We start from the raw sequence: 57671 nt of genomic DNA, 5'->3' as shown, positions 1-57671 counted from the left end.
CACTGCATCAGCAGGCAAATCATTGATTAACTCTACTTTATAATTTTCATGTTTAGCTGCGAAGAAATCTAGTGCTTCTTGACGTTCCATCAATACTTTTTCGATAGGCAAGTTTTCTTTTACAATACGGCTCATTTCCGCTTCGATTTTCGGTAAATCTTCTGGCACTAATTTATGTTCCATATCGATGTCATAGTAGAAACCGTTCTCGATGGCTGGTCCAATGGCCAATTGCGCATCAGGCCACAAACGTTTTACTGCTTGCGCCATCACATGAGATGCTGTATGACGGAATGCATGTTTACCACCATCTTCTGCAAATGTTAAAAAACTTACCTTAGAACCTTCCACCAATACTTCACGAAGGTCTGTTAATTCTCCATTTACATCAGCGGCTAATACTTTTTTTGCTAAGCTGTTTGAAATTTGTTTTACTGCTTCACCCAATGTAGTTCCAGCTGCAAAAGCTTTAGAACTTCCATCAGGTAAAATGATATTTACTTCACTCATAGGTTACCTCCCTAGGTCTAATACTACTATGCCATTGGGGATGGCAATACTTTTTTACCAACAAAAAAAGACCTTCTCCCACACAAGGGACGAAGATCTTCGCGGTTCCACCCTAGTTAGCCCCTATTGATAGGACTCACTCTTACGGACGATAACGGGTCCACACGGATTTGATTACAAGCTAAGCCTTCACCAAACCAGTTTGAAGGTGGTAACGTCTAAGTCTACACTAGATACTCACAGCCAAGGTATCTTTCTCTGAAAGTATAGATGGTTAGGGTCATGTCCTTCGCATCACTGTTCTATATGTATAATACAAATATAGTAACTCCAAACTATATATCTGTCAAGCGATTTTTTTCGATGTAATTAATTCCCTATAAAAAAAGTACTACTCTCTGCACCCTGTCCGAGAACTGGTCATTGAGTAGTACTATGTATATGATCTTAAGACTTGAACATTAGCATCAACTTTTATCCCATGTCTCTTTAGCCGTTTCTAACAAACCTTTGAGCCGGGCTAAGCCTTTTCTTCGCAAACGATGAATATAACTATGACTGCACTCCATTGTGTCTGCAATAGATGCTACACTGTGATCTTTGTAATACACTTCTTCCACTACATGTTGCTCCGCTAAAGGCAACTGTTTCATGGCAGAGGTTACCATATCCCCATACATGCGTTCCTCGCAAACAATTTCTGTAGAAGGTCCCTCTGCAGGCAGTTGTTCCCACCAAGTTTCTCCATCTTCTGATTCAGTTTGTAACACAATGCCTTCCTTACCTTCTTTGCGAAGATAGTCTAATATGCGTCCACGAATACGATGCACTGCATAGAGGGAAAAAGCTACTCCTTTTTGGGAGTCATAGCGCTCTACTGCCTCAATTAGGCCAATCGTTCCCTCTTGAATGCAATCCATCATATCTATCTTAGAGGATTGATATACATTGGCTTCTTTCAATACTAATGGTTGGTAATGCTCTATGATCGTCATGCGAGCCTGCATATCTTCATGTTCTTCATAGGATTTCCAAAGCTGTTGTTCTTCTTCCCATGACAATAATTCAATTTTATCCACACTGGCAATATAATCATTAAGCATACCTTCACCTCCTTTAGAATCGATAGCGCCACTGCGCCCCTAAATAGCGTTTATTTTCATTATTAAACCACCCTGTAGCACTAACATTACGATTGATATCATACTGAAAACCATATGATACATGATCGTTTTTTAGCCCTCTAGTTAAGGTAACCATCAAATCTGGAACTACATATTTACCTATGGTCACATTAAAGTTATTTTTCTCTTGGAAATCACGAGAGTCTTTTCCATCCAAAGAGCCTGTAGTAATATTCACCAAATCTAAGCCCAATGTATCTTGCAACACATCTTCAATATACCCAAAAGCCAAGGACTGTAAACTAGAGGTAAGCAATGCATTCGCATCATCCGATGTAACACCACTGGCATTACCTACATTACGTCCAAAAGTCAACAAAGAAATAATTTGACGTTCCGATAAATTAGGTTCCGAAGTCAGTTTTAATCTCATCTGTGTAGCAGGTCCTTCTGCTTGCAAGGATACACGATAGTTCTTTACATTCGCCATACTTCGTACATTCAGTTCAGGAATCACACTACCTGTGACAAACTTAGCTTGCCCTTCAGTAATTTTAAAGCGATTTTTCAAATATTTTACATGCCCTTTATTCACAGATAACTTGCCGCTTGCCTTTGGTTCTCCTAAGGTACCTTCAAATTTTACCTGCCCTTGTAAGTACATATCATAAAGCAATGGATTATATAATCTCACATTGTTTTTAGCATGGATAGTCACATCTAGTCCCAATGGAATCGATGTCTCTGAACTACTAAAGGATAAAGGTATAGATCCCACCACATCATGGAGGTTGATGACACCTACTAAGGTTGGCAAATCATTTCTATTGATTATATACAATTCGCCTTCCAATGGGCCGGTATAAAATTCATGACCAATTTCTATACCTTTCATTTGTAATGCACCATCATAAGAAGTAATTCGAGAACCTGTCCATCCTATATTTCCAGATACGCCAGCATTACCTTTCCCCATGGTAGTACTTCCTGTAATATCAACATGATTACCACGGAATAATAGCTGTCCCTTTAACTGCGTCAATGGTTTCTTTAAGGATTTGAGCTGCATAGATCCATTCGCTAATTCTATCGTACCATCAGCTAATACATTCGCAGAGTTTCCTGTTACATGAACAATACCACGAATAGCCCCTTCTCCAGACTGTACCTCTTTAAACATCAACGGAAGTACTGACAAGTTCGCTTCATTCATATCCACATAAACATCAAATTGCTTACTCGCATCATCAGACACATATTCATTGGTTACCAATGCACTTAAAGGTAATTTACCACGCACTTTAATAGAAGAATCCGCTTTCTTGATCATCCCTTGTTGGATCGATACCACTTGGTCTTCCATATTACCTAAGATGCTTAACTGATCCAAGCTTATACCATTGATGACGGCTTGTTCTATTTCACTAGAAAACTCTACCTTTGGAGATTTCGTAGGACCCTGTACATTAATAATAAAGTTCCAGTTTCCTTGTCCATTGACATCTGATGTTACTATAGGCAAGATAGTTCCAACAGGCACTTTTGATGCTACTAACTGAATATCTGTAACCCCATCTAAATCAGCTTTACCTTTACCAGCAATAAGCCCTTCTTTAATAGGTAAATTAAACGTACGGATATCAATGGTACGTCCACCATAGCCCACATCCAGTGTAGCAGTTCCCACTACTTCATCACGAATAGTTGTATTTTCGAGAGATCCTTTTACATCTAACCTTGGGCTGTCACTAGTACCACCTAAATCAATGGTCGCCTGCAACTTGCCATTTACATCTGGTACATTTGCATTACTTAATGCTAATAACTGTTGCAATTCTCCATCTCGTACACGAACATAACCAAATAAGCGTTTCGATTCATCCAGTTGAACTCCACCTTTTACTTCATATTGACTAGTGCCGCTGCCCGTGAAAGTCAGTCCTTGTAGATGTACCACTTTCGGCGTAATGTACACAGCACCCGATATATCATGCAATGTAGTATCCTTCACCTGCATAACATCTGACTGTACCACGCCCTCAAAGATAGGTGCATCCACAGTTCCACCTAGATGTCCTTCTGCGCCTACATAGCCAACCATGTTGAGACCCGCATCCCGAATAAAGGGTTCAATCGGCACCGCATCACCTACAAAATTAATATCTAACTGTTTGTTTTGTATATCCCCATCTACCACAATAGAGGAACCATAGGTAGTAATGTCCAACCTTGGTAAATGTAAGTGCCCATCCTTATATGCATAAGATCCTTCAATAGATTCAAACAGTTTTCCATATATAGAACCATCCCAGGCTTTCACATATCCATTTACTTTAGGACGCTGTAAGGTACCTTCTATATGTACATCTGTGTGAATCCATCCTGTCATAGGAATATCTGTAAAGTTTGGCAATATGTCTTCAATACGTACATCCTTCGCAGAGCCTTTGATATCCACATCTTGATCTCCATCTAAATTGATAGTTCCTCGCACATCATAGATACTTTTTTTATATTCTAAATCACCGTCAAGGATATGCAGTTTTTTATCCTCTATATTTGCTTTCACAAACATACGGTCAAACTGTGTTACCCCATAAGAAAGTGCATCTCCCGCAATGGTAACAGTCCCTGTAGGGTTCTCTAGAGATCCTTGCAAGTTTGCTTCCATAGATACAGTGCCTCCCAAAGGTTTAGGTGACCATCCATTAAATTGTTCTAGTCCGATATGAGTACCGTATAGGCTAAGTCCAAACGTTCCATTTCCTAAGCGACCACTACCGGTGAATGTCCCCCTACTCCAGTTACCATTCATATAAGGTACTACTAGCTGTGTACCATCCCAAGATACACTAGCATCCAAAGTATCCACTAAGATAGATTGATACCCAATTTGACGTCCCCTTACAGAGCCCACTACATTTGAAATAACACCTCCCTGTCCTTCCACAGTCAAATCACCGCTGACAGATCCCTGCACAGAGGATTGTCCTCCAAGAGGTAGCCCATATAAAGACACATTTTGTAAGTTTAGCTGTGCCAAGAAATCTTTTGTATCTATATGATACGAGCCAGTACCTTTCACGGTTCCACCTTGCATATTCAGTTCCGCATCCCTCACATGGATGACTTGATCACCATAAGAAAGGTGCCCTTTTCCACGGTTTACTGTCATCCCTTCATAGGTGATATCTCGCACCTCTACATCTGCACTGGCTTTTACATTAGACACGTGACCTGTTACCAGTGCATCTGCTGTGATATATCCTGTCATTGGCAGTTGAGAAGCAAGATTCCATTCTTTCAATCCTACCGACAATTGCAAGGTAGGGTCTTCATCAAAAATATGATGTATGGTGCCATTCACACGAAGATACTCGTCATTCACATTTGTTTCTATTCCGTCTAAGAATAGAACATCTCCATGGATTTGAAGCTTTCCCTTCCCAGATGTTAATCGATGATCTTGAATGGTAGTCCCCACATTGTGCAGAGAAAGTCCTCCTTCGCCATACCAAAATCCACCACGTTGTGTTACTGTCAACGCAACATCTGTCAGATCACCCGTCATAGAGCTTACTGCGGTTGGTAATGAAATTCGAGTCACTATAGGAGCTATATCTAAATGTGGTGTTTCCACATAAAATGCTCGATCACCGCTACCATCCAGTGCCCATTGTATCTTGGAGTGAATTTGATCCTTTCCAATATGAGCATCAACGACTCCATCTAGCATATGACCACCATCACCCAAGACAGTACCATTCACATCTGATAGCAATAAAGGCGTTGCCTGTGGCAAGAATAGTGAAATCGTTCCATTTTCTACACGTAGCAATCCACTAAATTGACTAGGTTCTTCTGAGTCCCGTTCTTTTACCAACTGCAGTATATTCCATTGTCCAGTTTCATCTTGTACTACATTCACATGAGGTGAGGAGACAGTAATCGTTCCCACCAAAGCATCTGGTGATATCTGTCCAAAAGGATATTGCAATACCTTTAACCATTGTATAGACACTGTCAAAGCGTCCGCAATAAGTACAGATTGCCCCTTAGCATCTTCTACACTGAGATCTTTCATTTGAACAGAACCATCCCAACCAATGTGAAATGATGAATAGGAAACAGTTCCATTCAGTGCTGTATGTAATTGTTCTTGCACATAAGGTCCTACATAAGTTTCACTTAATGGTTGTAAGCCGAATCCAACGCCTGCTACACATCCACTAAGTACAATACCTAGTAGCCAATGTTTCCCCTTCATAATTTACCTCATATTACTAAGATGACTATCCCTGATTCACGATATTTACCCCAGTACCCACAGCAGAGTCAACCGGAATACCCATCGCTTTTTCTAAAGTAGCAATACTTAAATTGTAGTTATATAGTGCATCTACATAATTATTACGTGCCGTTGCTAACGAAGTTTCTGCGTCTAATACATCCACATTTGTACCCACTCCAGAACGATATCGTAGTGTCTTAATACGGAAATCTTCCTGTCCTGCTTCTACTGCAGCATGAGTACTTTTAATTTTTTGTTCTGCTGCTTTTAAATTTAAGTACGCCTCTTGCACTTGTAACTCTACCGTATCAATCGTTTGTGCATAGGCTTCTTTCGCTTTTTCTAACTTTGCTTTAGCAGCACTTACATTAGCTTTTGATTGGCCCCCATCCCATACATTCCAAGATAAGGTAGCGCCTACGGACCAGTCTTTGCTATCGTTACCAGCCCAATGTGCACCATTCATGCGTCGGCTAGCATTGGCTTTCACCACTGGAATATCAGAAGCATCTGCAAGGTCTACATTTTCTTCGGCTGCTTTCACTGCCATTGCCGCTTGTACAATGGCACCACGATGTGCTACTCCATAAGATTTTGCAGATTCCAATGAAATACCATATGGTGCATAGCTTAATTCTTTGTCTGCTGTTACGATTGGTGTAGATACAGGCAATCCTACATGATTATTGAACTTTGCCTCTGCTAAATTAGCAGCGTTTTTCGCTTCTACTAAAGCAGTTTTTGCATTCGCTAATCGTGTATTCGTAGCCAGTACATCAGATTTAGATACAATACCTACTTGATATTGTAAGTTAGCATTTTTTAAATGTTCTTCGTAATCACAGACTGTTTGTTCTGCTACATTTACCTTATTACGAGACATGATAAGGGACAAATAATTAGTGGCTGCCGTTAATTTAGCTGTTTGTGCGGCTTCCGTTAATGCTGCGCCACTGCCATCACGACTATATTTAGCTGCTTCAATTTGTGCATCCAAAGCACGATTAAATACAGATACTCCCACACCTAATTGATGCGAAAAGGCATTTCCAGTTTTACTAACACCGTTCACTTCATTTCCTGTATGGTTAGCGCTATAATTATACGTCACTACTGGATTCCTACCGCTAGTCGCAACTCCTACTTGTGCTATTGCCGCTTCATAATCCCATTGAGATTGATGTAAGGTTCTATTATTTTGCAATGCTAATGCAATGGATTGTGGCAATGTAATAGACACAGATTGACTGTTTGTCTGTGCTTGGTTTTTATATGCCTTTGTCATCATTGCTGCTTGCGCAGTTGCTTTTTCTTGAAAATGTACTAATTTTACTGTATCTGTTTGCGGTGCCGCTGCTCCTACTGTACATGCATAGGCTGCTAACATCGCTGCTACTGTCATTATTTTTGTATTCATTGGGTCCTCCTAAAATGTCTTTCTTAGCCCAAAATAATTCACACGGTTATGGTCATGTCCATACCAAGTCCATTGACCTACCACATAAGTATCTTTCCATAATTGAACATCTGAACGAATCCGATAGGAACCATGGCGGATATCGAATAGAGCTCCAGATAGTGAAACTGGTTTTCCAAATCCCACATCGGCTCCTACGCCTAGTTTTCCATCAAATAAACCACCTCGTAGGTATACTTGATCTAGCACTCGTTTTCCATAGGTAAGGTCCACATTCGAACCATTACCTATATTGGAAATCCCTAAGGTATAGATAGAATCCTTCGTCATAAGGCGCACATCTGCATCAGTACGAGCTTTTTTATCCTCTGGATTGTACAATACCTCTGCTCCTATCTGCGTCTTAAGATCCGACTTTTTTCCATCCGAACCTGCTTTCACGTCCCCACCGGTAAGACGATTTAGCTTAGTCGTTAATTGTGCTGTATTATGCAAAGTTTCCTTAATATCCGCAGCGCTCTTAGGGTCTGTTACAACTCCTTCCATAGCGCCTGCCATTTTTGAAATACTATCTGTAGTAGTTTTCAAATTATTCACAATTTGACGCATTTCTGTTCCTGCTTGACCATCTGCATTAAATTGTTTCATATTCGTATCCATTTGATTTGTCAAGGATTCCATATTTCGTGTAATGCCTACCATATTCGCTGTTAAAGCTGAAATATTGTCACTATTATTCGCTAACATAGCATTCATTTGAGCCGTCAAATTTGCTGTATTTTGAGCAATTAACTCTGTCGATTGTAAGGCATTGCGTAAAGCGCTTTGTGTTTTTTCATCACCAATGATGCCATTCATGGATTGCAATGTAGTGGTGGCCGCTTCCATCAATTTCGTAGCTTGCGCCATGGTTTTATCGATTTCACTTTTTCCATCCCCTGTAATGAAAGCACCATCATCTAAATACAAAGTACTACGGCCTGGCGTAATTTGGATGAATTTATCCCCTAAAATACCATCACTTTCCATGGTAAAAGCAGAGTCTGTCGGAATTTTTACATCCTTGTCGATGTCCATAGCCACCGTAATCCCTTTGTCAGTGACTTGCATAGATTTGACTTTCCCTACTTTCACCCCTGAAAAGCGCACAGTATTGCCTTCTTTCAACCCCGTTACAGATTGAAAATTCCCAGCAATATGCATAGTAGGAGCTGCAAATATATCAAATCGTCCTAAAAATACAATACACACAGCAAATAGGACTACCCCCACTACGGTAAATAGACCTACCTTCGCCTCTGTTGTCCAGTTCATGGTATATCTCCTTCTTCTTGTATCTCTGTTTTCACAGATTTACGACCCTCTATAAATTGTTGTACCTTCGGATTCTTAGAATGTCTAAACTCTTCTGTTGGTGATACTTCAATAAACTTTCCTTTATCTAGTAAGGCAATGCGGTCTGCCACAAAAAAGGCTGAGTTCATATCGTGAGTGACCACGATAGAACTACATTGCAAATGAGATTGCATACTCCGTATTAAACGACTAATGGTGCCCGATGTAATCGGATCCAATCCTGATGTCGGTTCATCATATAGAATGATTTTAGGATCTAAAGCAATAGCACGAGCCAAGCTAATCCGTTTTTTCATCCCCCCTGATAGTTCACTAGGCATGTACTGTTCAGTCTTTGGCAATCCTACCATACGTAGCTTTCTAGCTACAGTACGTTGAATCTCCTCTTCGCTCATCGTCGTATGTTGGCGTAGTCCAAAGGCTACATTCTCTCCTACACTCATAGAATCAAATAACGCAGAGTATTGAAAGACCATCCCCATAGTTTGTCGCAACCGATCGAATTCATTCTCATCGATTTTCGTAATATCTACATCATCTACTAAAATAGTACCACTGGTAGGCCGTAAAAGACCGATAATCAATTTAAGCAAAGTACTTTTGCCCGCTCCAGAGCCTCCTAAAATAGCTAGAGTTTCTCCATCATGGATAGTTAAATCTACATGGTCTAAAATAATTCTATTCTCATAGGCTAGGACCACGTTTTGTAATTCAATCATAGGTCCTCCTAGAATAATAAGACTGATAAAAAGTAATTTAATATAAAGACTAAAATGATACTGGTTACTACAGAGCTAGTAGTAGCATAGCCAACAGCAGTTGCCCCCATATCTGTGTACATGCCTTTATAAGATCCAACTAGGGCAATAACCGCTCCGAACACACAAGATTTAATGAGTCCGTACGTCAAATCAGATAGGATCGCAAAAATTTGAATGGAGTCTAAATAGGTAGAACCGGCTAGTCCTTTCACTATGGTAGCTACCAAGTATCCCCCACCTGTACCGATAAGAACACCATAAAATGTCAAGATTGGCACCATAATCATACATGCTACAACACGAGGTACTACAAGATACCCAATGGGGTTAACCGCCATGACCTTTAAGGCATCGATTTGCTCTGTTACTTTCATAGTTCCTAACTCTGCCGTAATAGCTGCACCCACACGACCTGCTAATACAACGCCAACTAAAACTGGGCCTAATTCGCGCCCCATAGCAATGGCCATAATACCACCCACAGTTCCCTGTGCACCATAGTGTATCAATACATCTGCCATTTGCAATGTCATCACAGCGCCTGCAAAAAACATAGTCAGTGATAAAATCGGCAAGGAATACACTCCTAAGTGCGCCATTTGTTCGATTGTCAGCTTCCAATTTATTTTTGGTAATTGTCCTATGGTCCTCCATAGTAACAGCATGGCCTCTCCTATTTGTGATAGGAAAAAGATTATTTGCTTACCAATCCATGTTAACCAAATCATAATTCCTCCTGAGTATTTATATCAATCTTCAGTATATCACAAAACTCTTTGAATGTGCAGTAGTACCATAAGAGTTTTCAAAAATAAGAGCAGGAAATGATGAGGTATCACTTCCTGCTCTCTTCAGATGAAACTATTTAGTTTTCTTTTGGTCTGACTCTTCTGCTTTTACTTTCTCTTTTAACTTTGAAAGTTTTTCTTTGATACGTTGTTTACGTAAATGGTCTCGATCTTTTTTATCTACCACTTGTACCGTAAACTGTCCATCACCTAAAACAACATAATCTACTACGACTCGTGATGCTTCATTGTTTTCTTTTTCGTCATCATCAGAGGCTTTCAAACCTTTTTTATGTTTGCCTCCATTTGGCAACTCATCATCGTCCACATCTTCCTCGTCTGCTTCTAGGCGTTGCTTTTTCGCCTTGTCCCCAGACTCTTCCACCATACTGATATCATCGGCTAAAAACTCTGCTACAATTTGGTTATTCTGATCATCTTCACTGAGATCTTTGAAATATTCATCAAAGTTTTTATGCACTTTCAATCGCTCTACAATTTCATCTGTCAAATTATATTTTTGTTTTTCAAACAAGTATGGCAATGGAATCACGCCACCACCACGCACTTCAAGTGTATAGGTTCCTAGCTTTTGATCTTCTGGCACTTTAAAGATAATTTCTCGTTGAATCTTTCCTTCGCGGTAGGCTTGTAAATTGGCAGTAATCACAATGTTGTCCCCAGGAGATACAATGACTTGGTCTGCACTAGCATCGATGATCGTAGCTGTACGTTTTGCTTCTTCCACTTGTACATCTACTTGAATATCACGGATTTCATAGTCTTTGAAAGCATTATTCATTAAACTTTCTACAATATCGAATAATTCATCGATAGATTTTTCAGATACTGAGCTACTGGAGTACACCATATTCCGTCGTTCTAAGGTAGGTAATTTAGGATCTACAGGTGTAATCTTAATATTGATCTTAGCTGTACCACCACCTACACGGTCTAGCGTTTTGTTCAGCAGGCTATATACGGAGGTCGCCACCAAGGTCGGCGTTAGTTTAGAAGATTCCACAACCGTGACCGCCGCATTTCGCTCTACCCCACGATCTAAATCACGAAGTTGCATACGCACAGGAACACCTTTTCCAAATACCCCAACGGTACCAGCAATACCTGCCCCGCGATCTTCTGTGATAACACCTACTTCTCGCCCTAAGGACCCCAATTTAAAACCAGAATCTATACTTTTTACTACTGTAAAAATACTGGAGTTATTCATGAAATAACCTGTAGAGCCACGTTTATCAAATGGGTGTCCAAAGGCAACTACTTTATCCTTATCTACATAGGTAACAGTCCCCACGGCGCCCATCTTCAAATCACCTTTTACCAGTAACGCCGCAATAGAGCCACCAGGCACCATTGGTTTCACAATATCATCCGTGCTGTCACTAGCCGTAGCATATCCTTTATAACCAAAGTCCTTAAATTTTGTTCCCAAATATGCTAAGGATGTTTCATCATAACCATCTGCCATCAATGGTGTGCCCAACGGAATCAATTGTGTATCTTTCCATGGATTCGGTAAATCTTTTTGGTATTTCTCATCCCACAGTTTCACCATTTGATCGATAGGTGTTACCATGCCCAAAGTACCGTCTGTAAATCCCCAGCCATAGGCAACAGCACCTACCAATTTTCCATCAATGTATACGGGGCTACCACTCATACCATGAACAATCCCCCCCGATGCATCAATGATGGGACCTGATACTTTCACTAAAATCAAATCCCCCGATGGGCCACGTTGTTTCATAACGCCTAGGACTTCCACTTTGAAAGAATCAATTTTATCCCCTTGTACTACTGTATCCGCATGACCTACCATGCCACGGTGTAAATCCTCTACTTTCATAAATTCTATTGCATGAGCACTTGTAAAAGTAGCCCCACACAATAAGAGCGCCAGCACACCCTTAGTGTACCGACGCCAAAAACGATGTAATTGCATCTATATCGCCTCTTCTTATTGATTATTAATAATTAGTTATTGATCACTGTTATAATTTGACCTCGTTCCACTGTAGCACCTGGCTCCACAGAGACTGTTTGTACCACACCGTTCACAGTGGCACGGGATGCTACCATAGGTCCCCCTAATGTTTGTACTGTTAGCAATGGGTCCCCTTCTTTGACAGAAGTTCCTACACTAACCACAGATACGACTTCACCAGATAACACAGTTTCATGATTTACTGGTGCAGCCTCTGCCGTAGATGTCACTAAAAATGCTGCTAACAATGCCCCCAAACTATATAGAAAAACTTTTTTCATATATATACACCTCCTACAATTTTCTTCCATGTACAGTATATCATATTTTCAAGAGTCAGAACAATCAATTCCTAGTAAAATAGTCTATCTTTTCATACACTATCTTACTTCCCTTATCATAAACTTTGTATATGAAAAAATCATGAAGTCAAGTACCACTTATCGTAGTTCTTCCAAGGTATCGCGCAATTGATTCAACTCTGATAGCGCTTTTCCTGTGCCCAAGATAACAGAATACCTAGGATGTTCCACTACATAAGCAGGACGACCCGTTTTTTCTGTAATCATTCGGTCTAAACCACGAAGCTGAGAGCCTCCACCAGTCAAAATAATACCATGGTGATTAATTTGCGCCAATAATTCTGGAGGTGTTTTTTCTAAAATGCTAATGATTCCTTCAATGATATGTTGCACTGGTCTTTCTAGAGCAAACTTCATATCTTTTGAAGTAATTTCCACCGCCCGTGGCAAGCCTGTCACACTGTGTCGACCTCTAACGATAGCACGTTCCTCTCCAGATCTTGAATCTACGGTACCCACTTCAATTTTTAGATCTTCTGCTGTCAAGGGACCTATAAGAAGCTTTTTCTTCCGCTTCATGTATTGTAGTAACGCTTCATCAAAGGTATCGCTACCGATGCGTAAACTCTCACTGACTACTACGCCAGAATCACAAATGACAGCAATATCTGTGGTGCCACCGCCTATATCGACCACCATGGCTCCCACTTGTTCAGCCTTATCTAAGCCAGTGCCAATAGCGGCTGCTAAAGGTTCTTCCATAAGCACTATTTTACGAGCTCCTGCTTGTAAGAGCACTTCTAAAACAGCCCGCTTTTCCACGGGTGTAATACTGGAGGGAACACAAGCAATCATACGGGATCGAATTAGCCCAGATACAGGCACTACACGACGAATAAAGTAACGCAACATATAAGCCGTTGTATCATAATCGGCAATGACGCCCCCTTTTAAGGGCTGAATCACTTCAATGCCCTCTGGCGTCCTACCTAAAATGGCTCGCGCTTCATGACCTACGGCAATCACTTCTCTAGTCTTTGTATCACAAGCCACAAACCCTGGCTCATCTAAAACTATACCTCGGCCTTTGACATACATCACTACGTTAGTGGTACCCAAATCGATACCAATATCAGTAGTCCATAGAAGGCTCATTTTTTCAAGAAATGATAGAGAGCGACTTTCGCGCTTAAAGGACGTTTGCTTGGTAGTCGTTCCTATTGGTTTTCTACGTACACCACGTTGTTTCCGTCTATCCTCTCTAGTTTGAGGCTGTTTTGGCTTACTCGTCCACCCGAACAATGTTAGCACCTATTCCTTTTAATTTTGTAACTAAATTATCATAGCCACGATCAATATGAGTCAATTGCCCCACTTTGGTCACCCCAGAAGCAGCTAAGCCTGCGCACACAAGAGCCGCACCACAACGTAAATCAGTCGCTTCTACTTCAGCACCTACCAATTGTTCAACACCGGTTACGATAGCTTTACGATCATCTACCTCAATGGAAGCACCCATTTTTTTCAACTCATCCACATGCATAAAACGATTTTCAAAGACTGTTTCCATCACAGTACTTGTACCTTTGGCAATCGTCGTCATAGCCATAAATTGAGCCTGCATATCTGTAGGGAATCCAGGGTATGGCAAGGTTTTAATAGATGTTGCTTTCAACTGTCCATTACTGATAACACGAATACCATCAATATCTTCTTCTACTGTAACACCAGCTTCTTTTAACTTAGCTACCACAGGCTTTAAATGCTCTGAAAGGGCATTTTCTACATATACATCGCCACCAGCCATAGCTGCAGCAATTAAATAGGTACCCGCTTCAATGCGGTCTGGAATCACTGTATGCACAGCACCTTTTAATTCTTTGACGCCTTCAATACGAATCACATCCGTACCAGCACCGCGAATATTAGCACCCATACTATTTAAGAATGTAGCTAAATCAACAATTTCTGGTTCTTCTGCAGCATTTTCAATGATTGTTTTGCCTTCTGCAAAGGTTGCTGCCATAATTACATTTTCAGTGGCCCCCACACTTGGGAAGTCTAAATAAATTAAATTACCTTTTAATCCTTCTGGAGCCTTTGCTTCTACAAAACCTTCTCCCATAGTGATAGTCGCACCTAGTGCTTCAAAAGCTTTTAAATGCAAATCGATTGGACGACTACCAATCGCACAACCACCTGGTAAGGCAATACGAGCTTCTCCTTTGCGCGCCAATAAAGGTCCCATCACTAAAAAGGAAGCACGCATACGACGCACTAGATCATAAGGCGCCTCAGTAGCAGAAATTGTAGACGCATCAAAGGTAATATTTTCTCCATCTTTTGTTACTTTCACACCAAGGGATGCAATCACATCACAAATAGTATGAACATCTTCCAAATCTGGAATTTCAAGCAGGGTGCTTGGAGTAGACGCCAATAAAGTCGCTGCAATAATTGGTAGTACCGCATTTTTTGCACTACTTACTCGAATACGACCTTCTAAAGGTGTACCTCCTTGAATAATAAGCTTTTCCAACTGAATTCCTCCTAATCTTATTTATAGTTATCGTTTAACGGTGATACCCTATCACCTTTCAAACATGTTTTGACTGACAAACATTCATACTCTAGTATACTAAATCTTTCCTCTATACGCAAGAAAAAGACCGCCTTTAGACGGTCCTTTCTATAACAGTTATGTGTATTCTATTTATTTTACTTTCATAGATAATTTTTTATCCAATCGATGGATAGTATCTACAAAACGAACGGTTCCCGTTTTATACCGCATCACTACGGAGTGAGTACGAGCACCACCAGGGAAGTATTTAATAGAAGATAATACATTGCCTTCTGTAATGGCTGTGGCAGAGAAGATAACATCATCACCACTTACTAAATCATCGATGGTCAATACTTTGTTAAGGTCAGTAATACCCATTTCATGACAACGACGAATTTCTTCATCTGTAGCTGGTTTTAAACGAGCTTGCATGTCCCCACCTGTACATTTTAAAGCAGCCGCTGCCAGTACCCCTTCTGGAGCTCCACCAGTACCTACAACCATGTGAATACCAGAGCCTTCTAAACCACATTCCATAGCTGGGTTTACATCACCGTCTGTAATCAAACGAATACGAGCTCCGACAGCACGACATTCATCCATCAACCCTTGGTGACGTTCACGATCCAACATAACGACTGTTAAATCATCGATAGCACGTTCCATTTTTGCGGCAACACGGCGCAAGTTTTCAGTCATGGATTCATTCAAGTCGATCACACCTTTGGCGCGTGGTCCTACACACAATTTTTCCATATACATATCTGGAGCATGCAATAAACCGCCTTTTGGTGCAATGGCCAATACAGCAATGGCACCATTTTGACCTTTTGCAATTAGATTCGTGCCTTCAATAGGGTCTACGGCGATATCTACTTCTTCTCCGCCTGCCCCAACACGTTCACCAATGTACAACATTGGCGCTTCATCAATTTCACCTTCTCCAATCACAACGGTACCAGAAATTGGTACTGTATCGAAGGTTTGGCGCATACCATCAACAGCTAATTGATCCGCTGCATCTTTGGCTCCACGACCACATAAACGACCACTTTTTAATGCCGCTGCTTCTGTAACACGAACAAACTCTAAGGCTAATGTGCGATCCATTTTGATCCTCCCACTTATGTCTACTATTTATTGGCTGCTTCCCAATCCGCTAGAAAACGTGCTAATCCTGCATCTGTTAATGGATGTTTCAAGGATTGTTGTAACACATTAAACGGCACTGTAGCAATATGTGCACCTGCTTTGGCACATTGTGTCATATGCATTGGCGTACGAACGCTAGCTGCAATGATTTCTGTTGAAATATTATGAATCATAAAAATTTCAGCAATGTCTTCGATTAATTGGATTCCGTCCATAGAAATATCATCTACACGACCAACGAAAGGGCTTACATAGGTAGCACCTGCACGAGCTGCCAATAATGCTTGGTTAGCAGAGAAAATCAATGTTACATTCGTTTTAATTCCCTCTTTAGAAAGCACAGACACTGCTTTTAAGCCTTCCGCTGTCATAGGTACTTTAATCACTACATTGTCACCCAACTTAATTAATTCATGGGCTTCTTTCACCATTTCTGGTGCTGTCGTAGCAATAACTTCTGCGCTCACTGGTCCCTCTACAAGATCAGCAATTTGTTGAATCACTTCGTGTAAGTCACGTTTTTCTTTCACGATTAAGGATGGATTTGTTGTTACCCCTGCAATAAAGCCCATTTCATAGGCTGCTTTAATGTCATCAAAATTAGCTGTATCAATGAAGAATTTCATAGCGGACTCCTTTCTAAGCCTCTGGATGAATATGAGTTAAACCACCCATATATGGTTGAAGCGCTGTCGGAATACGTACAGATCCATCTGCTTCTTGATTGTTTTCCAAAATCGCAGCCACTGTACGACCTACAGCCAAACCAGATCCATTTAATGTATGTACAAATTCTGGTTTACCTTTTTGTTCACGACGGAATTTAATATTACCACGACGTGCTTGGAAATCCGTCATGTTGGAGCAAGAAGAAATTTCACGATATACGCCTTGGCTCGGCATCCAAACTTCGATATCGTATGTTTTAGCAGAACCGAATCCCATATCACCTGTACATAATGTGATCACACGATGTGGCAATTCTAAGGCTTGTAAAATACTTTCTGCTTGCGCTGTCAAAGTTTCTAATTCTGCAAAAGATTCTTCTGGTTTTGCAAATTTTACTAATTCTACTTTATTAAATTGATGTTGGCGAATTAAACCACGTGTATCACGACCAGCAGAGCCTGCTTCGGCACGGAAACAAGCTGTAAAAGCTGTGTAATATTTAGGCAATTCATCAGCTGTCAAAATTTCATTGGCATGATAGTTTGTCAATGTTACTTCTGCCGTCGGAATTAGGAAATAATTTTCCCCTTCCACTTTATACATGTCTTCAGCAAATTTTGGCAATTGACCTGTATTCGTCAAGGTTTCACGAGTAACGATGTAAGGCGTCATCATTTCTGTAAAACCAGCACTACCGTGCTTGTCTAACATAAAGTTAATCAACGCTCGTTCTAAGCGAGCCCCAATTCCTTTGTAAATCGTGAAACGAGCTCCACTTTCTTTCGCCGCTCTTTCAAAATCTAAAATTCCTAAAGATTCTCCTAAATCCCAGTGTGCTTTTACATCAAAATCGAAGGAACGAGGTGTCCCCCAACGACGTTGTTCGATATTTTCGTTTTCATCAGCACCTACCGGCACAGAGGCATCACACATGTTAGGCAACATCAAAGCTACTTGTTGCAACTCTACTTCTACTTCACGCAATTTATTATCCAATGCACCGATTTCATTACCAACGCGTTGCATTTCTGCAATTTTATCATCTGCATTTTCTTTATTGCGCTTTAATTGGCTGATTTCTGCCGTTACTGCATTACGTACTGCTTTTAATTGTTCTACTTCTTGAATGATAGCACGTCTTTCATCATAGAACTTCACAAAGCTAGCCAGGTCGCCAGTAGTATGACGACGATCTAAGTTTTCTTGTACCGTTTCAACATTCTCACGGACAAATTTTAAATCCAACATAATCATGACCTCATAGAATTCATTTAAGTACTTAATTAATCTACCTTTAATATTAGCACATTTGCTATTACTTTTCTACCTTAATAGGCATTTACTTGGGCAATTTCCCCTTACCCTTTCTCCATCTCTGAAAGGATAACAAAACAGCGACCAAACTCATTTCTGTTTAGTCGCTGTCCATCTACGCACCTCACAACATGCTGTGCGTATACATATATTATTCTTCTACTGTTTCTTCCTCTTCTACTTTCACCGCTTCTGGTTTCATGAGAGGGAATAACAATACATCACGAATGGATGCAGAGTCCGTTAAGAACATGACTAGACGGTCGATACCGATACCCAAACCTGCAGTTGGCGGCAAACCGTATTCCAAAGCTGTGACAAAGTCTTCATCCATACGATGGGCTTCATCATCACCCGCTTCACGTTCTTTTAATTGATTTTCAAAACGTTGTTTTTGATCGATTGGGTCATTTAACTCGGAATAGCCATTTGCCAATTCACGACCATAAATAAAGATTTCAAAACGTTCTGTAGTCAATGGTTTCTCACGATTTTGTTTTGCTAGTGGGGAAATTTCAACTGGATGTCCATATACTACAGTTGGTTGCATCAAGTTTTCTTCTACATATTCTTCAAAACACAAATTCATGATTTTACCAATACCATCGGCTTCACCATATTCTACATTTAAGCGATCTGCAATTGCACGTGCTTCACTCAAGGTTTCAATAGCATCAAAGTCTTCCCCAGTGTATTGTTTAATACCTTCTTGCATAGTGATGCGATTCCATGGTGGAGTCAAATCAATATCCATGCCTTGGTAGTTAATTTTTGTTGTACCAAGTACTTCTTGTGCACAGTAGGAAACAACCCCTTCTGTCAATGCAATAGCATCTTCAAAGTTACCATAGGCCTGGTAGGATTCCATCATAGTAAATTCTGGATTATGACGAATAGATACGCCTTCATTACGGAAAGAACGGTTAATTTCATATACGCGCTCTAAACCGCCAACGATCAAACGTTTTAAGTATAATTCAGGGGAAATACGCATATAGATATCAATGTCTAAGGCATTATGATGCGTAATGAATGGGCGTGCTGCCGCACCGCCCGGAATAGCATGCATCATAGGAGTTTCTACTTCCATGAATTGCTTGCTGTTTAAATACTCTCTAATTTTCGCTACGATTTTCGTACGTTTTACAAATGTATCACGAACGCTTGGGTTTACAATTAAATCCACATAGCGTTGGCGATAGCGAAGTTCTGTATCTTTCAACCCATGCCATTTTTCTGGTAATGGACGAAGGGATTTAGACAATAAAGTCAATTTGTTGACTTTCACTGTAATTTCGCCTTTTTGTGTTTTAAACACATGGCCCTCGATACCTACAATATCTCCCATATCAAGCATTTTTACATATTTGTAATCCTCTTCTCCCATAACATCTTTACGGAAGTATACTTGAATATCGCCAGATAAATCGCGCAAATTAGCGAAGGCTGTTTTACCATGAGAACGAATTGTCATCAATCGACCAGCAATCACTACTGGTTGACCATCAAAATCACGGAATTCATCCTTAATTTGGAGTGCCTTATGTTGAACAACAAATCGTTGTCCAAATGGATAGATATTATCCTCTTCATATTGCGCCAACTTTTCGCGGCGTACCAACATTTGATCGTTTAAATCCAATTGTTCTGGCACATGTTTTTCTTCGCTCATGAGGGGCCTCCTTATACTTCTTTACCCTTATTGAATGCTTAATATTTTGAAACTCACCATACCATCTGGTGTATTCACTTCTACTTTGTCACCTTTCGCTTTTCCTAAAATCGCCACGCCTACAGGGGATTCATTAGAAATACGATTGTTGAAAGGATCTGCTTCAGAAGAACCTACAATAGTGTAGTCTAATTCTTCATTAAACTCTTCGTCTAACAAAGTTACTTTACTACCTACTGTCACTGTATCGCCTTTTACATTTTCATCAATGATTTTAGCTGTATTAATTTTATTTTCCAATTCAATAATGTGACCTTCGATGAAAGCTTGTTCGTTTTTCGCATCATCATATTCAGAGTTCTCTGAAATATCACCGTAGGAAATAGCAATTTTAATACGCTCTGCCACTTCGATTCGACGTACAGATTTATAATAATTTAATTCTTCTTCCAGCTTCTTCAACCCTTCGGCTGTAAGTAAGGTTTCTTTTACCTCTGCCATGTATGTCTCTCCATTTCTATTCCTCATATACAGAAAACAGTGCCACATGACACTGCCTCCCTTATGAAAAAGTTACTTAAATTTCTTATTAACAATAGCTATAATTATACTGACTTCTCTTGTAAATGTCAATGTGAAAGCCTATACTTGTACGACACACATGGAGTTTACCCTATTTTTTATAGACACTTTCATAGATAGCTAACGCATCCTTAGGTGTAAGATTACTATATGCTGTAGGATAACGAACACAACTATTAGCAATATCCGATAAGGATTCTTTTGGAATCCCTACTTCTTCCAAAGTAGATGGCACCCCTATTTCTTTGAAATATGCTTCTAAGGCTTCGATACCAGCTAATGCATAGTCTGTATCACTCATAGTGCCTTGTTCAATGCCCCACACTTCCTTAGCAAAACGCATCAACCGCGCTGTAGCATTGGGCAAAATCCAACGCAAATACGCTGGATGCATAATCGCCAGACCTGCGCCATGAGGAATATCATAAAAAGCTGACAGGGCGTGCTCTAAGGCATGCGTCATCCAGTCTTGATCTTTGCCTAATCCTAAGGAACGATTCAAGGCTAAGGTAGCACCCCACATAATGTTAGAACGAGCTTCATAATCTTCTAAGTGTTCCATGGATTTTCTGCCATTGCGCACGATATTTTTAAAAATTCCCTCGATGGCAGAATCTGTCACATTATCATCATCAGGTGTAGATACATATTGTTCCAATAAATGAGACAACATGTCTACGATGCCATAGGCAACTTGCTCTCGCGGTAACGTGTAGGTATAGGTAGGATCTAACATAGAAAATTGTGGAAACAAAGCCGGTCCATAACCGCTTAATTTTTTCTGTGTTTCCCAATCAGTAATAACACCACCATTATTCATTTCACTGCCAGTAGCTGCCATAGTTAATACTACACCAAATGGCAATGCCTCCATCACAGGCTGATGGTCTAAAAAGAAAGTTTGCCAAAAGTCAACCGTATCTGGTAAGGTAGCACCACCTGCAATGAATTTAGTGCAATCAATAACAGAACCACCACCGACGGCTAGAATAAAATCAATATTATGTTCTTTGCATAAAGCAATCCCTTCACGCACTTTCGTAGTTCGTGGATTTGACATAATCCCACTTAACTCAAACACTTCCTTACCTGCTTGTTGTAAGGCTTCTTTTACCGTATGATAAATACCATTCTTTTTAATACTACCTCCACCATAAGTAAGTAGCACTCGTGTTCCGTAGTGACTTAATTCAGCTGCTAGTGATTCCTTCACACAGTCTTTGCCAAACACTATTTTGGTTGGGTTATGGTAAATAAATGATTTCATTCGACCCTTGTCTCCTTACTATTAAATACGCCTATCGATGATAGAATGAATAGGCAATTGTTCTTTCATAGACTGTATCTGCTTTAGTCTTGCTTTCACCATTCATATTGATATCATTCGGCACAAATTGTGGCTCAATGGCAATGCCTGCATGACTGCCATAATGACGTTCTCGGCCATCTTCATCCAACCAATTTCCTGTATATACCTGAAAGTGTGGCGCATCTGTATGGAATACCGCTGTCACATCCTTACCTTGTAACACCGCAAAAGGCACAACAGAATCTACTGTTTTACTTCCTTCTACTGGAGTCGTTACAAAATCATGGTCATATCCCTTATATTGACTTAGGGCATCAGCATAATGCTCCAATGCCTTTTGTAGATCCATACCATTTCTAAAATCAAATGGTGTTCCATCCACTGATGCTGGTTCCAATTGCGGGATTTGATGGTCTCCAAATGGCATATACTGATGGGCTCCTAATTCTAATACATGGTTCGATAAGTCACCTTCTCCATGCAGATTAAAGTATACATGATTCGTTAAGTTCACAAAGGAATCTTCAGAGGTTGTGTACACATACGTGACTACTAACGTCTGCTCTACCAATCTGAATACCGCTTCTACATAGAAATCACCTGGAAATCCATCTTCTTCAGAAGTAATAGAATGAGAGAGATGTACCACTGTATCAGAACAATTTTCCTCCACTGCATCCCATAGACGATGCCCAATATTTCCTTTCCCACTATGCAATAAGTTGGGTCCATTGTTAGCTGTTAGTTGATGAACTGTACCATTCCACGTATAGGCTGCATTGGCAATACGATTCGCCACACGGCCTACGGTAGCACCCAGTTGTCCATGCTTTGTTTCATAGTCTTGTGCAGAATCATAACCCAATGCTAAATGGCGCTGCAACACTTTATCATAGACAGCTACAATGGTGGCACCATAATTGGTGATTTGTACTCTCAGTGCTTCATTTTCTATTGTATATACATGAGCCTCTTGGCCTGTTTGTAAGTGTCCAAAAGATTCTACTTTCATCATAACTCCTAACCCCCGATACGCCACATAGGACGTTCCACTTTTTCAATGGAATTTCCATCATGACTCGCGTATCGACCTTGTAATGCCTCTTCAATGCAATGCAATATAGTTTGTGGCGTTCCGCCATTTTGTATAAGCCCACGCAAGTCTAAATCTTCATCACGCAACAAACATAAGCGTAGCGATCCATCTGCAGTGAAACGAATGCGATTGCAAGAAGAACAATATTGATTGGACAAAGGAAAAATAAAGCCAATTTGTTGTCCATCTGGCAATTGGAAGTATTGAGCTGGTCCAAATCCCAATCGTTCTGTAACTGGAGTTAACTCAGATCCCACAATGCGTTCAATCTGCTCCTTCCACTCTCCAAAGGTAGGCACATGACTTTGTTTCCCTTGGAATGGCATATATTCAATAAATCGCCAGACTACATCCCACTCTTTTCCATAATGCAACAAGGTTTCCACTTCTTTGTCAGAAAATGGCGCTTGCACTACAGTATTAATCTTTATATTTTGAAAGCCTGCAGTTTTTGCAGCTTCTATACCACGAAGCACACCAGCTAATTGTCCATTGCGACCTACAGCTTTGGCAAAACCCTCTTCTTCCACAGAGTCTAAACTAATATTTAATCGCTGTACCCCTGCTGTAAATAAACGTTTCGCCTGAGTTTCTAATAGACTACCATTGGTAGTCATAGAAATATCGGAAAACCATTGGCTCTCTTGTATACGCTCTAACAACTCATATAAATGTGGATACAATAATGGTTCTCCCCCAGTTAAGCGCAAAGCTTTGATGCCTCCTAAGTGCAATGCCTCTAACAAAGGCAACCAAAACCTTGGCGGCAACACAGGCGCCATAGCTTCTGTAATCTCCTGAGGCCGACAATAGGCACAACAAAAATTACACGCTTCCGTTAAGGAGATACGTGCATACTCAATGACACGCCCTTGGCTATCACGCATTGACTGGCTCCTCAACAATACGCACTGCATCACCTACTTGAATCTTTCCGCCTTCTAAAACACGTCCAAAAATCCCTTGCGTAGGCATAATGCAACTTCCTACTTGTTGCATAATTTCACAACCTTGATGACACTCTTTGCCGATTTGTGTAACCTCTACGATAGTCTTACCTAAGGCTAATTTAGTACCCACTGGCAATTGGAATAAAGTCAAGCCTTCTACAGTAATATTTTCTGCAAAATCACCAGGGTTCACATCAGCACCGCTTTTACGCATTAATTCGATACTTTCAATACCAAGCAAGCTCAATTGACGATGCCATGGGCCTGCATGAGCATCTCCTTCAATACCATGATTTACTACTAACTCCGCTTCAGGGATGTTTGTTTTCTTTTGTCCTTTTGCTCTGCTAATTGAAATAGCAATAATTTTTGCGTCCATTATATCTCCTTAGATTATTATATTTAAAATCACCTATATAGTTCTTATTATATCACGTTTATTTACTAAATCTATAACAAAAAGCACGCCCTTGAAGAAAGAAATCCATATGTTGATATTTCTAAAGACGTGCTCTTTATTTTATATTCTTTAAACTGATTATTTTTTTATATCCCTCTGACCTAAACCATTAAAAACCATGTTTAATACAACAGCTAAGATACTACCAAAGGTAATACCACTTTCAAAAATAATCTTCGCAGCTGGTGGAAAGTTATGATAAAACTGTGGTGCCCCAATAGGAATCATAGCCACGCCAATACTCAAGGCTACAATCATCAAGTTATGACTATTTTCGTAATCTACATTTCCTAAGGAACGTATGCCGCTAGCAATAATCATGCCAAACATGGCAATCCCTGCACCTCCAAGCACTGGGCTAGGAATGGATGCCACTACGGCTGCTAGTTTAGGAAACAATCCCAAGATCATCAAAACCACACCTGATGTAGCTACTACGAAACGGCTTTTCACATTCGTTACCGCAATTAATCCAATATTTTGAGCAAAAGCTGTATAAGGAAAACTATTTAAAAAACCACCTATGCATGTAGATAATCCATCCGCTTGTAAACAAGAACTTAATGTTTTCTTATCCACTTTTTTATCTACAATTTCACCTATGGCAATGGCATCTCCTGTAGTCTCTACCATACATACAGACATAACTACAAGCATAGCGATAATGGAGCTTACATCAAAGGTAGGCATACCGAATGCAAGTGGTGTCACTAAGCCTAACCAATCCGCCTGAGTCACCTCAATAAAATTCACTTCCCCTAAGGCATACGCAATCATAGTACCACCTAATAAGCCAATAAGAACTGACAAATTACTTAAAAATCCTGTAGTAAAACGATTTACTAAGACTACAATGAGCAATGTTAATCCTGCTAACCATAAATTTGTGGAACTTGCGTAATTAGGATCTTCTGGAGATACGCCGGCAATCCACATAATCGCTACAGGCATCAAACTAATGCCGATAATCATAACGATAGTCCCCGTTACCACCGGAGGAAATAATCGAATGAGCCTACTAAAATAAGGGGCGATGAAAAAGGTAAATATCCCCGCCACTATAATAGCTCCATACACAGCTGGTAAGCCATGTTCTGTTCCTATAATAATCATAGGTGCTACAGAGGCAAAGGTAACTCCTTGAATCATCGGAATTCGCGCACCTACTGGTCCTATCCCTATGGTTTGAATCAACGTAGCAATACCACAAGCAAATAGGTCAGCATTTATGAGGCGAATCAAATCTGGAGTAGATAAACCTAAGGCATTCGCCAGAATGATAGGAACGGCTACAGCCCCTGCATACATAGCCAATACATGTTGTAAACCATAGGAAAACAACTTAGGTAGGGGTAAGATTTCATCAACAGGATGCACCTGTTTAGCACTTTCACTCATGCCATTTCTCCATTCTTCAATACATTTTATTAAGAAGTTATGCTAATTATAATACTTTTATATTAAATCATAACTTATATAATTTGTCAAAAAGATAGCCTACTCATCAAGAGTAGGCTATATCTTATTTAGCTTTATATCCTTTTACAGTTGGATTATGGTCTTTCATAGCTTGTTCTAAGCCGAAAATAACCATCTCATTCATATATGTACGCAATTCATCATTTTGTACTTTTTCAGCATGACGTGCCAATATGCCTAAAAACTCAGCTTTATAAGTTTCCACTTGATCACCAGCTACAAAGCGATGTCCATTTAAATAGTTTTGATAATCCATATATAAACTATTCAACACTGTTGTGCCATAGCTATCTTGTTTCCAGCGATGGCTATCGATATAAAAGTTTTTACGTACATTCATATAATACAGAGCATTCTTTACATCCAACTGGCCAGCAGAAACAACTTGGTTTGTTTGTAATTCAAATAATTGTTTACTATGTGCTTGTCCATAGTTTGCAAATGTATTGACTACTTGTTTTACTTCCCAATTTGGACTTTGTACAGAAACACCAGATTGCATATCAGCTATCACAGCTACCCCTTCTTGTGCTGACAACATCAATGGGTCTTGTGCTGCATACGCAGTTTGCCCCAATGCAATAACACCTAATATGGCAGCTCCTGCTATCCAACGTTTACTTTGTTTTTTCATATAAAAGCTCCTTTCAGTATTTCATTCTATACCCCTATTATACAGATTGTACCTCTTTTATTCAATGAGCAATTGTATATTCATTTAGTCTATTATATTCTATCCATAATGTATATATCTTGACTTTTATCAATCCATCAAGTACCATAAGAGTAACTATGATAATATCTATCATTATCGTTTTTACTGTGGAGGTGACCATGAAGTATTTTGAATTAGAAGCACTGCCTTATCCTGACCATGCCTTAGAACCGATTATCAGCAGAGAAACACTCACATTTTTGTATACCCAGGTATACAGCCATGCCATATCCTCACTTAATGAACTAGTTGAAGAGTGTCCTGACCTTCGCTTTGGTCATATTGACTGTCTGTTAGGAGGCCTAAGCCATGTACCACTAGAAATTCGACAAGACATTCAGTGTTATGGTGGAGCCTATAAGAATGTAACCTTATTTTTGCACACGTTGACAAGCCCTAATACAAGTACCATCAACGGACCAATCAAAGATGCTATCAACCGCTCTTTTGGGTCCTTCGAAACATTCCAACAGCAGTTTACGAAGGAGGCTCACGCCCATGTTGGTAATGGTTGGACTTGGCTTGTCATCAACCCAGACAATACCCTTTCTATTACGTCCACAAAAGAACAAAACAATCCAATTATGGATATGCAAACTGCCATTTTAGGCATCAATATGTGGGATTACATGTATCCCTCATCTAACCGTCAAACCTATATTGATACCTTCTTCACCATTGTGAATTGGAAGATTGTGAACCACATCTATGAAGAAACATTAAAAAGTCCAAATCGTTTTGGCCACGAATAAAACAAATAAAAAGCTGTCATCACCTCGTTGTGTATGACAGCTTTTTTCTATTCTTCTGGTACGGTGCCCACATGGACTGCTACAATACCACCTGTAAGTTCAAAATACTTAGCATCTTGTAGTCCTACATCTTTAAAAATTTGAAGAACACCTTCTTGCCCCACATAACGGCGCAATGATTCTGGCAGCCATGCATAGGATGATTGATCTCGGCTCAATTTCCCCAACACAGGCAGAATCTTTTCAAAGTATATATAATAGGCTTGTTTAAACCCAAACATAGTAGGCTTTGCCAATTCCAAAGTAACTACTTTGCCACCTGGTTTAACAACACGTTTCATTTCACGAATCGTTTGTTCAATGCTTGGCACATTGCGCAAAGCAAAACCAGATACAGCACCATCAAAGGTATTGCTATCATAAGGTAAATCCATAGCATCCCCTTGGGTCAAGGTCACTCGATCTGTATATCCTTCTTTCTCTAATCGATTCTGCCCCACCGCTAACATTTCAGGACTAAAATCAAGTCCTTCCACATGTAAAGACGGAATTTCTTGTAATGCTGTTTTTGTTAACATACAAGTACCACAAGCAATATCCGCTAGTCGCATACCTTCCGTTAATTCTAATTGTTCTATAGCAAATCTACGCCACCGTGCATCTTGGTTAAAACTCAATAATGTATTCATCACATCATAATGCTTCGCAATATGAGAGAATACATCTTGCACGTAAGCTTTTTTATCTTCATGTGTTTTAAATTCCACAATATACCTCCAGTTATTTATACTGCTATTCATTATACACGAATGGATGCGGATATTCCATAATTTGTGATTTTTTTCTCTTGCCAAAAGTATATATTCCGTTTATAATGTGCTTATGTCTTTTATGAGTAGATATTTGTACTCGATTTTAAGTATTTATAAGTATAAGGAGTTTTCTATGAGGGCATTATTTCAATTCATTAATAGATTTAGCCTCATCCAGCAAATCTGCATAGGTCTCTTAATCGGCACTGGTATTGCCGTATGGTCTCCAGAAAATGCTGTGAAGTTATCTTTATTAGGTACCATCTTCGTAGGTGCATTAAAAGGTGTAGCACCTGTATTAGTATTTTTCTTAGTCATCGCAGCAGTCAGCCGTCATCGTTCCGGTCAAAAAACTGGCATGCGTTCCATCATCGTATTGTACTTAATCGGCACATTTGCATCTGCAGCTATCGCCGTAGCAGGTAGTTTCTTATTCCCTACGACTTTGCTATTAACAGCGTCTCCAGCTGATACAGCACCTCCTAGTGGCATTACTGCAGTACTTTCTACTTTATTAACTAATATTGTTGAAAATCCTGTGAAAGCCATTTTAAGTGGTAACTATATTGGCATTCTTGGTTGGGCTTTATTATTTGGTTTTGCTCTTCGTCATGCAGCAAATGAAACGAAAGATGTGATGGCTTCCATCTCTGATGCGATTACATTGGCTGTACAATGGATTATTAAATTTGCTCCTCTTGGTATCATGGGCTTGGTAGCTCAATCTATCGGTGAAAATGGATTAGGCGCTTTACTGACTTACGGTAAATTGTTATTAGTCCTATTAGGATGTATGTTTGCAGTAGCACTCATCATCAATCCATTGATCGTAGCTATCGTCATGAAACGCAATCCATATCCATTGGTATTCCGCTGCCTTCGTGAATCTGGTGTGACAGCCTTCTTCACTCGTAGTTCCGCTGCGAACATTCCAGTTAACATGGATTTAGCAAAACGTCTAGGCATTACACCTGATACCTACTCCATTTCCATTCCATTAGGCGCTACTATCAATATGGGCGGTGCAGCTATTACCATCACTGTTATGGCATTAGCAGCTGTATCTACATTGGGTATTCAGGTAGACCTAGCGACAGCAATCTTACTTAGCATTATCGCTACCATCTCCGCTTGCGGTGCCTCCGGTGTAGCTGGTGGTTCACTCTTATTGATTCCATTAGCTTGTTCCCTATTCGGTATTTCCAATGATGTAGCTATGCAAGTGGTAGGTGTTGGATTCATCATCGGCGTGATCCAAGACTCCACCGAAACAGCATTAAACTCTTCTACAGATATCTTATTTACAGCAGCTGTAGATTATGCGCGTCACGGCTACCCAACGGACAAAGTATAAACGTATACTTCACACATACTGTTTGAAAGGTCTATTTGTTCTTTGGTATGGGATGCCCAATAGAATTTATAATTACATATGGCTTATGAAAGTAAGCCCTAACAAGGCTAATAAGGACTGGTACAATCTGTACCAGTCCTTTCTTATTTCTGTCATCACTTATATTATAAAGCAAACTGAATAATATGCTTCCTCTTATACCCCAGTGTATCCGTGTACTACATTCGGTTTCACTAGGAATGTTGGCAGTACCGCTTCTACTAATAGGCTTAATTTTTGTGAAAGTTCCTCTTTCGTATATTTCACATCATGCGGTACTTGTACGTCAAAACTAATCTTTCTATGTTCCATATCAATTCGAATATCGTATAAAGAAAAACTGTCATCATAGGCTTGAATCACTGCCACTAAACGTTGTTGCAAAGCTAGGGTTTGCTCATTGACAACGATTGGATCCATATGAATGGTCAATTTTAACTGTAATTCTTTCAAAGCTTGTCGTTCTACACGATCAATCATATTATGGATGGTCATCGCATCTTGTTTCGCATCTACTTCTACGTGGATAGAAGCATACTCGTGGCCTGGACCATAATCATGAATCATTAAATCATGAGTTCCTAAAATACCAGCCTTAGATTCTACAAAATTAATAATCTCTTGTACACGTTCTGCAGTAGGTTCAAATCCTAATAAACGATCTGTCGCTTCTTTCAGCACTTCAAAACCAGCTTTGGCAATGATAAGTGCCACAATTAAGCCTAAATACCCATCAACGCTCAATTGGAATATACCGCCCAACAATAAGCCAATAGCAATCGCTGCCGTCGCCCATACATCGGATAAAGCTTCTTTCCCATTGGCACGCAAGATAGGAGAATCAATACGATTACCAATGGAACGCAAAAAGAAGGATAACCAAATCTTCAAAGCCATAGCCCCTAACATAACAGCCAGTGCGGATATGGAAAACTCTACTACCTCGGGATTCATAATGTGCTCCACCGCTTCAATACCTAATTGAGCAGCTACTACAAAAAGCAAAATAGAAAAACCAATGGATAATAGATATTCCATTCGACCATGTCCATATGGATGCTCTGCATCTGCTTTACGGCCAGATAATTTAAAACTCAAAAAGGATACTAAGGATCCCCCTGCATCAGCCACATTATGGATAGCATCACTAATCATGGCAATGGAGCCGATAAGAAAACCAATGATTAATTCCCCTAAACAAACTAACACATTTACCACAATACCGGTGATACTCGCCATAATCCCATATTGTTGGCGTACATTAGTATCTTTGACTTCATCTTTATTTTTTACAAATAAACGGATTAATACTTCTGTCATACTACACCTCTTTTATCTATTTAACATATACTCACAATTCTACCCCATTCTAATCTGCTATATCACAGAGGTAGCTTTTTATTCTCATTTACTTTCTCATTATATACTATTATTTAACTATTATCAACTATAATTTTAATTGAGAATCTTTGATTTCAAAATAGTTATAACCTATGTCATATACTCATACAATAAGGTAGGGTAGATTTCTTTATACTATCTTAGACCTCTATCGTTACTATCATTTCATATCATAACTTGTATGAGTCTATACATATTAAACATATTTTGCTTATAGGTACTGCACAATATATCAATTATCATCATATATTAGCATAAAAAAACTGTAGTGATAGTATCCCCATCACTACAGTTTTTACTATATATCTTTTTAATAGATTACCATTTATGTTCGTAGAACACTTGCGTCCACATAGACACTTCTGACAATGTTGGGTGTGGAGCCATAGCCTCGCCAATGGAGATAACAGATTGTGGATCCAAGTACCTTGTCAAACCTTGTGCACGTAGTTCTTTCGTTGTATTAGAACCGATTTCTTCATGAACAGGAACTAATTTCACTTCACCACTATTCATTAAATGTACATATGGTTGGAACAAGATCGATGCTTGTGGTCCCACGATATGAGCCCCTAATAGACGATTCGTAGCTTTGTCTACTACTACCTTAATAAATCCATCATGCACATCGCCTTTATCGATACCAAGGGCCATACCTTTTGCGGAGTTAGAATAGTGGTTAATACCAACTCCCACATCATAACCAGCCTCTTTGGCTTCTGCTTCAGTCATACCGACACGACCTACTTCTGGATACGTGAACGTCACCATAGGAATCAAATCATAGCGTGCCCAACGATAGTCTGTTGGAGATGTAGCACGATATAAATTATGAGAGATAATATCCCCTTCATAGTTGGCACGATGACGGAAGGCTGCATTACCATTCACATCACCTAATGCATACACACCTTCTACAGATGTTTCTAAAAATTCATTAGTTTTAATCCAGCCACCTGGTAATTGCTCAATATGAGTATTTTCTAGGTGCAAATCTTCTACAGACGGAGCAATCCCAGTAGCCACCAAAATTTCATCTACACGGATTTCAGATACTTCACCTGTAGTACGGTTTTTCACAGTGATTACTTTATCACCATTATCCACACGTACATTATCACATACAGTATCTGTTAATACGTTCACTCCAATGGCTTTCATTTCTTCTAAAATATGAGCAGAAATAGCTTCATCTTCTTTTGGCAATAAACGCACATTGCGCTGGATTAACGTCACTTCCGTACCTGCTGCGGCAAACACACCAGCAAATTCTGTACCAATAGGACCACCACCAAATACAGCTAGTCGTTTATATGGTACTTTTGGATATTCACTGCCAAAGAATTTTTCACTTGTAATATAACCTGCTTCTTCTAAGCCATCTACATGATTTACTTTAGAATGACCGCCTGTACCAATGATAATAGTAGGTGCTGTAATTTCTTCTGTTTTTGTACCATCTTGCAATGTTACATATAATACTTTATCACTTACAAATGTAGCTGCTCCATGGTATACATCAGCGTTATCAAAGCTTTCATAGAACTCTTTAACCCCTTTGCTTTTATTGATAGCTTTCCAAACCCGTTCACTCACTACATCCCAGTTAAGAGTCGGTGTGGCAGTTTCTACACCAATTTTTTTCCAACCATGGCTTTCATGTACCACATCCGCTGCAGTAACCATTACTTTTGTTGGAATACAGCCACGTGTTAAACAAGTGCCACCAAAGCCTGTTTTTTCAATAACAGCTACACGTTTGCCTGCTTTTAATGCTGCATCAGCTACTAAGCTAGCACCACCAGTACCAATTACGATTACATCATATTGTTTCATTTACGTCATCCTTTCTAAACCAATGGATAATCTTTATTCTTTGTATATAGTATATCATACATCGACTATTTTAGATATGAGAATTTTTACTATTTTCCACTGGCAATAGAATCTAACAATTCAATATACGTTTCTTTTGTTAAAGGAGCTTCAAAGTTTTCTAAAATTTCTTCCGCAACCTGTGCCTCATCATATAATAAATCAACAATAGTCATGGCTAAGGCTTGAGCCGTTTTAATATAGGCTACATCTGGTACGGTAATATTATATTCCGCACTATGGAGCACCCCTTCAATACATCCCACCCAAGGGTGGATAACAGGCATTAAATGGGATACATCGCCCATGTCAGTACTTGCTGTCATATGCACCCGTTGACGTACATTGTCTGTACCAAATAGCGGTTCTGAGTTAGACCGCAATAAACTGTTCATATCTGGATTATCACGCATCGGTAAATAGCCCGGTAGATCATGAATCACACAAGTAGCCCCCACTGCATCTCCGCCAGCTTTCAAGGCACGATTGACACGTTGATTCCCATCCACAATAGCTTGTACATTAGAAGCACGCACATAGCTTTCAACTTGCACATAATCTGGTACACAGTTGACCAAGGTTCCCCCTTGATTAATGATAGGATGGAACCGGAAATAATCGCTCTCTTTGAAAGTCTCACGAATAGCATGTACTCCCATCACCCCCATCAAAGCTGCATTTAATGCGTTAATCCCTTCATGAGGAGATGCCGCTGCATGGGCAATTTTACCATGGTATTCAATCAGTTTTGCCACAAATCCATTGGAGGTACTACCTAAGTTCATTTCTCCCGTAGGTGTGTCCGCTGTTTCCACATGCATTTGCATAGCCATATGGATATCATCAAAAGCTCCTTCATAAATCAGCTGTTGTTTACCACCTAAGTATTTAATCGTTCCTTTTTCACGCAATGTATTGCGATAATCCACTTCAATCATCTCTTCTGCTGGGACTGCAAATAAAACTACATCCCCACCAAGAGCTTCCATAACGCCTTCCGCTTGTAAGCCCATGGCTACTGCAAATAAATTGGCAATTTGCACATTATGTCCACAACAATGGGCTGCCCCTGTCATAGGATCTGCCTTTGGATGACGGTGACATACGATGGCATCCAATTCACCGATCATGGCGACAGTTTTTTTAGATTTACCACCATGCAAACGACCTTTCACACCTGTAATAGCATGACCAATCGTAAAAGGAATCCCTAGCTCTGTAAACATATCTTGTACTTTTTGAGATGTTTTATGCTCTTTATAACCCAATTCTGGTTCATCCATAATGGCGCTAGCTAATGCACGCAATCGACCTTGACCTACCACAATGGCATCACATACACGTTGTTTTACTTCTTCTTTCGTTAACATAATCGGTCTCCTTTTACATTGTATGAAAACACCTTTTACTAAAAGGTATCTATGTATAACTCTTGAACTCTATTGTACCACGAAATCAAAAAGAGAGTTGATAGGAAATCATCAACTCTCTTTCATTAGGTTCAACTATAACCTATATGGTTATATTCAAATTTAAATCACACCTTGCATATGTAATACAAAATGAGCTACTGCAGCAGCACAAATAAAGGTACCTGCCGTTACCGCTAAGGCTACTGGAATAATTCTCCAAGATAGACGACGGAATGCTCCTAAGTCTTTTCCCAAGGAGAGACCTGCATAGGCTAATACTGGTGTGGTTGTAGCCAAGAATGTTACTTCTTTTGTTTGTGCAATAATCCATGCTTGCCCTGGCATGATTGGCAAGGATGCAATGACCCCTACTAAAGATACCCAGAAGACCATAGGGAATCGATTAGCTACTGGTAAATAGGAAATAATCGCACCAATAATTGCTAACCCAGCAATCACAAAGACTCCTACAAGACTTGGTCCCAATAGATGCTTGCCATCAATGATATTACCCAGAGCAGTCATAATAGCTGCAATGCATATAACAATGACAAATTGTGTAATTTTTTCACTCATAGTCATCTTATTGTCCCTCCTCTGCCAAATCTTGTTCACGTGTACGACCTGTAAAGAAATTATATGTTTTTTCCATCACAGGTAAAGACACGAAAATACCAAAGTAAACTCCTAGTACAGTAGTCAGCAAATTCGCTGCCCCTGCTAAAGCTGCAATTTGAGCTTCATATTCTGGATATACTGCAATGATAGGGGCAGTAGAAGCAGCCATCATACTAGCACTACCTACACCCGCACCCATAGCCAAGGCCAGTGGATGGAACCAACCCATTTGAGCAAAAAATCCTGCTAGTACAGACGCCCACATAGCACCAATCAATACGCCACAAATATACATGCCCATAACGCCACGGCCTTCAGGAGAGCTAAAGCCAAATTTATCAATAATAATCGCTACATTAGGTTCCCGGTCTACAGAGTAACAAGCACCCACCGCTTCACGGCGCATTCCTACTAATAATGCCACTGGCAAGCCGAATAAAATAGTACCAAAGAAATGGCCTAACTCTTGTAACATAAGAGCCAACCCAGCAGTAGAAAGAATTTCTAAATTAGGACCAATCCCTAAGCCTACTTTAACCATTAAGAGCATCACTGCAATCCCAAGATAATCCGCTGATTTTTCCATGGTTTCTACTGTTAAAATTTTGAATGATGGAATGGATACAAACAAACCCATAATCAACGCATAGAGAAGCGGTAAGAATACCACAGCTCCAAATCGTTGGATTCCGATCATTTCTGCAATGATGGTAATCACAAGAGCCAATGCATGTAATTTCCAGTTTTGTAATACTTGCATACAATACCTCCTATACTAATAACTATAACTATTTCTTTATTATAGTAAAGTTTAACGTGCACGGTCAATGTGTGAGTGATTCCGAATTAGCAATAGGGTTGCAAAAATAAAATAAGAGGTGAATAGCTGTACTATCCACCTCTTATGATTAAGAGCTAGTATATTGAGTTATCATATGCCGTATAGTTGGCTTATGCATTTACTAATGCTTTTCCTAATGCTTCACATTGTTCTTTACCAGAATCATCAGGTTCGCCCATCACTGGTAATTTATCAACTACAACGCCATTAGCGCCTTCTACACGACCAGCCCAGTCATCTAACCAAGAGCCACCCCAACCATAGGAGCCAAACAATACTACTTTTTTACCTGCCAATTTAGGTTCTAATGCTTCATAGAATGGTGCAAATTCACCGTCTTCCAATTCTTCAGCACCCATGTCAGCGCAACCTAATGCTAATTTTTCATAATTAGCAGCTTCATCAGCAGTGATTTCAGAAACGGATTTTACTACCACTTCTTGACCAGCATCAGCGATGCCTTTACCTACAGCTTCTGCCATTGCAGCTGTGTTACCTGTTCCAGACCAATAAATTACAGCGATCATAATGTTACCTCCTAGCATGCCGTTACGGCAACCAAAGACTCTAAAGATTTTCCTTTATTCAACTGTGCATGACAATAGTCACGACACATTCGAAAACAATGAAATGCGTGCATAGCTGACGCTTGATTTCCATATACCTTCCAGTCGCCACAGACTTTATAGCCTGCTCCGCGGAATTGGATAAACGCTTTTACATCTTCTAATGGATATCCTAAAAACACTCCGATTTCATGAGGAAATACGTCGCTCATTTCAATACGATCACGCAAATGTAATAACCAATCTGCCAAAGTTTCATAGGATTCATATCCATAGTTTTGTAAAAATGCTAGCACCTCAGGTTGTCGCAAATAGTCCTCAAGCATACGTTCACGAAATACGAGTAATAATTTTCGTTTTTCACAATGGCACAATTCATAAAAGAATAGTCCTTTTTGATTAAATTTATCATTATACTCATGTGTTTTTTCTACCATCTTAGCCCCTAAATGCTGAGGTAAAGCAACAAGATTTGCCACTTTTATACCTCGAATCGCGGGCGCACAATGGTAACCGATAATCTGCTCAATGGATTCCATTTGTTGTACCTGCCTTTTTACTTATTTTGGGGAGAACACTTGCTCTCACAGCAAATAGATAATCCGGATATATATCATCTCGAAAGATGAACTAAAATAATGAAAATTATTTCTATTATTATAATACAAATAATCCTAACATATGTCAATAAGTATGAGAAATTTTTTCATTTAAAATGAAAAAGTTGCTCTCTTTGAAAGATAGGTATTTCATACTACTCATAGTCAATACTATTCTTCAAAGTTTGCAACTTTTCTTTATAATAAATACTGTAATTGTTTTCTCAATGCTGTATCCTGCACATTCGTCATGACATATTTCACTCGTGGGGCTCCTGTACTATCTGACAAAAATATAATTTGCAGATACATAGGATATTCCACTTGCTTAAACCATGTATTTACAATGATTTCACCTGCATATACATGTTTTCTTACTTCTCGAAATGGGACAATCACTTGGAATGATTCAGGGTGCTCTTTTACATATGAATCATAGTCCTGAATCATAGCGACTGTATATTTAAATCCTACAGGGGCTGATGTAGAATTCCAACCACCTTGCTTAGGACCAAATCCATATAGCAAGGTGCCTTCACCATAACGGGCATAGTAATAATTGTTATTTTGCTTATCCATCAGCATGTAGGACTCACTTGTATCAATACCAATTTGTCGTAGTCCCTCTTCCAATGACTGTGGCATACCACTAGAAATAATACTAGCACTACTCCCTGCTTGCACAAGCATAGTAGCCGGCCATCTATCTGATACCCTATTGGATGCTTCCACACCAATCTTGCTGCCAACTAGCATACATACAAGCGTACATAGCCATACAAAATATGTTATTTTTCTATTCATTATATTCGCCTAACCTTGTTTCTTTTGCATTTTCGCCCAGGTATCACGCATACCTACAGTTCGATTCATCACAATATGGTCTGGCGTGCTATCTTTATCCGTTACAAAATAACCGGTACGCAAGAAATGATAATGATCACCTACTTGTGTATTACGGAATGCTGCTTCACCTTTAGCAGATTTTACTTCTAAGGAGTTTGGATTCAACTGTTGTAAGAAATCCTTATCTGCCGATTCGTCATCTTCTGCAGATAATAAATAATCGTATAAGCGCACTTCCATATCTACCGCTGTAGAGGCTTCTACCCAATGTAAGATACCTTTTACTTTCTTTTGACAGCCTGTTCCAGATTTTGTAGTTGGATCATAGGTACAATGGATTTCAGTGATATTGCCATTGTCATCCTTTACTACAGATTGACATTCAATGATGTAGGCACCTTTTAAGCGTACTTCTTTGCCAGGTGCTAAACGGAAGAATTTTTTCACTGGCTCTTCCATAAAATCACCACGCTCAATGTACACTTCTCGACCAAATGTCACTTCACGTGTGCCCATTGCTTCATTTTCTGTATTGTTCTCGATCACTAATGTCTCCGTTTGCCCTTCTGGATAATTTGTGATGACAACTTTTACTGGGTCTAGTACTGCCATATACCGTGGCGCTTTTAATTTCAAATCTTCACGGATACAGAACTCTAATAGACCTACTTCTACCATGCTATCTGCTTTGGCTACACCAATACGTTCACAGAAATCCCGAATGGACTCTGGGGTATAACCACGACGACGTAAACCAGAAATCGTTGGCATACGAGGATCATCCCAACCACTTACAAGATTTAACTCAACTAATTGACGCAATTTACGTTTACTCATGACCATATTCGTCACATTTAAGCGAGCAAATTCAATCTGTTTTGGTTTTTCTGTATCTTCCCAATCTTCCAACACCCAATTATAGAGTGGTCGATGCACTTCAAATTCTAAGGTACATACAGAATGGGTAATACGTTCAATCGCATCAGATACTGGATGGGCATAGTCATACATAGGGTAAATATTCCATTCAGAACCTGTACGATGATGTTCAGCATGTAAAATACGATACAATACAGGATCTCGCATTACGATATTAGGGTCTGCCATATCAATTTTGGCACGTAATACTTTTTCTCCATCCTTATATTTGCCCGCTTTCATTTCTTCAAAAAGACGTAAGTTTTCTTCCACGCTACGGTCACGATAAGGACTATTCGTGCCAGGAGTTGTAAAATCACCACGAGTAGCACGGATTTCTTCTGGTGTTTGATCATCTACATAGGCTTTACCTTTTTTGATCAATACTTGGGCATATTCATATAATTTACCAAAATAGTCAGATGCATAATGTACATCCCCATACCATTCAAAGCCTAACCATTTTACATCTTCTTCAATGGATTCTACATATTCCACATCTTCTTTCACAGGATTTGTATCATCAAAACGCAAGTTTGTTAAGCCATGATACGATTTGCCAAGACCAAAGTTAAGACAAATAGATTTTGCATGTCCAATATGCAAATACCCATTTGGCTCAGGTGGGAATCGCGTATGAACACGTTTTCCATAGGTATTTTCTTCATTGTCTGTATTAATAATCGCTTCAATAAAATTAACAGTTTGAGGCGTTGTTTCTTCTGTACTCATCATCGTCTCTTTCGATTCCATGTGATTCTTCCTCTCTTAGATTGATTATACACAAGTGCACGTTCTGCACATTCTCTTTATTATACCACAGGAACAGCTATGTTTCACCGTTTTCTTATGAATGAAACCAGCAATTTTCATATCAGCTCTCTCTACCATTTATTTCTCGATGGATTGGTAATTAACGCTTTCATTGACACAGGTCAACAATGGTTTACCATGTACACCAGCAATCAGATTATTAGCTGTCAGCATAGCCATCTCTTTACGAGTGCGATCAGTGAAAGACCCAATATGAGGTACCACTAGGCATTTACCAGTTTTAAGTAATGGATGGTCTGCCCCAATTGGTTCTGGATCTACCACATCTAAAGCCGCGTAATCGATTTGACCCGTTTCTAACGCGTGCACTAATGCGTCTGTATCCACAATCTTTCCACGTCCCACATTGACAAATAAAGCCGTCTCCTTCATCATTTCAAAAGCTTCTGCATCAATTAAATGATGTGTTTTCTCTGTCAATGGAGCCATTACTAAAATAATATCACTAGTAGTGAGCAACTTGCCCAGTGATACATAGGTTGTCATAAGTAAACTATCGTCATTGCGACGATTACGGTTATGATACTGTACAGTCATCCCAAAAGCACGAGCTCTACGAGATACGGACACACCAATTTTACCCATACCTATAATGCCTAATGTCATACGGCTTAAGTCTTTACCTTTAATATTTGAAGGACGTTCAACCCATTTACCCTCCTTAACGAACTGAGCATTTTCATAAATTCTACGGCTCGCAGCTGCCATCAATGTAAATGCTAACTCAGCTGTGGTTTCTGTTAATACATCAGGTGTATTGCCATAAGGTATATGACGTGCTGTTAACGCATCGATATCAATATTATCATAGCCCACAGAAGCCTGTGCAATTACCTTTAAATTTGGCGCATCTTTAACTAGTTCTTCATCCACAGTAAAATGATTAATACTCCATAATCCATCTGCATCACGAAGCCATTCTTTTAGCAGCTCTTTTGGCATTTTTTCTTTTTCTGTCCACTGACGCACTGTCACATGTTCACTTAAATAAGCGACTACATCTTTACGCACTAGACCCGGTACTACTACTATTGGTTTATTCATTTTTACCTCACTTTCATGTATCCTATGTATCTACCCTATAAGTATTATGTTATATTATCCACTCTTGACTATTGCTAGTCATCGTTATAAATACCTCTTTTGTAAATTATATCACATCTCCTTTGGACAATAAAAAAGACAGTCCTATTTTCATAGAACTGTGCTTTTTATTTGTAGATACGGTAACTTGCACTCTCAAACGTACCCGAGAGCTTCTACGCTTTCTATACGATGATATGCTATTCCACAAACGTTCCTAGAATAACATGTTTATCCTACCAATTGGATTTTCCTTCATTGAACATTTCAAATGCATGTGCAATTTGGCGTCTCAATTTTAATCGTTGTGAATCACTTAATACATATTCTACACCATTATGTGCGATGCGCCCATTTTTTACAATGCTACTCAAATCGTAAAGAATTTCTCTAGCCATGCTTGCATTGCCTGCTAATTCATCAATTGTTACATCATAATAATTAGCCAATCGCTTTAAGGTTTCCAAATCAGGCTCTCGATATCCTGTTTCGTAATTTGACAGGGCAGCATTACTAATACCAATATCCCGAGCCACATCTAATTGACTCCGCCCAATCCGTTTACGGGCATGTCTTAAATTTTCACCTAATGCCATTGTATCACCCCTTATACTACGTGAATCTATAGTATAAATAACCTATCTCTATTATAGCATGAGATACAATAGATATGCTATAGAAAACCACTATCCCACATCTCACGAATTGTGTATCTCTCTATGTTTTTTAGCATTTTTGAATTGTATTACACGAATTGAATTGTTTATCCCAACTGCGCATGCGTATTTTTGATTATATTTTAATCAAAATTGATAGATTTCATTCTATTTTAATCGTTTTTACTCATAAATTATTTATATTATTCGTGTGCATGTTCTGGTGGCGGTAATTGTTCAACTCGGAATACCTCACCTATAGTTTGAATTTTTCCAGGAATATATTCAACAATCTGTGTCATCAATACATATAACAATCGTGGATCAAAATTAGAATTTGCGCTTTGATTAATACAATCTAAATATACACTATCATCATCTTCTTCAATATAATATTTGAAGCTTTTATATGTACTGTTCTCACGATTGATAAAAGTCAGAATATCTTGACGATTTTCCTTAGTAACAACACCTGCCCCCATCAATAATCGAATTGTAGCATAAATTGTATCATCCAACAATAGAAATACTGGAATATCTCCTAATTCTGTTTGTACATAGGATCTAAATACAACCGTATGATCTTCATCGCCAACTTCACGCTTTTCAAAGCATGTCAATTGTTCATCAATGAGAAATTTTTCAAATAATCTCGCCTTTTCATTCATAGGTATCACCTCGTTAAAAAAAGGCATTGCTTGTCACAATGCCCATATAATTTTATTCTATCAGTCTTAATCCTTTTTAGATTTTGTAGTTTTCCGCGGTTTACTTTCTTTTTTAGTAGCCGTTTCTTCTACTGCAGTATTTTCTACTTTAACACTTTCTACTGCTGCAATAATACGAGTTAAGTCTTTTTGTGTATGTGGATACAAGACCTCAAAAATAGTATATGCTACTAACTCTGGCTCAAAATTATCTCCACTCATTAAGCTTACATCTAAAAGAATTGCTTCGTAGCCATCTTCTTCCATTAGATAGTGTTTGAAACATTTAAATTCACTATTCAATTGATTTAGCACTTCCACTGTAGCTTTTCGTTGTTCTGGAGTGAAGCGACCACCTGCAATTTCTAAACGCACAAAACCAAATGGCGTATCATCCAATACTACAAACAATGGGAACACAATATCATTATACTCAATACTCGCATCGAATATCGCTGTATTATATTGATCATTTTCAATCTCACGAAGAGTAAAAAGATTTGTTAATTCATTTTGTTCAATAAACTGTTGAAATAATTCTGCTTTTTTGTTCACTGTCTTAACTCCATTCCAAATACGTTTAAAATTAAAACTCATTACCATAATGATAACACACAATGAGATATGATTTCAATGGATTAACAAGATTCATCTTCTTTATAAATACAACGATCATTTTCAAAGCGTGCAATTCGCACTAAAGAATGTACTTCATACCCTGCTTTTTCTAAACGCTCACGACCTGGTTGGAATGATTTTTCAATGACAATAGCAATTCCTTCTACCGTATCTCCTGCGCTTTCTACAAGCTTAGCTAATCCCATAGCCGCTTCACCGCTAGCTAAAAAATCGTCAATAATTAATACTTTCTCTCCTGCAGGTAAGAATTTTTTGGAGATTGTTACATCATAGTTCTCTTCTTTGGTATAAGAATATACCACAGAGTGATATACATCATCTGTCATCAAAATAGATTTTTTCTTACGCGCAAATACTAAAGGAACATCTAGTTCAATGGCAACTTGTAATGCGATTGCAATACCAGAGGCTTCAATCGTAACAATGCGTTCAATACCTCGTCCTTCAAATTGTTTCGCAATTTCTTTACCGATTTGAACAAACAATTTAGGATCAATTTGATGATTTAAAAATCCATCTACTTTTAACACTCGATTGTTTAATACAATACCTTCTGCATCAATACGCTGTTTTAATAATTCCACGATGATCCTCCTTATTGTTTTCTGTCTTTCAATATATTAATAAATTGTGAAACACCTTCTGTTAATGCATCCATTCTTGATCGTACTAATACAATACGACGCTCTGGAATATGTAAGTTTGTCTTTAATTCGATTAAAGAACCTTTTTTTATTTTTTCTCTAGCCACTAATTCTGGCACTAAAGAAATTCCTAAGTTAATTTCAACCAAATCCATAAGTACATCCAAGCTACCTAGCTCAAAAGCTGGGCTCGTGCATCGATTATAGGTGACCGTATCAAAAAAAGTTCGACTGCTCGCCCCCATCGTAAGCAATAATAATGGCTCTGCCATAATTTCATCAATGGACCAAACCTTCGACTCATCTTTGTATATAGTGCCTCCTACAAATATATCTTGCATAGGCTCTAAATCTAGGATTTCTAAATGATTATTATCATAGAGTCCATCATAGGCATGAACCACAGCGATTTGAGCCTCTCCCGATTCAAGCATTCCTACGCATTCACGGGATGGTCGATTCGTAACACGTAAACTAATATCTAGCTGTTTTTCTTGCCAACTTTTGAAAGTAGGTAACAAAAAATACTTACTCAATGTATCTGTAGCTGCTAAGTGTAAACTCTTATAATCCCTAGATACACGTTCTTGTAGTTTTACAATCCCATTATCTAAAATGGAAAATGCTTCTACAGCTGTTTCAAAGAGTTCACGACCTGCTTTTGTAAAAGCTACTGATTTTGTTGTCCTTTCAAATAGAGGAATTCCTAAATCTTTTTCTAATTGCTTAATACTCTGGCTAATGGCCGATTGTGAGACACCATTCGCTTTCGCTGCCTTGGAAAAAGATAAGTGCAATCCTACTCCCACAAAGGCACGCAGTAATTCTGCAGACACAGACATAAATAACCTCAAATTTTCTATGAAAGTAATTCACTTCCACTATTACTTTACTATTATATATACTTATAAGTTTACCTATATTCATTACTATTGTCAAACTGCAAAAATACGAATAGAATTTTATCTATCTATTTGTAATAAAACTATATAAAATAGTTGCGTTCTAGCTTATAAACTAGTAATATATATTTGATAAGAAAATCTGGGGCATAACAATCCCCCCGTATGTATGAAAGGAATTTAACTATGCATTGCGCACAAAAATTGACTGATCATATTTATTGGATTGGTAGCAACGATTGGAGTACAGAACGTTTTGAAAACTTGTTTCCAATTCCAAATGGGGTAAGCTACAATTCCTATTTTATTGACGACGAAAAAACTTGTATTGTTGACTCTGTAGATGATAGCATTCGTCAAGAATTCTTTGACAATGTAGAACATTTGTTAAATGGTCGTGAGTTAGATTATTTAATCGTAAATCACATGGAACCTGATCATTGTGCTACATTAGTAGAATTGCTAGACCGTTACCCAAATGTGAAAATGGTCGGCAATAAAACTACATTCCGATTCTTTGAACAGTTCTATGGTCGTCCAGCTCCTGACAACTACTACGAAGTAAAAGAAGGCGACACCATCGATCTTGGTCATCATAAGCTTCACAGCTACACCATGCCAATGGTTCACTGGCCAGAAGTAACCTGTACTTACGAATCAACAACAGGCACTTTATTCTCTGCTGATGCATTTGGTACATTTGGCACTATCAACGGCAATATCTTCGCTGATCAATTAGATTTTGATCGTGTATACGAAGATGAAGCTCGTCGTTATTACACAAATATCGTAGGTAAATATGGTGCACAAGTACAAAATGCATTGAAAAAAGCATCTTCTTTGAATGTAAATATCATTGCACCTCTTCATGGACCAATTTGGAGAACTCCTGATAGCATTTCTTACATCATCAGTAAATACATGCATTGGAGCACTTACAATGCAGAGAAAAAAGGCGTTGTCATTGCTTTCGGTTCCATGTATGGCAACACTGCTGAAATGGCTCAGCAATTAGCGAAGTTGCTATCTTTACGCGGTGTAACAGATATCCGTATTTATGATGTATCTAAAACTAATCCATCTTACATCATTTCTGATGCATGGAAATATAGCCATTTAGTATGTATGGCACCAACTTACAACTTAGGCTTATACTTGACTATGGAAAACTTATTACATGAATTACATGCATTAAACTTCCATAACCATAAAGTTTCTATCGTAGGTAACCATTCCTGGGCATCCGGCGCGATGAAACGCATGGTTGATTACTTTACAAATGAATTTAAAAACATGGAAATCGTTGGTACTCCACTAGATATTAAAGGCGCATTACACGATGAACAATTACCATTGTTTGAAGAATTAGCAGATTCCATCGTTGCTTCCTTAGCAGAAACAGATATCAAAACTTTATAATCAATACAAGCGACTCTACACAGTAGAGTCGCTTTTAATCTATACATCTAAACAATTAATGATACTATTGATGAATCTAGCTTTAGTATAACCCAATATTTAGTATAGAGTGTAACTGTAAATTCCTTGTAACATATACAAAATGAGCTATCATGAAAGGACATTCCCAACTTGATAGCTCATTTTTATAGGTACTATATGTATTACTATATCTAATAGCAAATAAATCTATACAGAGGATGTATAAGTACAATCACATCATTATATCTGGGTATTACCTATCGATTCTACTAACATACTATCGACGATAACGGCCTAACATACGCGCCCCTTTTGGTGTTTCTAAAATCATAGACCACACCATTCCATACCTAGCTGCTAATCGTAAGCCTTCATTCTTAGACGTACCAGAATAAATAGGTCTGTCTTTTCTCACCTCTTTAACAGATATGTTTGCAGATTTCCTTCGTTTAGCCTCTATTCGTTCATGGACTGTAGCTCGCATTTCCTCTGCGTCATATCTCGGTGAGTCTTCTGGCTTTTCATATCTATCTACATTCACTGGATTGCTTGTATTCACAGTCCCTTCGGAGGTGTTTCCCACCATTACATCAGGATCCATATTCACAGATTCCTTCGGGTCCCGTGAAAGTGTAATACCATAATACTCTTCCATTTCCTCCCAAGTCATATCCTTAGTCGGAACTGGTTTTTGTGACGATTCCTCGTTAGATGTTCCTTTTTTAAATATAAAGGACCCTAAAATAATCAGAATGAGTATCCCTATTTCCATAATCGGATACCTCCTCTACCTTATTCATGTGTACCTTTACCATCGATGGTAGACGCATAATCACCTTCAGAAATGCTTTCACGCATTTTAGTGTCCGCCATAATATTGTTCATCGAATAGTAATCCATAACACCCAAATTACCCTCACGTAACGCTTGAGATAATGCTTTTGGTACTTCCGCTTGAGCTTCTACTACCTTTGCTTGCATTTCTTGGGTATGGGCACGCATTTCTTGTTCTTGTGCCACCGCCATAGCTCGACGTTTTTCTGCTTGAGCTTGGGCAATTTTTTTGTCCGCTTCCGCTTGATCTGTCATCAATTGGGCGCCAATATTACGTCCTACATCTACGTCGGCAATATCAATGGATAAGATTTCAAAAGCTGTCCCTGCATCTAAGCCTTTATTCAATACAGTACGAGAAATATGGTCTGGATTTTCCAACACGTCTGTATGCTCTTCAGAAGAACCTACAGTAGTAACAATACCTTCCCCAACACGGGCAATAATCGTTGCTTCTCCAGCGCCACCAACTAAACGATCAATATTAGCACGCACTGTCACACGAGCACGAACTTTTAGTTCAATACCATTTTTAGCTACTGCAGAAATAATCGGCGTTTCAATCACTTTTGGATTGACCGACATTTGTACTGCTTCTAATACGTCACGACCTGCTAAATCAATGGCTGCAGATCGTTCAAATGTTAACTCCATAGTAGCACGTTCTGCTGCAATCAATGCATCAACCACACGGTCTACATCACCACCCGCTAAATAATGGGCCTCTAATTGATCTACCGTCACATCTAAGCCAGCTTTATTGGCTTTCACCAAAGGAAGTACGATTTGAGATGGAGATACACGACGAAGACGCATACCAATCAAAGTCATAATGCTGACGTTCACGCCTGCTGCTAGAGCAGATACCCATAGCCCTAATGGGACGAAATGTAAAAATAAAGAAATGCCGATAATTAGAATAATCGGAAAAATGATAAATCCTACCGTTCCAATAATTGTTTCCATATGTCCTCCTATCTATTTGTAGTTCTCACTACGATACGACCACCAGTAACAGAAATAATTTCCACTTCTGTGCCTGGTTCATAAAATTCACCATCAGTGACTACATCGAGGAATGTTCCTTCCACAACGATGGTCCCTGCTGGTCGCAACACCGTTTTTGTATATCCAATCTTGCCCAACCAACAATTTGGGTCTGGATGTGTAGCATATCCTTTTTCCTTAGTAGATGTTAGGTGCAATGTCAATCGTTCTCCTAAAGCTGTCTTAGGAAATACAGAGATAATCCACCACAACAATAGTACGCCCACTACTGAAAGCGAGGTGACAGTAACTATTGCCATAGGTCCTCCTCCCATCCAATCATAGATACCCCATAGGAATAGCAACAAGCCTGTTAGACCAAATATACCAAATCCTGGTATCATCATTTCGATGAGGAGCAAAATAATACCACTTACTAAAAGTCCTATCATAGCGTCTCCTTTCTCTTTACTATCTCTTTATCTGTATTATATCACAATCTCTTTATATAAAAGATGAAAAAGCTAGATTTTGTTATCTCTATTCTCCTCTTTAATCTATATATAATAAAATAAGAGGCCTTCTAAAGAAAGCCTCTTAATTGTTTAGTGATTAAACGTCTTCGCGGTATGGAGCTTGACCGATTTCGTAGAAATCGTTTCCTTCGCTATCGATAACAACGATTGCAGGGAAATCTTCTACTGTTAATTCTGCCAAAGCTTCTGGACCTAAGTCAGCATAAGCGATAACATCATATTTTTTAATGGATTTAGCAATTAAAGCTGCTGCACCACCAACGGCTGCAAAGTAAGTTACGCCGTTTTTCTTCATAGATTCGATAACTTCTGGTTTACGGGAACCTTTACCGATCATGCCTTTGATACCTTGATCAAGCATTGTTGGTGTGTAAGCATCCATACGACCAGATGTTGTAGGACCAGCGGAACCGATTGGATCTCCTGGTTTAGCTGGGCTTGGTCCTAAATAGTAAACGATTTTGTCATGCCAATCGATTGGTAATTCTTCGCCACGTGCTAATGCTTCAGTCATTACTTTATGAGCAGCGTCACGAGCACTGTAGATTTTACCAGAAATAAGAACCATATCACCAGCTTTTAATTTACGGGATTGTTCTTCTGTTAAAGGTGTTTGAATACGAATTTGTTCTGCCATGGTTATTCCCCCTCTTAAACTTCACCGTGAGCATGACGGCTAGCGTGGCAGCAGATAGTTACTGCTACAGGAAGACCAGCGATATGTGTTGCTGCCCACTCGATATTAACGGAAACTGCTGTTGTAGAACCACCTAATTGAGGTCCGATACCAGTTTTGTTAACCATTGCATTGATTTCTTCTTCCAATTTTGCATATTCAGGATGTGCATTACGTTCTTCTACAGAGCGAAGAAGAGCTTTTTTGGAAAGGAATGCTGCGTAGTCCATAGTACCACCGATACCAATACCTAGTACCATTGGAGGGCATGGATTAGGGCCAGCTTTTTTAACGATTTCAAGAACTGCTTTTTTTACGCCTTCAACGCCATCAGCAGGAACCAACATTTTTACGCCAGATTTGTTTTCAGAGCCAAAGCCTTTTAACTCTACATTAATGTCAACTTTGTCGCCTGGAACAATTTTAGTGTAAATAACTGCTGGAGTATTATTTTTAGTGTTTACACGGTTGAACAAAGGTTCAGCTACTACGGATTTACGAAGATATCCGTCCACATAACCTTTTGCTACACCAGCTTGAATAGCTTCTTCAAGATCTCCACCTTCGAAGTGTACATCTTGACCAACTTCTAAGAATACGATTGTAAGACCAGTATCTTGGCAGATTGGACGATCTTCAGCATCAGCGATTTCCGCATTTTTGATGATTTGATCCAATACGCCTTTACCTACTGGAGATTTCTCACTCTCATAGCCTTTTTTCAATGCATTATACATATCTTTTGGAAGATGATATGCTGCATTCATACATAATTCTGCTACCTTTTCTGTTACTTTCTCAACGTGAATGTTACGCAAAGTAATCCCTCCTCAACTTAAAACAGAGACCTTTCTCTTGTGTATTATTGTATCACCATTACCTTATCTTTTTCAATTCTTTAAGAATAGGTACTATAACTGTTTATTATGATAGAATTTATTATCATTTAATGGTAAATGCATATAGTTCTCTATTTCTAAGGTATTCTTAAATCCCATGGTTCATTCCTTATATGGACAAATATCCACCCTTTATAAACCATTTAAAATACACATATATTTAATCTTCTCAATACATTATTTCCTACTAAAAACTACTATGTTTACACACAAAATATACCTCTATAAACTGAAAAACTCTCTCATTAAATCATAATAAGAGAGTTTTATTTATGCTATTTTATATATTTTCTTATGGAAATAGTGCTACCTATGATTTATTGATATAGCAAATATAGGTTATTTCCAGCCATATATGTAACATTTATTATAGACAATCATACCCACTATAGGTCAGCTGCTTCTATCCACTCTTGTAAATCGGCTTCTCCTCCAATGATATCTTCATCATAAGCGCCTGCTAACTCTGGGTAACGACATACTTCAATCGTATAGAGTATCGCTTCATCGCGACCATTACGGAAGGTGCCAATCCATACACCACGAATCGTAGACTCATACCATTCTACTGGTTGATCTGTATCTTTCAGATGGATCGTCACATCACCACGTCCCAATGTTTCCAATACTTCCACTTGCTCTTCCATAGTGAGACCTGTATTTTCCACATAAATCGTATAGGTTTCTCCTGTTTGACGCAAGTGCTGCATAGCATTTTTCAATTCTTGAAACACCGCTTTTACACGGCCAAATTCATTTTGCATAGAATCTCCTTATCAAATTATTACAGTTTATAGTATGTAGCAGTCTATTCTTCTTTTCCACTCACAGGACTAGCTGTTACATGCCAATTAGATAAAACCCTCAGCACTCGTTCTTTCACTTCTGCTACCGCAGCTTGTGTGGAATCACTCAAGGTAAGGCCTAATTCTAAACTTTCAGGTTCTACACCGATGACAACGGCATCTTCTAAAGGATCTTCTTGTAATGCACGAATACGTAAAATATCTTGCATCCCCACTTCATGCACAGAAATAGCTTCAGTAAAATAACTATTCATTTCCTCATGAGGAAACTCATATACTGTGCCTGGCACATCACCACCATTGATGGCATCCACTAATAATAGTTTTGTCATACCCCGCATATACGTAAGCAATTCCATGCCCATGGTGCCTCCATCTAGAATGGTAATAGGAGGATTAAATACATAATCCTCCTGTAATTGGTTCACCACATGGACACCGAATCCCTCATCAGTAAGCAAAATATTGCCTACCCCTAATAATACAATGGGATTACTTTTTATTTGGTCCATATAAGTCCTCTATATCTTCTGGATCTGTAGGATAAAATTTCATACCTGAAACCATACTAGATACTTCTCCAGATTCTTCCATAACATCTTCACGGAATGCCAAATATACGTGAATAATTGTAAATAACAAGAATCCCCAAGCAATATAATGATGAATCATATGCACTTGATATTCCGTAAATAATAAGTTCACTGGATTAAAAATTTGTGCCACCCATGTATCAGGATAAACTTGGGCATACATAGCAAGTCCTGTAGAAATTTCTAAGAACATCATTACATAGACGCCCACATAACTAGTACGCGCTAAAGAATTACGCAAGAAACGATGCTCCCGTTGTTGTGGCAACATCATGTAATGCTTCATAGTATCCCAAATACCAACCCAATAACTTTTTTTATGAAATCTTGGGAATAAGCGATCCCCTCGATAGCGAATGCCTCCGTAAATACGGAATACAAAAGATGCAATTAAGATAAAGGCTGCAATGAAGTGAATCTTACGAATCATTTCCATAGAGAACCAACCGCCTACAGCAATAGTCGGTTCCACACTACCTGGTGTAGCTTGGAATCCTGGATTCCCGATATACAAGCCAGTCCAGAATAGAGCCGTTACACAGAGCACCATAGTCCAATGGAAAATACGAAGCCATAAACTAAATACGCGATAGGGCTTTTTATTTAACGGTAACATAGATAGCCTCCTCCTATTTACATAGGGCATCTGTATTGACAGACACTATTTTTTCACCCTTTTTATTGTACAAGTGCGTCGCACATGCTAAGCAAGGGTCAAAGGAATGAATCCCTTTTAAAATTTCCAATGGTTTATCTGCAATTTTAACTTTTGTATCCATCATATTTGCTTCATATGCACCATGTTCGCCAGCAATCGTTTTAGGGCATGCATTCCAAGTCGTTGGTACGATACATTGATAATTGTCTACACGACCATCTTTGATGACACACCAATGACCTAAGCCACCACGAGGTGCATCTAATACACCTACACCTTTTGCCTTTTTTGGCCAAGTATTAGGATCGAATTTACGCGTGTCCGCCACTACAGTATCACCGGTTTTGATATTTTCAATCAAGCGATTGTAGAAATGTTGGCTCAAGTTAGCTGCCACTTGTGCATCTAAACCACGAGCTGCTGTACGGCCCACTGTGGAACACATCCACACATGTGCTGGTACACCTAGCACTTTAGATACGGCATCAATTTGGTCCACCATCATTTTCTCAGCCCAAGTTGGGTCTTTGATGATGCCTTGTTTTACTTTTACATAGACAACGATATATTTTGCCAATGGGCCCACTTCGCAGGCTTTTCCTTTGAATGTAGGAGATTTAATCCAAGAATATTTTTTCTCTTCATCCAAGAATTCCCATTTTTTATTTGTTCCCGTTTTAGGACCTGTGAAAGCAGGTTTTGTCACACCTTCTGTTGGATGCAAAGACGTTTCCCCATTTGGATATTCAAACCAAGAATGATTGATTTCTTCTGACAAGAAGTCAGGATTCATCAAATCTTCCCCTTCTAGTGCTGTAAATGTTGCTTTTTCCCAGCCAAGCTCAAAGTTCTCTACTACACCGTTTGCACGAACCAGAGCTTTTTTGAAATAATCGCCGTTGCTGATACCAGTGAACGTATCATCTGGATAGCCACCATAAGCTAACACGCGTTTTTTCGCCAATCCGCCGCCGTCTACCATACCAGCTTTTACATATAAATGACCAATCGCTAATAAGTCAGGCAAGTAGAAATAATTCACCAAATCTTTTGCCAAGGAAATAGATTCATCCACACTTGCCAAACGAGCCGCATTGACAGGTGCATTCATATCATCCATGGAAATAGAGCAAGGCATACCACCTACAATGTAATGAGGATGTGGGTTTTTGCCACCGAAAATAACATGTGGTGTCACAATATCACGTTGACGATCCAAGATTGTCAAATAGTGGGAAATGGCCATCAAATGCACTTCTGGAGGCAATAATTGATAGTCTGGGTGATCCCACCATTGGGCGGAGAAAATACCTAATTGACCACTTTCTACAATTTTTTTCACTTTTGTTTGGATCGCTGCATAATACGTAGCATTTCCTTTAGGGAACTCCTTAGGGTATGCAGATGTGCCAGATTCCAAATCTTTTGGTTGTAATCCACTCACATTGTATGTGTCTAAGACTTGTTGTTGCAATTCTGCAGTTTTCTTAGGATCTGCTTTCAATGCCTCTACTGGACTTACCCAGTCAAGAGCATGTAAATGATAAAAATGCACAATATGATCATGTACATCTAAACAACTATGCATCATATTACGAATATAATTGGCATTTTTAGGAATTTGAATCCCCAATGCATCTTCTACAGCACGAAGAGCTGCTAAGGCATGCGTAGAGGTACATACTCCACATATGCGTTGCACAAAAGCCCATACATCTCGAGGGTCACGATTTTTAGCTACTAATTCAATTCCACGCCAAGCTGTACCACTGGATAGGGCATCTTGTACTTGACCTGTTGCTTCATCAACACTAACTTCTACACGTAAGTGACCTTCAATACGGGTCACTGGATCGACTACAACTCGTTTCATTATTGGTCACTACCTTTCTGTTCCACTTCTTTTTGTTTTGCTTCTTGTTCTGCTAAATATTTCTTCTCTTCTTGAATAGAATCATATTTATGTTTTGCCAAGGTAATACCACCATGAGCCACTACAGCACCAAAAGCACCAAATCCTGCCACTGTTCCTAATGTATCGACATCGGTGATGGTGTTTGGGGTATGAATATGAGGCAATCGTTGGTAAAAGTTATCATTGTCCCAGAATCCCTTTTCAGAGCAACCAATACAACCATGTCCAGATTGAATTGGATAGGACAACCCATTCCACCAACGCAAATTACCACAAGAGTTATATGTTTCTGGTCCACGGCAACCTACTTTATATAGACACCAACCAGCTTTCGATGCATCATCATCAAAATGTTCCACAAACAATCCAGAATCAAAGAAAGGACGACGATAGCATGTATCATGGATACGATTGCCATAGAATTGTTTTGGTCTTCCTTCTACATCAAGAGGTGGAATTTCGCCAAATAAAGCATAATGCATGATCACACCAGTCATGACCTCTGGAATTGGAGGGCATCCAGGTACTTTAATGATTTTTTTACCTTTTACAATAGAAGAAACAGATACTGTATTCGTTGGGTTCGGTTTTGCCGCTTGAATACCGCCCCAAGCTGCACAAGATCCATATTCGATGATGAAAGCAGCCCCTTCAGCGCATTCTTTCAATACATCTACAAATGGACGTCCACCAACTTGGCAGTAGGATCCATTTTCATCCAATGGAACGCCACCTTCAACAGCCAATACATACTTACCTTTTTTACTTTCTAACAAGTGATGTAAATGATGTTCAAATGGTTCCCCTGCTGCGGCAGCCAAGGTATCATCATACTCTAAGGCAATCATATTTAAAATCACATCAGATGCGAAAGGCGATGTAGATCGAATGAAAGATTCGTCACATCCTGTACATTCATGACCATGCAACCAAATCACCGTAGGTAATTCTTTTGTTTCTGCCGCTGCCACGACTTTATTGGTCAATGCTGGCGGCAACCCTAAAATAGCAGTTAAAGCTACACAGGATTTCATAAAAGTACGTCGGCTTAATTTACGCTCTTGGAATAGATTCCAAAGACTATTCAATGATTCTTTCACAAAAAAGTCCCTTTCTTGCAATAACTTTATAGCATCTCTACAAATTGATATACTATCCATAGTATATCATGAAAGATATTCCTTCTATAGAACATTAATCACTAATTTGTAAAAATATTTTTATATCCTCTATTTATAGTTTCAATAATTTACGTACAGAAGCTGCCTTCTTATAGCCTCCTACGCGATCTTTCTCTTTTCCTTTTTTATAGCAGATAATTGTTGGTACACCTTGCACATCTTCTTTTAAAGCAATCTCTTTAGCTACGTCAATATCAATAGCAATCATGCGTGCTACACCTTGCAATTCATCATGTAACACATCCAGTTCTTCTTTCATAGATTGACAAGGAGAACACCATTCTGCTGTAAAGCAAGCTAAGACGATTTCATCCTCACCTTTTACAACAGCTTTAAAATCTTCATAGTTGTTAATCGATTCTAGTTTCATCACAATACCTCCTACAATAACAAAACCGCTCCGAAGAGCGGTTTTGAGCAAGCAATCAATAAGCCGAGTTCTGTCCTGCTTTCGCAGTGGCGATTATCTTTCTAGGCGCATAGTTGCCTATACGCTCAAGCGGCACAACCCGAAAGGTAGGCGGGCAACCCTTAACCCTTTCCTATTCGGCCTTGCTCCGGATGGGGTTTACCGAGCATACATGTTACCATGTACCTGGTGCGCTCTTACCGCGACCGTTCCACCCTTACCACCCGAAGGTGGCGGTTTACTTTTCTGTGGCACTATTCCCTATGGTCACCCACGCCGGCCGTTAGCCGGCATCCTGCCCTATGGAGCTCGGACTTTCCTCAAGTCAAGTAGACTTGCAATCGCCTTTCATACTTACTGTTTAAGTCTAGCATAGACCACCTAGAGGGTCAATACCTCTCTTATACATTATAAACCGAAAGTGCTTAGACTTCAAAGAAAAAATCTCTTTGTACTTTACTTTCTATGACCTCTACTTCTTGAGTTGTGAAAATTCTTTCTATCATTCGTTTCAATACTGTTTGGCTCATGTATTCTGTACCATAATGGCCCGCGTCCACTACTGTGATTCCTAATTCTTTTGCTAGTTGCATATCATGGTATTTGACATCCCCAGTAATATACACATCTGCTTTTTGCTTAGCTGCTATCTTAATGAACTCCGCTCCACTACCCGTACATAGACCTATACGTTGAATGGATGATTGCTTAGCTCCACCCCAACGCAATGTACTATGAGGGAATGCAGATTGTAATACTTCTTTGAACTCCCCTATCGATAGTGATTGCGGTAAATTGCCAATGCGACCAATATAGTGTGCATCATACGCATTCTCTAAAGCTACTATATCGTAGGCAATTTCTTCATACGGGTGGGCTTCTTTCATAGCCGCTAACACCTGACCTAATAGCTTTTTAGGCACTACCGTTTCCACTCGTTCTTCCTGTACAGTTTCAATTGCCCCTACCTGACCAATGAAAGGGTTCGTCCCTTCTAAGGGCAAGAACCTTCCTTCTCCAGCAACAGAAAAACTGCAATGACTGTACGCGCCGATATGACCTGCCCCCGCGTTGCCCATGGCTTGGCGAAGTTGTTCACTATGTGTAATAGGTACATAGACAGCCACTTTATAAGCCACGTCACGTCCCGTTTCTTCTAACCCTTGTATATCTTGTAACCCTAGTCGTATAGCCACTTCGTCATTAAGACCACCAGCTGTAACATCTAAATTCGTATGCGCACTATACACATTAATCGTATGGCATAATAGATCACCAATCATCTTACCTTGCATCGTATCAGTGTTGATAGATTTTATACCTTTGAAAATCATTGGATGATGTGTCACAATCGCATCTATCTGTTGCTCTATCGCTTCTGCTACTACTTCTGGCGTCACATCTAATGCCGTTAACACACGTTGCACAGTTGAACTCATAGATCCCACTTGTAATCCGCAATTATCCCAAGACTCTTGCAACTGCAATGGCGCTTGACTTTCAACGGCTTGAGCAATATCTTTCATAGTTACCATATATACCTCCTATCCACCATCTCAAGGTATGATGTAACGTTCCATACTCATCAATGGTTATACTTTTTTAATGGTGAAAGTTTCACCTGCACCTATTGTAAAATACCTTGTAATGCCTTCATTTCTTGTTCCATCACCTGAACAGCATCACTAAATTTCGCTGTATCACGCATATGTTGTAGGATAGATTGCAACGTTTCAATTCTACGTTGTATGTGCTGTATCCAAACTTCAGATTGTTCTTGTTGTAACAAAGCACCATATTCCCATAACATCGATTCTCTAGATAGCTCATTATACACGGAAGTAGCGCCTCGTTGTACTAACCACATATCATAATATTGGTTACCCTCTACTAAGCATGCTTCTTGAATAATGCCATACCCTTGATCTACTAAAAATTGTTTCAACTCTCGTCGATGGCTTTGTGGTTGTAATACATAGGTATGTAACAATTCAGGACCTACCGTAATGATGTGTTGCATCAATTCTCCACCCATGCCGCAAATGACTGCGCAGTCTACTTCTCCCTCTTTTGTGACAGCTAATCCATCTCCTAATCTACATGTAATATAATTTTCTAATTTCCGTTCTTTTACCAATCTTTTAGCAGATTCCAAAGGGCCTTGATTCACATCAATAGCGATAACTTGTGTAGCCACTTTTTCTTCTACGCAAGCCACTGCTAAATACCCATGATCGGTACCCACATCTGCCACCGTTTGACATTGTGGAATCATATGTAATACTTGTTCTAATCGTTTTGAAAGTGCCATATCTGTAATCTTCTCTTTCATTATACAATGAACATCTATAGATAACAAAAACCATCTCACAATGTGAGATGGTTTCTTATGGTGGGCCCACCTGGATTTGAACCAGGGACCGACCGGTTATGAGCCGGTTGCTCTACCCCTGAGCTATAGGCCCTCGTTTGGTGCGGATGATGGGACTTGAACCCATACGAGCGTACGCTCACCACCCCCTCAAGATGGCGTGTCTGCCATTCCACCACATCCGCATGAGGATATGTATATGGTGCCTCAGGGCAGAATCGAACTGCCGACACACGGATTTTCAGTCCGTTGCTCTACCGACTGAGCTACCGAGGCAAATATATAAATCGATATATTTGCTTAAAAATAGGTAAAAAAAATGGCGACCCCGATCGGATTTGAACCGACGA

General features: G+C 39.3%; 54 protein-coding genes, 3 tRNA genes and 1 other RNA gene (1 of these 58 only partly in view). 3 read left to right on the top strand and 55 right to left on the bottom strand.

The window, feature by feature from the left end; all coding sequences use genetic code 11:
- The 22 genes from thrS to HMPREF3032_RS02095 form a co-directional block, all read right to left on the bottom strand.
- Positions 1–510, bottom strand: the beginning of a protein-coding gene (thrS, locus tag HMPREF3032_RS02200; RefSeq protein WP_062401446.1) for a threonine--tRNA ligase. Its footprint begins 1401 nt before the window's first position; the window shows 510 of its 1911 coding nt (coding positions 1–510); its start codon is at positions 508–510; its stop codon lies off the left edge, out of view.
- 467 nt (positions 511–977) lie between these two features.
- Complete coding sequence (locus tag HMPREF3032_RS02195) at positions 978–1613, bottom strand: sigma-70 family RNA polymerase sigma factor (RefSeq protein ID WP_009353815.1); 636 nt, start codon at positions 1611–1613, stop codon at positions 978–980.
- A gap of 13 nt (positions 1614–1626) precedes the next feature.
- The gene (locus tag HMPREF3032_RS02190) at positions 1627–5901 is read right to left on the bottom strand and encodes a translocation/assembly module TamB domain-containing protein (RefSeq protein ID WP_062401444.1); all 4275 of its coding nucleotides are present in this window, start codon (positions 5899–5901) and stop codon (positions 1627–1629) included.
- Positions 5902–5926: 25 nt separating this feature from the next.
- A complete protein-coding gene (locus HMPREF3032_RS02185) occupies positions 5927–7342 on the bottom strand; it encodes a TolC family protein (protein ID WP_062401440.1) in 1416 nt (471 codons plus the stop codon).
- A gap of 9 nt (positions 7343–7351) precedes the next feature.
- Positions 7352–8656 carry an MlaD family protein gene (locus HMPREF3032_RS02180; RefSeq protein ID WP_062401438.1) on the bottom strand — a complete coding sequence of 435 codons (1305 nt, stop codon included), beginning with the start codon at positions 8654–8656 and terminating at the stop codon, positions 7352–7354.
- A complete protein-coding gene (locus HMPREF3032_RS02175) occupies positions 8653–9417 on the bottom strand; it encodes an ABC transporter ATP-binding protein (RefSeq protein WP_009353808.1) in 765 nt (254 codons plus the stop codon). The genes HMPREF3032_RS02180 and HMPREF3032_RS02175 overlap by 4 nt, the downstream gene beginning before the upstream one ends.
- Positions 9418–9425: 8 nt before the next feature.
- Positions 9426–10187 (bottom strand): MlaE family ABC transporter permease, encoded by a 762-nt coding sequence (locus HMPREF3032_RS02170; RefSeq protein WP_062401437.1) that lies wholly within the window; start codon positions 10185–10187, stop codon positions 9426–9428.
- Between the two features lie 133 nt (positions 10188–10320).
- Positions 10321–12210: a SpoIVB peptidase S55 domain-containing protein gene (locus HMPREF3032_RS02165; protein WP_062401436.1), complete on the bottom strand. Its 1890-nt coding sequence runs from the start codon at positions 12208–12210 to the stop codon at positions 10321–10323.
- A gap of 32 nt (positions 12211–12242) precedes the next feature.
- On the bottom strand, positions 12243–12533 hold the full coding sequence (locus tag HMPREF3032_RS02160) for a biotin/lipoyl-containing protein (protein ID WP_009353801.1): 291 nt from the start codon (positions 12531–12533) through the stop codon (positions 12243–12245).
- A 159-nt stretch (positions 12534–12692) separates the two neighbouring features.
- A complete protein-coding gene (locus HMPREF3032_RS02155; RefSeq protein ID WP_062401435.1) occupies positions 12693–13865 on the bottom strand; it encodes a rod shape-determining protein in 1173 nt (390 codons plus the stop codon).
- Positions 13837–15093, bottom strand: coding sequence for a UDP-N-acetylglucosamine 1-carboxyvinyltransferase (gene murA / locus HMPREF3032_RS02150; RefSeq protein ID WP_062401434.1), 1257 nt, complete (start codon positions 15091–15093; stop codon positions 13837–13839). Before murA ends, HMPREF3032_RS02155 begins: the two co-directional genes overlap by 29 nt.
- A 174-nt stretch (positions 15094–15267) precedes the next feature.
- Complete coding sequence (glpX, locus tag HMPREF3032_RS02145) at positions 15268–16230, bottom strand: class II fructose-bisphosphatase (protein WP_062401433.1); 963 nt, start codon at positions 16228–16230, stop codon at positions 15268–15270.
- Positions 16231–16253: 23 nt separating this feature from the next.
- Positions 16254–16898, bottom strand: coding sequence for a fructose-6-phosphate aldolase (gene fsa, locus HMPREF3032_RS02140; RefSeq protein ID WP_062401432.1), 645 nt, complete (start codon positions 16896–16898; stop codon positions 16254–16256).
- Between the two features lie 13 nt (positions 16899–16911).
- Positions 16912–18189: a serine--tRNA ligase gene (gene serS / locus HMPREF3032_RS02135; RefSeq protein WP_062401431.1), complete on the bottom strand. Its 1278-nt coding sequence runs from the start codon at positions 18187–18189 to the stop codon at positions 16912–16914.
- Positions 18190–18406: 217 nt separating this feature from the next.
- Positions 18407–19927, bottom strand: a complete 1521-nt coding sequence (gene lysS, locus HMPREF3032_RS02130) for a lysine--tRNA ligase (RefSeq protein ID WP_062401429.1) — start codon at positions 19925–19927, stop codon at positions 18407–18409.
- A gap of 27 nt (positions 19928–19954) precedes the next feature.
- On the bottom strand, positions 19955–20428 hold the full coding sequence (greA, locus tag HMPREF3032_RS02125; RefSeq protein ID WP_062401428.1) for a transcription elongation factor GreA: 474 nt from the start codon (positions 20426–20428) through the stop codon (positions 19955–19957).
- Between the two features lie 172 nt (positions 20429–20600).
- Positions 20601–21776 (bottom strand): iron-containing alcohol dehydrogenase, encoded by a 1176-nt coding sequence (locus tag HMPREF3032_RS02120; RefSeq protein WP_062401427.1) that lies wholly within the window; start codon positions 21774–21776, stop codon positions 20601–20603.
- Positions 21777–21807: 31 nt separating this feature from the next.
- Complete coding sequence (locus tag HMPREF3032_RS02115) at positions 21808–22830, bottom strand: aldose epimerase family protein (RefSeq protein WP_062401426.1); 1023 nt, start codon at positions 22828–22830, stop codon at positions 21808–21810.
- A gap of 8 nt (positions 22831–22838) precedes the next feature.
- A complete protein-coding gene (locus HMPREF3032_RS02110; RefSeq protein ID WP_062401425.1) occupies positions 22839–23801 on the bottom strand; it encodes a GTP 3',8-cyclase MoaA in 963 nt (320 codons plus the stop codon).
- Positions 23794–24246: an MOSC domain-containing protein gene (locus HMPREF3032_RS02105; RefSeq protein ID WP_038144922.1), complete on the bottom strand. Its 453-nt coding sequence runs from the start codon at positions 24244–24246 to the stop codon at positions 23794–23796. Before HMPREF3032_RS02105 ends, HMPREF3032_RS02110 begins: the two co-directional genes overlap by 8 nt.
- Before the next feature lie 156 nt (positions 24247–24402).
- On the bottom strand, positions 24403–25722 hold the full coding sequence (locus HMPREF3032_RS02100; protein ID WP_062401423.1) for a nucleobase:cation symporter-2 family protein: 1320 nt from the start codon (positions 25720–25722) through the stop codon (positions 24403–24405).
- A gap of 124 nt (positions 25723–25846) precedes the next feature.
- Positions 25847–26437, bottom strand: coding sequence for a hypothetical protein (locus HMPREF3032_RS02095; RefSeq protein WP_062401421.1), 591 nt, complete (start codon positions 26435–26437; stop codon positions 25847–25849).
- A gap of 200 nt (positions 26438–26637) precedes the next feature.
- Here HMPREF3032_RS02095 and HMPREF3032_RS02090 point away from each other — a divergent pair, with 200 nt between their 5' ends.
- A complete protein-coding gene (locus HMPREF3032_RS02090) occupies positions 26638–27270 on the top strand; it encodes a superoxide dismutase (protein WP_062401419.1) in 633 nt (210 codons plus the stop codon).
- Between the two features lie 47 nt (positions 27271–27317).
- Here HMPREF3032_RS02090 and HMPREF3032_RS02085 read toward each other — a convergent pair whose 3' ends face one another.
- Positions 27318–28070: a class I SAM-dependent methyltransferase gene (locus HMPREF3032_RS02085; protein ID WP_062401417.1), complete on the bottom strand. Its 753-nt coding sequence runs from the start codon at positions 28068–28070 to the stop codon at positions 27318–27320.
- Between the two features lie 145 nt (positions 28071–28215).
- Here HMPREF3032_RS02085 and sstT point away from each other — a divergent pair, with 145 nt between their 5' ends.
- Positions 28216–29436, top strand: a complete 1221-nt coding sequence (sstT, locus tag HMPREF3032_RS02080; RefSeq protein WP_009353062.1) for a serine/threonine transporter SstT — start codon at positions 28216–28218, stop codon at positions 29434–29436.
- 195 nt (positions 29437–29631) lie between these two features.
- Here the strand turns inward: sstT and HMPREF3032_RS02075 are convergent, their stop codons facing one another.
- From HMPREF3032_RS02075 to HMPREF3032_RS02005, 15 genes are all read right to left on the bottom strand, one after another.
- Positions 29632–30795, bottom strand: a complete 1164-nt coding sequence (locus HMPREF3032_RS02075) for a cation diffusion facilitator family transporter (RefSeq protein WP_231723396.1) — start codon at positions 30793–30795, stop codon at positions 29632–29634.
- Between the two features lie 399 nt (positions 30796–31194).
- Positions 31195–32712, bottom strand: a complete 1518-nt coding sequence (locus HMPREF3032_RS02070) for a dihydrolipoyl dehydrogenase family protein (RefSeq protein ID WP_009353103.1) — start codon at positions 32710–32712, stop codon at positions 31195–31197.
- 89 nt (positions 32713–32801) lie between these two features.
- On the bottom strand, positions 32802–34121 hold the full coding sequence (locus HMPREF3032_RS02065; protein WP_062401415.1) for an amidohydrolase: 1320 nt from the start codon (positions 34119–34121) through the stop codon (positions 32802–32804).
- 162 nt (positions 34122–34283) lie between these two features.
- Positions 34284–34745: a hypothetical protein gene (locus HMPREF3032_RS02060; RefSeq protein ID WP_062401414.1), complete on the bottom strand. Its 462-nt coding sequence runs from the start codon at positions 34743–34745 to the stop codon at positions 34284–34286.
- Position 34746: 1 nt separating this feature from the next.
- On the bottom strand, positions 34747–35541 hold the full coding sequence (locus tag HMPREF3032_RS02055) for a DUF3100 domain-containing protein (protein WP_009353070.1): 795 nt from the start codon (positions 35539–35541) through the stop codon (positions 34747–34749).
- Positions 35542–35732: 191 nt separating this feature from the next.
- Positions 35733–36149 carry a flavodoxin domain-containing protein gene (locus HMPREF3032_RS02050; protein WP_009353092.1) on the bottom strand — a complete coding sequence of 139 codons (417 nt, stop codon included), beginning with the start codon at positions 36147–36149 and terminating at the stop codon, positions 35733–35735.
- Positions 36150–36160: 11 nt separating this feature from the next.
- The gene (locus tag HMPREF3032_RS02045; protein ID WP_062401413.1) at positions 36161–36727 is read right to left on the bottom strand and encodes a DUF3793 family protein; all 567 of its coding nucleotides are present in this window, start codon (positions 36725–36727) and stop codon (positions 36161–36163) included.
- Between the two features lie 258 nt (positions 36728–36985).
- On the bottom strand, positions 36986–37591 hold the full coding sequence (locus HMPREF3032_RS02040; RefSeq protein ID WP_062401412.1) for a hypothetical protein: 606 nt from the start codon (positions 37589–37591) through the stop codon (positions 36986–36988).
- Positions 37592–37600: 9 nt separating this feature from the next.
- Positions 37601–39304 carry a glutamine--tRNA ligase/YqeY domain fusion protein gene (locus HMPREF3032_RS02035; protein WP_156439330.1) on the bottom strand — a complete coding sequence of 568 codons (1704 nt, stop codon included), beginning with the start codon at positions 39302–39304 and terminating at the stop codon, positions 37601–37603.
- A 138-nt stretch (positions 39305–39442) separates the two neighbouring features.
- On the bottom strand, positions 39443–40429 hold the full coding sequence (locus HMPREF3032_RS02030; protein WP_062401411.1) for a 2-hydroxyacid dehydrogenase: 987 nt from the start codon (positions 40427–40429) through the stop codon (positions 39443–39445).
- A 275-nt stretch (positions 40430–40704) separates the two neighbouring features.
- Entirely contained in the window at positions 40705–41064 is a 360-nt protein-coding gene (locus tag HMPREF3032_RS02025; RefSeq protein WP_009353094.1) for a helix-turn-helix domain-containing protein, read from the bottom strand.
- Positions 41065–41327: 263 nt separating this feature from the next.
- Positions 41328–41792, bottom strand: a complete 465-nt coding sequence (locus HMPREF3032_RS02020; protein ID WP_009353098.1) for a hypothetical protein — start codon at positions 41790–41792, stop codon at positions 41328–41330.
- Between the two features lie 66 nt (positions 41793–41858).
- The gene (locus HMPREF3032_RS02015) at positions 41859–42386 is read right to left on the bottom strand and encodes a hypothetical protein (RefSeq protein WP_009353096.1); all 528 of its coding nucleotides are present in this window, start codon (positions 42384–42386) and stop codon (positions 41859–41861) included.
- A gap of 83 nt (positions 42387–42469) precedes the next feature.
- Positions 42470–43054, bottom strand: coding sequence for a xanthine phosphoribosyltransferase (locus HMPREF3032_RS02010; protein WP_009353068.1), 585 nt, complete (start codon positions 43052–43054; stop codon positions 42470–42472).
- Between the two features lie 11 nt (positions 43055–43065).
- Complete coding sequence (locus tag HMPREF3032_RS02005; RefSeq protein ID WP_062401409.1) at positions 43066–43956, bottom strand: LysR family transcriptional regulator; 891 nt, start codon at positions 43954–43956, stop codon at positions 43066–43068.
- Between the two features lie 246 nt (positions 43957–44202).
- Between HMPREF3032_RS02005 and HMPREF3032_RS02000 the strand changes: the two genes are divergently transcribed.
- Positions 44203–45435, top strand: coding sequence for an FprA family A-type flavoprotein (locus tag HMPREF3032_RS02000; RefSeq protein ID WP_009353055.1), 1233 nt, complete (start codon positions 44203–44205; stop codon positions 45433–45435).
- A 298-nt stretch (positions 45436–45733) separates the two neighbouring features.
- Here HMPREF3032_RS02000 and HMPREF3032_RS01995 read toward each other — a convergent pair whose 3' ends face one another.
- The 17 genes from HMPREF3032_RS01995 to HMPREF3032_RS01915 all read right to left on the bottom strand — a co-directional run bounded on the left by HMPREF3032_RS01995 (position 45734) and on the right by HMPREF3032_RS01915 (position 57597).
- Entirely contained in the window at positions 45734–46228 is a 495-nt protein-coding gene (locus tag HMPREF3032_RS01995) for a hypothetical protein (protein ID WP_062401407.1), read from the bottom strand.
- Positions 46229–46248: 20 nt separating this feature from the next.
- Positions 46249–47256: a flotillin-like protein FloA gene (floA, locus tag HMPREF3032_RS01990; protein ID WP_009353112.1), complete on the bottom strand. Its 1008-nt coding sequence runs from the start codon at positions 47254–47256 to the stop codon at positions 46249–46251.
- Between the two features lie 8 nt (positions 47257–47264).
- The gene (locus HMPREF3032_RS01985) at positions 47265–47729 is read right to left on the bottom strand and encodes an NfeD family protein (protein WP_062401404.1); all 465 of its coding nucleotides are present in this window, start codon (positions 47727–47729) and stop codon (positions 47265–47267) included.
- 160 nt (positions 47730–47889) lie between these two features.
- Positions 47890–48450, bottom strand: coding sequence for a Fe-S-containing hydro-lyase (locus HMPREF3032_RS01980; protein WP_009353067.1), 561 nt, complete (start codon positions 48448–48450; stop codon positions 47890–47892).
- Positions 48451–48464: 14 nt separating this feature from the next.
- The gene (locus HMPREF3032_RS01975; protein ID WP_009353063.1) at positions 48465–49307 is read right to left on the bottom strand and encodes a fumarate hydratase; all 843 of its coding nucleotides are present in this window, start codon (positions 49305–49307) and stop codon (positions 48465–48467) included.
- Positions 49308–49774: 467 nt separating this feature from the next.
- Entirely contained in the window at positions 49775–50152 is a 378-nt protein-coding gene (locus HMPREF3032_RS01970) for a hydrogenase expression/formation C-terminal domain-containing protein (protein WP_062401403.1), read from the bottom strand.
- A gap of 44 nt (positions 50153–50196) precedes the next feature.
- Complete coding sequence (locus HMPREF3032_RS01965) at positions 50197–50706, bottom strand: HyaD/HybD family hydrogenase maturation endopeptidase (protein WP_062401400.1); 510 nt, start codon at positions 50704–50706, stop codon at positions 50197–50199.
- A complete protein-coding gene (gene cybH, locus HMPREF3032_RS01960; RefSeq protein ID WP_062401398.1) occupies positions 50687–51403 on the bottom strand; it encodes a Ni/Fe-hydrogenase, b-type cytochrome subunit in 717 nt (238 codons plus the stop codon). Before cybH ends, HMPREF3032_RS01965 begins: the two co-directional genes overlap by 20 nt.
- 13 nt (positions 51404–51416) lie before the next feature.
- The gene (locus HMPREF3032_RS01955) at positions 51417–53318 is read right to left on the bottom strand and encodes a nickel-dependent hydrogenase large subunit (RefSeq protein ID WP_062401396.1); all 1902 of its coding nucleotides are present in this window, start codon (positions 53316–53318) and stop codon (positions 51417–51419) included.
- Positions 53318–54460: a hydrogenase small subunit gene (locus tag HMPREF3032_RS01950; protein ID WP_009353079.1), complete on the bottom strand. Its 1143-nt coding sequence runs from the start codon at positions 54458–54460 to the stop codon at positions 53318–53320. Before HMPREF3032_RS01950 ends, HMPREF3032_RS01955 begins: the two co-directional genes overlap by 1 nt.
- Before the next feature lie 133 nt (positions 54461–54593).
- A complete protein-coding gene (locus tag HMPREF3032_RS01945; protein WP_009353085.1) occupies positions 54594–54911 on the bottom strand; it encodes a thioredoxin family protein in 318 nt (105 codons plus the stop codon).
- 43 nt (positions 54912–54954) lie between these two features.
- An RNA gene (rnpB, locus tag HMPREF3032_RS01940) (RNase P RNA component class A) lies at positions 54955–55308 on the bottom strand.
- Positions 55309–55375: 67 nt separating this feature from the next.
- Positions 55376–56485: a Nif3-like dinuclear metal center hexameric protein gene (locus HMPREF3032_RS01935; RefSeq protein WP_062401394.1), complete on the bottom strand. Its 1110-nt coding sequence runs from the start codon at positions 56483–56485 to the stop codon at positions 55376–55378.
- Positions 56486–56577: 92 nt separating this feature from the next.
- Positions 56578–57282 carry a tRNA (adenine(22)-N(1))-methyltransferase gene (locus tag HMPREF3032_RS01930; protein WP_062401392.1) on the bottom strand — a complete coding sequence of 235 codons (705 nt, stop codon included), beginning with the start codon at positions 57280–57282 and terminating at the stop codon, positions 56578–56580.
- Positions 57283–57340: 58 nt separating this feature from the next.
- Positions 57341–57415: transfer RNA gene (locus HMPREF3032_RS01925), tRNA-Ile, on the bottom strand.
- A gap of 5 nt (positions 57416–57420) precedes the next feature.
- Positions 57421–57506 (bottom strand) — tRNA-Leu (locus HMPREF3032_RS01920).
- A gap of 15 nt (positions 57507–57521) precedes the next feature.
- Positions 57522–57597 (bottom strand) — tRNA-Phe (locus tag HMPREF3032_RS01915).
- Positions 57598–57671: the final 74 nt, after the last annotated feature.

The organism is Veillonella sp. DNF00869 (assembly GCF_001553345.1).
Classification (GTDB): Bacteria; Bacillota; Negativicutes; order Veillonellales; family Veillonellaceae; genus F0422.
Note: the sequence above shows the minus strand (reverse complement) of the source record. Positions and strands in the feature narration are given on the sequence as shown.

Bases quoted from the DNA above. Each gene is read 5' to 3' on its own strand.
- HMPREF3032_RS02195 (WP_009353815.1), bottom strand. From the start codon at position 1,613: ATGCTTAATGATTATATTGCCAGTGTGGATAAAATTGAATTATTGTCA.
- HMPREF3032_RS02190 (WP_062401444.1), bottom strand. From the start codon at position 5,901: ATGAAGGGGAAACATTGGCTACTAGGTATTGTACTTAGTGGATGTGTA.
- HMPREF3032_RS02185 (WP_062401440.1), bottom strand. From the start codon at position 7,342: ATGAATACAAAAATAATGACAGTAGCAGCGATGTTAGCAGCCTATGCA.
- HMPREF3032_RS02180 (WP_062401438.1), bottom strand. From the start codon at position 8,656: ATGAACTGGACAACAGAGGCGAAGGTAGGTCTATTTACCGTAGTGGGG.
- HMPREF3032_RS02175 (WP_009353808.1), bottom strand. From the start codon at position 9,417: ATGATTGAATTACAAAACGTGGTCCTAGCCTATGAGAATAGAATTATT.
- HMPREF3032_RS02170 (WP_062401437.1), bottom strand. From the start codon at position 10,187: ATGATTTGGTTAACATGGATTGGTAAGCAAATAATCTTTTTCCTATCA.
- HMPREF3032_RS02165 (WP_062401436.1), bottom strand. From the start codon at position 12,210: ATGCAATTACATCGTTTTTGGCGTCGGTACACTAAGGGTGTGCTGGCG.
- HMPREF3032_RS02160 (WP_009353801.1), bottom strand. From the start codon at position 12,533: ATGAAAAAAGTTTTTCTATATAGTTTGGGGGCATTGTTAGCAGCATTT.
- glpX (WP_062401433.1), bottom strand. From the start codon at position 16,230: ATGGATCGCACATTAGCCTTAGAGTTTGTTCGTGTTACAGAAGCAGCG.
- fsa (WP_062401432.1), bottom strand. From the start codon at position 16,898: ATGAAATTCTTCATTGATACAGCTAATTTTGATGACATTAAAGCAGCC.
- serS (WP_062401431.1), bottom strand. From the start codon at position 18,189: ATGTTGGATTTAAAATTTGTCCGTGAGAATGTTGAAACGGTACAAGAA.
- lysS (WP_062401429.1), bottom strand. From the start codon at position 19,927: ATGAGCGAAGAAAAACATGTGCCAGAACAATTGGATTTAAACGATCAA.
- greA (WP_062401428.1), bottom strand. From the start codon at position 20,428: ATGGCAGAGGTAAAAGAAACCTTACTTACAGCCGAAGGGTTGAAGAAG.
- HMPREF3032_RS02120 (WP_062401427.1), bottom strand. From the start codon at position 21,776: ATGAAATCATTTATTTACCATAACCCAACCAAAATAGTGTTTGGCAAA.
- HMPREF3032_RS02115 (WP_062401426.1), bottom strand. From the start codon at position 22,830: ATGAAAGTAGAATCTTTTGGACACTTACAAACAGGCCAAGAGGCTCAT.
- HMPREF3032_RS02110 (WP_062401425.1), bottom strand. From the start codon at position 23,801: ATGCGTGATAGCCAAGGGCGTGTCATTGAGTATGCACGTATCTCCTTA.
- HMPREF3032_RS02100 (WP_062401423.1), bottom strand. From the start codon at position 25,722: ATGAGTGAAAGTGCTAAACAGGTGCATCCTGTTGATGAAATCTTACCC.
- HMPREF3032_RS02095 (WP_062401421.1), bottom strand. From the start codon at position 26,437: ATGAAAAAACAAAGTAAACGTTGGATAGCAGGAGCTGCCATATTAGGT.
- HMPREF3032_RS02090 (WP_062401419.1), top strand. From the start codon at position 26,638: ATGAAGTATTTTGAATTAGAAGCACTGCCTTATCCTGACCATGCCTTA.
- HMPREF3032_RS02085 (WP_062401417.1), bottom strand. From the start codon at position 28,070: ATGAATAGCAGTATAAATAACTGGAGGTATATTGTGGAATTTAAAACA.
- sstT (WP_009353062.1), top strand. From the start codon at position 28,216: ATGAGGGCATTATTTCAATTCATTAATAGATTTAGCCTCATCCAGCAA.
- HMPREF3032_RS02075 (WP_231723396.1), bottom strand. From the start codon at position 30,795: ATGACAGAAGTATTAATCCGTTTATTTGTAAAAAATAAAGATGAAGTC.
- HMPREF3032_RS02070 (WP_009353103.1), bottom strand. From the start codon at position 32,712: ATGAAACAATATGATGTAATCGTAATTGGTACTGGTGGTGCTAGCTTA.
- HMPREF3032_RS02065 (WP_062401415.1), bottom strand. From the start codon at position 34,121: ATGTTAACGAAAGAAGAAGTAAAACAACGTGTATGTGATGCCATTGTG.
- HMPREF3032_RS02060 (WP_062401414.1), bottom strand. From the start codon at position 34,745: ATGACTATGAGTGAAAAAATTACACAATTTGTCATTGTTATATGCATT.
- HMPREF3032_RS02055 (WP_009353070.1), bottom strand. From the start codon at position 35,541: ATGCAAGTATTACAAAACTGGAAATTACATGCATTGGCTCTTGTGATT.
- HMPREF3032_RS02050 (WP_009353092.1), bottom strand. From the start codon at position 36,149: ATGATCGCTGTAATTTATTGGTCTGGAACAGGTAACACAGCTGCAATG.
- HMPREF3032_RS02045 (WP_062401413.1), bottom strand. From the start codon at position 36,727: ATGGAATCCATTGAGCAGATTATCGGTTACCATTGTGCGCCCGCGATT.
- HMPREF3032_RS02040 (WP_062401412.1), bottom strand. From the start codon at position 37,591: ATGAATAGAAAAATAACATATTTTGTATGGCTATGTACGCTTGTATGT.
- HMPREF3032_RS02035 (WP_156439330.1), bottom strand. From the start codon at position 39,304: ATGGAATCGAAAGAGACGATGATGAGTACAGAAGAAACAACGCCTCAA.
- HMPREF3032_RS02030 (WP_062401411.1), bottom strand. From the start codon at position 40,429: ATGAATAAACCAATAGTAGTAGTACCGGGTCTAGTGCGTAAAGATGTA.
- HMPREF3032_RS02025 (WP_009353094.1), bottom strand. From the start codon at position 41,064: ATGGCATTAGGTGAAAATTTAAGACATGCCCGTAAACGGATTGGGCGG.
- HMPREF3032_RS02020 (WP_009353098.1), bottom strand. From the start codon at position 41,792: ATGAATGAAAAGGCGAGATTATTTGAAAAATTTCTCATTGATGAACAA.
- HMPREF3032_RS02005 (WP_062401409.1), bottom strand. From the start codon at position 43,956: ATGTCTGTGTCTGCAGAATTACTGCGTGCCTTTGTGGGAGTAGGATTG.
- HMPREF3032_RS02000 (WP_009353055.1), top strand. From the start codon at position 44,203: ATGCATTGCGCACAAAAATTGACTGATCATATTTATTGGATTGGTAGC.
- HMPREF3032_RS01995 (WP_062401407.1), bottom strand. From the start codon at position 46,228: ATGGAAATAGGGATACTCATTCTGATTATTTTAGGGTCCTTTATATTT.
- floA (WP_009353112.1), bottom strand. From the start codon at position 47,256: ATGGAAACAATTATTGGAACGGTAGGATTTATCATTTTTCCGATTATT.
- HMPREF3032_RS01985 (WP_062401404.1), bottom strand. From the start codon at position 47,729: ATGATAGGACTTTTAGTAAGTGGTATTATTTTGCTCCTCATCGAAATG.
- HMPREF3032_RS01980 (WP_009353067.1), bottom strand. From the start codon at position 48,450: ATGGCAGAACAAATTCGTATTCAAACACCTTTAACAGAAGAACAATCC.
- HMPREF3032_RS01970 (WP_062401403.1), bottom strand. From the start codon at position 50,152: ATGCAAAATGAATTTGGCCGTGTAAAAGCGGTGTTTCAAGAATTGAAA.
- HMPREF3032_RS01965 (WP_062401400.1), bottom strand. From the start codon at position 50,706: ATGGACCAAATAAAAAGTAATCCCATTGTATTATTAGGGGTAGGCAAT.
- cybH (WP_062401398.1), bottom strand. From the start codon at position 51,403: ATGTTACCGTTAAATAAAAAGCCCTATCGCGTATTTAGTTTATGGCTT.
- HMPREF3032_RS01955 (WP_062401396.1), bottom strand. From the start codon at position 53,318: ATGAAACGAGTTGTAGTCGATCCAGTGACCCGTATTGAAGGTCACTTA.
- HMPREF3032_RS01945 (WP_009353085.1), bottom strand. From the start codon at position 54,911: ATGAAACTAGAATCGATTAACAACTATGAAGATTTTAAAGCTGTTGTA.
- HMPREF3032_RS01935 (WP_062401394.1), bottom strand. From the start codon at position 56,485: ATGGTAACTATGAAAGATATTGCTCAAGCCGTTGAAAGTCAAGCGCCA.
- HMPREF3032_RS01930 (WP_062401392.1), bottom strand. From the start codon at position 57,282: ATGAAAGAGAAGATTACAGATATGGCACTTTCAAAACGATTAGAACAA.